Source organism: Bacteroidales bacterium, assembly GCA_013314715.1.
Classification (GTDB): Bacteria; Bacteroidota; Bacteroidia; order Bacteroidales; family GWA2-32-17; genus Ch61.
In genome coordinates, this window is record JABUFC010000011.1 from 1 (window position 1) to 57,671 (window position 57,671).

Here is a 57,671-nt window from a genome sequence, read left to right on the forward strand (position 1 = left end):
TAGAAAATTTTAATCAAAACAACCTTCCAGCCAATTGGCTTGGATTGGATTTTAAAGAATTTTCAAAAGAAAAATCGCTTTTTGACTATCAACAAAAAGCATTAGAAAATGCTTTAAAAGCATTATATCTTTATTATGAACAATACAAAGAAAATAAATCTGAATTTTATAAGCATTATCAAAACAATGGACTAAATCAGGATTTAAACTACAATGTAAAAAAAGAAAGCAAAACTATTAAATATTTATTGGAATACGATAAAGATTATCCTATTGTTGACGATAAAATATCCTTTGAATATTTTATCAACCGAATGAGTTTTTGGATGGCAACAGGTTCTGGCAAAACACTTGTTATAGTAAAACTTTTGGAATTACTTGGCTATTTGATGCAGAACAATAAAATACCAAATAAAGATATTTTGTTTTTGACCTATAGGGACGATTTAATTGATCAATTTCAAAAGCATATTTATGAGTTTAATTCAGCTGGACATAATATTTCAATTAATTTAATTGATTTGAAGCAATATGCAACAAGTAAACAAAATCCTAATTTGAAATATGTTAATACTATAGATGTTTATTTTTATAGAAGCGATTTAATTTCTGATGAACAAAAAGATAAAATTGTAAGTTACAAGAATTATGATAATAACGGGAATTGGTATATTCTTTTGGATGAAGCACACAAAGGAGATCGCGAAGATAGTAAAAGACAAATATTTTATTCCATCTTGAGTAGAAATGGTTTTATTTTTAACTTTTCTGCAACATTTACAGATGATAGAGATTATGCAACCTGTGTTTATAACTTTAACCTTGCAAGGTTTATCGAAGAGGGATATGGCAAACATATTTATATTTCAAAAGAAAATATAAAAGCATTAGAAAATAAACAAACAGTCGTAGAAACAGAAAAGCAAAAAATTCTACTTAAAATATTTATTTTACAAGCTGCTATAAATAAGCAATTTGAAGAAATTAGGAATAATTCCAATAATTTATACCATAAACCACTTTTACTTACACTTGTTAATTCTGTAAATACAGACGATTCTGATTTGGAATTGTTTTTCATAGAAATTGAAAAAATTGCATCAGGCATTGGTAATAAAGATATTTTGGAAAAAGCAAAAGAGGAAATTATTGCAGAACTTTCATCAGAAACAGCAAAATTTGAGTTTGAAGAAAATCAATTAAACCAAAATTTACAGGAAATTATTAAAGGTTTAGGTTATCATGATATTTTAAACTATGTTTTTAATGCTTCTACAAACGGAAAAATCGAAGTTTTAAAGATACCATCAAACAAGCAAGAATTGATATTTAAACTGACTACTTCCGATAGACCATTTGCTTTAATGAAAATTGGAGATATAACAGAATGGATTAAAACTAAGCTTAGCAATTATGAAATTATTGAAAAATTTGATAACGAAAGCATTTTCAGAAATATTAATAATAATGAAGATATTTCAATATTAATGGGTTCTCGTTCTTTTTATGAAGGATGGGACAGCAATAGACCTAATATCATTTTGTTTATCAATATCGGAAAGGGTACAGATGCCAAAAAATTTGTTCTTCAATCTATTGGACGAGGAGTAAGAATAGAACCATTGCCTAATAAACGAAGAAGAGCACTCTATCTTTATAATAATAACGAAATTGATAAGAATATTTTTGAAAAAATAAAAGATAATATTGAACCTCTTGAAAGTTTATATGTATTTGGAACAAAAGCCGATAACTTAAAAGAAGTTGTAGAAACATTAAAACAAGAAAAACCCGAAGTTTTACTTGGCGATTTGTTTGAAATCAATCCTGCTGTTAAAGACAAAGTCCTAATTATTCCTGTTTACCGTGATTCAGACAAAATCATTGTAGAAGAAAAAGATGTTGTGAAATATCCTATTCATCCCGATGATTACCAAATGGTGAACGATTTCTTTAACTGCATTGGAGATAAAATAGCATTATGCAAATTTGACTGCGATGTAAGAGTATTAAATAAACTAAAAGAAGTTTTTAATGGACATAAGAGTGCATATTTTATTGAGACAAAAGACCAAATAAAAATCAATAATCCAGAATTTTTATTACGAAATATATTTAAGCATTTTTCCAATAAAGCTAAAGAGTTTAAAACATTCAAAAAACTTGAAGAAGAAATTATTCATTTCAAGCGGATAAACATTACAGCTGATAAGTTAAATTCTTTACGTGAAAAAATTGAAAAAGTTAAGAAAGCAAAAGATAAAGATCAATTAAAAAAAGAAATAAAAGAAAAATTCGAGAAAAAAGAAATTGATATTGATGAATATACGAGACAAATAGAAAATTTGTCAACAAATATAGTGAAAGAAACAGAAAGCAAATATTCAACAAATGAAAATTTAAAGATAAAATATATTGCTAACCATTACTACTTGCCAGTTGCATTAACAGAATCCGAAAGAGCAGATTTTATACAGCACATTATAAAACATAAGAGCGAAGTAGATTTCATAAATGAATTGGAAAATTATTTACAACAAGAAAATAATTATTTTAGCCAATTCGATTGGTGGTTTTTTTCGAAAATTGACGAAACATTAGATGAAATTTATATTCCTTATTACAATCCTAAGACAAACAGAATCGATAAGTTTAAACCTGACTTTATTTTCTGGCTCAAAAAAGGTGATGAATATACCATTCTCTTTGTTGATCCAAAAGGTACAGAACACTCAGATGCATATAGAAAGATTGATGGATATAAAAGAATGTTTGGAACAAAAGCTGGTAATTATAATAACCTAAAGATTAAGGTGAAATTGTTGCTAAAAACATCTGATTTGGCTAAAGTTGAAGAAGAATATAAAAATTATTGGTTTGATAGTCTAATTAATTTGAAAACAATGTTGCCCTAAATAATTTAAAAATAAAAAATTTATTATAGATAATGGTATATGTTTCATAGATAACACTTTTTTATTTCAATTTATACAGAAAATAATGATAGGTATGGGTTGTAAATTTTTATATTTTTAACAAATGGCGGGCCTAACCATTATCATTAAATCAATTTGTGAATAGCATGTAATAGAAATTCCTTCATACTTGAATTATTAACAACTACTACTTTTTTTATTTTTAAATTTATTTTGATTGGACGTTTCATTAAGATACTGGTTTTAAGTGTAGCAAACTTTTTTTGTTTATTTAAAAAAGTCATATCTTTGTCAAAAACAACCTTAAAATGAAAAACGAATTACCTATTAAAGGCATACAAGAAGCCGATTTAAATGGAAAAATAGTCCTTGTTCGTGTCGATCATAATGTAGTTAAAAAAGGAGTTATTTACGACCCTTACCGAATTGATGCCACCTTAGGAACTTTATATTACATTAATGCAAAAGGTGGTAAAATTATATTAATGACCCATGTTGGACGTCCTAAAAATAAAAAAACAGGCGAAATAGAAATCAACGAAAATACTTCCGTGCAGCCCATAGTTGATTATTTACAAAATAAATTACATATAAACATAGGTGTTCCAGAATTTACCCGAGATGGAAATTATGGCTATTTTGGTATCGAAACTTCTGTCAACCATATGATTCGTGAATTAAAAGAAGGGAAGTTAGATGCCATTTATTTGCCCAACACTCGTTGGTTTAAGGGCGAAGAAGCCAAAGGCGAAGAAAGTAATCGTTTTGCTAATCAATTAGCCGGTTTAGCCGATATATTTGTAAACGATGCTTTTGGTTCATGGCAACCCCATGCTTCTACTGTAAAGGTTAATCAATATTTACCATCGTATGCAGGCTTTTTGATGCAAAAAGAACTCATCAATTTAGAACGTATTTTTAATCCCAATAAACCCTTTTTAGCTGTAGTTGCTGGCTCTAAATTCGATACCAAAATTGATTCACTATATGCTTTACTGCAAAAAGCCGATTATTTAATGCTCGGAGGTGTTATTTATAATGCCTATTTAGCAGCAAAATACAATATTCATATTAAAGGCATTGAAGACGAAGACTTAGCACATGCCAAAAATTTTGTAGAGTTTGCTCAAAAATATCAGGAAAAAATCATAGAATGTCCTTATATTGTAGAGTCCGATACGCTAGAGGGGAAAATTGAAGGTCGTTATCGTGTTCATGATATTCGAAAACTACAGTCTGGAACTGCCTTAAATTATGTACTCGATGTGGCTGCCGATAATTTTAAAGAACCACATATTGTTGACGTTTTTCACAAAGCCAAAACTATTTTTGTAAATGCCGTTATGGGTTTTATGCCATATTTTAACGAAGGCACCATAGCACTCGATCAAATTATCGACGAAAGTCCCGACTCGGTAAAGCTATATGGCGGTGGCGATACCATGCAAGAACTCAAACGCTTATTACCGGGTTTGTATATCGTAGCTCTTGATAGCCCTCGTTATTATATTTTTACAGGTGGCGGAGCGGTGCTTAAAGCTATTCAGGAAGGAACTTATACAGGTATAGAACCTGTAAAAGTGTTAATGAAATAATTTAAAAAATTGTTTTTAGAATTCGTAAAAAATATGTAGGTTTGTAGCTAATTTATTAAATGCAATTTTAGTCATGACTGAAAAAATTGGAGTTATTTCTCAAATTATTGGACCTGTTATCGACGTTTCGTTTGAAATATCGGGTTCAGAGTTGCCGAAAATAAAAGAAGCCTTGGAAATAGAGCGTGAAAATGGCACCAAGCTTATAATTGAATGTCAACAACATATCGGCGAGCACTCCATACGAGCTATAGCAATGGACAGTACCGATGGTTTACGTCGTGGAATGAAAGTTGTAGCCAAAGGTGACAATATAAAAATGCCTATTGGTAATCAAATTAAAGGTCGTTTATTAAATGTAGTAGGAGATAGTATCGATGGCTTAGGAGAAATGAATAAAGAAAAAGGCCGTCCTATTCACTCCAAACCACCCAAGTACGAAGACTTATCAACCGATACCGAAATATTATTTACAGGTATCAAAGTAATTGATTTGCTCGAACCTTATTCTAAAGGAGGAAAAATTGGTTTATTTGGTGGTGCGGGTGTTGGTAAGACAGTTATTATTCAGGAATTGATAAACAATATTGCCAAAGGATACAGTGGTTTATCGGTATTTGCAGGCGTTGGCGAACGCACACGCGAAGGTAACGATTTATTGCGCGAAATGATAGAAGCCAATATTGTAAAATATGGTCCTGAATTTAAAAAGAGTATGGAAGAAGGTGGCTGGGATTTATCGAAAGTAGATAAAAAATTACTCGAAGAGTCGTCGCTTACTATGATTTTTGGTCAAATGAACGAACCTCCCGGTGCACGTGCAACTGTGGCATTAAGTGGTTTAACTGTAGCCGAATATTTTCGCGATGGCGATGTAACCGAAGGCGGCAAGGGACGCGATATTTTATTTTTCATCGACAACATATTCCGTTTTACACAAGCTGGTTCAGAAGTATCGGCTCTATTAGGACGTATGCCAAGTGCCGTAGGCTATCAGCCAACGTTGGCAACCGAAATGGGTTTAATGCAAGAACGTATTACTTCAACTAAAAATGGTTCTATTACATCGGTTCAAGCTGTTTATGTACCTGCCGACGATTTAACCGACCCTGCTCCTGCTACCACCTTCTCGCATTTAGACGCTACCACCGTTTTGAGCCGTAAAATTGCCGAATTAGGTATTTATCCCGCTGTTGACCCTCTCGATTCCACATCGCGAATTTTAACACCCGATATCGTTGGCGAAGCGCATTATAATTGTGCACAACGCGTTAAAGAAATTTTACAGCGATATAAAGAACTACAAGATATTATTGCCATACTAGGTATTGATGAATTATCGGAAGAAGACAAATTGGTTGTACACCGTGCTCGACGTGTTCAACGATTCTTGTCTCAACCTTTCCACGTAGCCGAACAGTTTACAGGATTAAAGGGCGTTATGGTATCGATTGAGGACACCATTCGAGGTTTTAATATGATTATGGATGGCGAAGTAGATTATTTACCCGAAGCGGCATTTAATTTGTGTGGAACTATTGAAGATGCCATTGCCAAAGGTGAACGCATGTTGGCCGAAGCTAAAGCATAGAAAAATGAAAATCGAAATTATAACACCAAAAGATAAACTTTACGAAGGCGAGATTACATTAGTATCATTGCCGGGAACACTAGGCGCATTTGAAATATTAAATAATCATGCTCCTATTATTTCTACCCTTATGGCAGGGGAGGTTAAAATTATAGATAAAGAAAAAAATAATTATATTTTTAAGATAAAAAGTGGTTTGGTAGAGGCATCCAATAATACAATTTGGGTTTTAGCAGAAACTTAAATTATTATTTATGAAATAGCCATGAGCACCAATGTATACCAACCGAATATGAAATTATCACTCACCCATAAGCCTTGCTCTTTATTTGAATGGCGTATTCTATCTCGTCAAACTGACGAGAAAAATTCAGACATCTATTTAAAAAAATAAAAAATAATTACAGATGAAAAAAAATTTACTTTTAGCATGTGCATTTTTTATACCTATGTTTCTTTTTTCGCAAGAAACAATAACTTTTTGGGCTTCTGACAGTTTGCCTGTAACGGCATCGTATTATGAAAATGATGTAAATAAACCCTATATGCTATTGCTGCATCAAGCAGGTTATAGTAAGGGCGAATATAAAGAAACAGCTCCTCGATTGATGAACTTAGGTTACAATTGCTTAGCAGTCGATTTACGTTCAGGCGATCAGGTGAATTTTATTCAAAATGAAACGGCAAAAGAAGCCAAAAAACGTAAGCTTTCAACCGAATATTTAGAGGCTCAAAAAGATATTGAAGCCGCTATAAATTATGCATATAATAAAAGTAAAAAGCCAGTTATTTTAGTAGGAAGTTCTTACTCTGCTTCTTTGGCTTTGTTAATAGCTAAAGGAAACGAAAAGGTAAAAGCAGTGGTAGCATTTTCACCGGGCGAATATTTTGGTTCAAATTTTAAGGTACAATCACAATTAAAAGGATTTGATAAACCTGTTTTTATTGCTTCAACACAACGTGAATACCCTTATATTACCGATTTAGCGAAAAATATTCCTGATAATTTAAAAACAATGTTTAAACCTCAAGAAGGACAGGGTGAACATGGCTCAAAATGCTTATGGACATCATCGGCTAATAATAAAGAATATTGGTTGGCTATTCTTATGTTTTTCAATAAAATTAATGATAAAAAATAAATATTTTTAAAATTTATATTACATTTGTATAAACAAATTCAATATCTATTATGGTAAATAAGGTTATTTTAATTGGTAATGTTGGAAAGGATCCTATTATTCGTAATGTAAACGATAATACTCCTGTAGCAACTTTTACATTAGCCACCAATGAGATTTATAAAGATTCTCAAGGGAATTCGCAAAAGAATACCGAATGGCACAATATTGTAGCATGGCGCAATTTAGCTCAATTAGCCGAAAAATTTATACGTAAAGGGAGTCAGATATATGTAGAAGGTAGATTAAGAACTAGAACCTATACCGATAAAGATAATCAACAGCGTACTATTGTTGAAATTTTAGCTGACAAGATTCAGTTATTAGGCAAAAAAGAAAGCGACGAAAATATTCAATCACAAACCAATGTTGATACTGTTCAGGAAATGAATCCTAATGTTTCTGGAGATAATATAAACGAAACTTTAAGTACCGATGGCGAAACAGGAGATTTACCTTTTTAATATAAAAAATAAAATTACACTTTGTTAGAGTCTGATATGATTGAAATTATTATAGGAGCGATAGCATTGCTATTGCTTCTTTTTTTAAGTGCAATGATGTCGAGTGGAGAGGTAGCTTTTTTTTCGCTAAAAAAAGCTGATTTAGAGTTGTTAAAGAAAAATGATAAAAAATTATATCAAAAAATAATAACATTATTAAATAACCCTGAAAAATTGTTGGCTACTATTTTAACAGGGAATAATTTTATCAATATTGCTTTTGTAATTGTTTCGGTTTGGTTTACAAATCGAATTATAGTTTTTAATGGAAATGTAGTTTTAATCTTTGTTATCCAAACTATATGTGTTACTATTTTTATACTCATATTTGGCGAAATAATGCCCAAAGCCATTGCTACTCATAACCCTTTAAAAATAGCGGCCTTTGTTTATCCTTTTATTATAGTTGTTCAAATAATATTTTCTCCCATTATTAGTCTTTTATCTAAAACTACGTTTATAATTAAGAATAAAATAAAGCATCATCAAAAAATAAATTTCGATGATTTATCGAATGCCATTGATTTAGCAGCTGACGATTTGAAAGACGAAAAAAAAATTTTAAAAGGAATAGTAAACTTTGCCAGCATTCGAGTTAAAGAAATTTTAATTCCACGAATGGATGTTAAAACCGTTGACATTAAACATTCATTTAGCCAGATTATTGAACAAATTCGCGAATCGGGTTTTAGTCGTATTCCTGTTATTAAAAATTCATTTGATAATATTGTTGGGGTGCTATATATTAAAGATCTTTTGCCACACTTGCATAAAAACGATTTTAAATGGCAATCGCTAATTCGTCCTCCATACTTTGTACCGGAGTCAAAGTTTATAAATGATTTACTCGAAGAGTTTCAGCAAAAAAAAATTCACATGGCAATTGTTATTGATGAATATGGAGGAATGTCAGGTATTGTTACGCTCGAAGATATACTTGAAGAAATTGTGGGCAATATTGACGATGAATTTGATACCGATTCGCAACCTTTTATAAAAATAAATGATTATACCTACGAAGTAGATGGGAAAATGCTTATAAACGATTTTTGTCATATTGCTAATATAGACGATACTATTTTCGATGAGGTTAAAGGCGATTCAGAAACCATTGCTGGTTTAATACTTCAACATAGTGAATTGTTACCAAAGGTCAATTATAAAGTACAAATAGCTAATTTTACTTTTGTAGTTAAACAAGCCGATAACCGAAGAATAAAAACAGTTCAAATTATTTTACCTCATTAGTTTATGGGTTATAAGTTTACTTTTTATATTTTATTTTTAATTTTATTAAATGCATGTCAATCGAACTATACGCCTAAACCCATGGAATATTTTCGTATAGATTTTCCTCCCAAAAAATATAAACATTACGATAGTCTTTGTCCTTATCGTTTCGATTTTCCTGATTATGGTCAAATAACCAAAGGTTTGGGCAATCAAGAGCAACATCCATGTTGGATAAATATAGTATTTCCTTCTTTTAAAGCTACATTATATATTAGTTATTTTAAGATAGAACAGAATTTACCAAAATTGTTGGAAGATTGTCGTTCGTTAGCCTATAAACACGATATAAAAGCCGATGCTATACACGAAATATTATATGCCGATTCGTTAAATAAAATATATGGAATGGTGTATGAAATAAAAGGTAATGCTGCCTCTCCACTACAATTTTATCTGACCGATAGCACCCAACACTTTTTACGCGGAAGTTTGTATTTCGATGTTAAACCCAATAAAGATAGCTTAGCACCTGTTATTGATTTTTTACAAAAAGATGTTAAGCACTTAATCGAAACGTTGCGATGGAAATAATTACCAACAATGAACATTATATACTAGTATTAGATAAAATTAATGATATAACTTTTTACCAAAATTATTTACCTGAAAACATTTTATTACAAGCTCAATCGAACTTTAAAAGCCAACAACGTCAATGCGAATGGTTGCATACACATTTTTTAATATACAAAATAACAGGCAAATATCAATCATATAGTTTAAATCAGTGGCATAAACCATATTGTAACGAAACGAAGCACCTTATAAGCATTTCGCATACTGAACATTATATAACGCTTATGTTGATGTATCGAGGCAGGGGAGGGGTAGATATGGAAGAAACCAATCGGTTATTTATTAAAACATCACTCAAATTTGTTCATAGTAACGAAAAAAAATGGGCAAACGAAAATAACGATTTCCGAAAAATTTGGTGTTTTAAAGAAGCTGCTTATAAATTAATAACAAATGCAAGTCCTGATTTTAAAACACACTATATTTGTTCATTAAATAATAATAACGCTAATGTAATATATTTGCCTTCATGCAACCATATAAAAATGGAATATATTGAAAATGAAAATTATTTTCTAACTTGGTGCTTTGAAAAAGAATAACATGGCACTTTTACCATTCCATAAAAAGCAATTGGCGTTACTAATTGACCCCGATAAGGTTAATAACATGCAATTGACATCTATTTGTCGGCAATTAAAAAAAACACCTTTCGATTTGATTTTAGTGGGGGGTAGTTTGGTTATGGGCGATTTAGATTCAGTAATTGCTTATTTAAAGAAACATACATCGTTACCTGTTTATTTATTTCCTGGTAATGCAATGCAACTTTCCGATAAGGCCGATGGTATTTTATTTTTATCGTTGCTTTCGGGACGCAACCCCGAATATTTAATAGGCCAGCAAGTAATTGCTGCGCCTATATTAAAACGTATGCAATTAGATGTAGTATCGGTTGCCTATATGCTTATCGAAAGCGGAAAAACTACCAGTGTAGAATACATGAGTAATACTAAACCCATACCTTCTGATAAAATAGATATTATTGTAGCTACTGCACTTGCAGCTGAGTATTTAGGCTTTAAGATGATTTATTTAGAAGCGGGGAGTGGGGCTTTAAAACCTGTTTCGCAAGAAATAATAAAAAGCATTGCGGAGCAAGTACATATTCCTATAATTGTTGGTGGAGGCATTCACAATGTTCATATCGCACAAAATTGTTACAATGCAGGAGCTTCGATGGTAGTTATTGGTTCTGCTATTGAACAAGATGTGCGTAAAATTAACGAATTCAATTCTTTACAAAAGTAGCAACGTTGGTCTCTTTAGGCGATTGTACGATACATTTATATATACCTGAGTTTAACGATTCGATGTTAACATTAAAATAATTACTGCCAAATTCTTTAGGTATTATGGTTTGAAAGACTAACTGACCTAATTCATTATAAATAGATATTTGATATTCGTTAGTGCGTACGATAGGTATAAATAAATTTTGAGATGTTGGATTTGGGAAAACTTTTAAAGCACTAGAATATCGATTGTTTTCAGAAAAATAATTAATAGGGTTAAAATGATATAAAATTTTAAATTGGTAAATGTATGCCCATTCGGCTTTAATTTTATATTGACTTTCGGTAAATAATACGAGATAATTACCATCAGGCGTTTTAGTTGAAGCCGGGTAACCATAAAACCTATAAAAACTCGGATTGGGACGTTCAAAAACAAGAAAAGGAATATATTCGTGAGGATTACCAACAATTTCATCGGGATACAATTTATAAAGCCATATAGCATCTTGGTTGTGCTCATAATATTGCGAAAAATTTCCTCTACGGTCGGTTGCAATTATCCATACATGATTAAAAATAGGCTCGTAAAAAATCCATGGTGATGGGCAGAAAAAACCATCTGCAATATTTGTTAATGCAGGTTCTGTCCATGAAAGTCCATAGTCGTATGATTCAACCTGAAAATAGTTTTCTCCAAAAAATCCAGAATCGTTTCTAAAAAGACCGATGATAACTCCATTGCCTAAATAAGTAAATGAAGCTTCACTAATTTTGTATTGATTCGATAAACGATAGTCCCAAACATAAACAATACTATCCCAGTTTGAACCATCCCAGCTATGACGCAATTCGCAATATTTAGCAGAATAAATGGTGTTGTAATAACCGATATTATTGTTACCGAAAATTTGATTAGTGCCCGATGACGTACCTTCGCTAGCAATGGTAAATGGACCTTGCCATGTTTGGGCTTTATCATCGCTATACATAAAGCAATAATCAATATGTACCCCAGCGAAGGCATCGAATTTTCTAAATGTTACAATTATTCTTCCATTTTCGGTAACACCACCATGTACATTTCTGTCGTCGTAGGGGCTTTCAAATAATACGATAGGAATAGACCAATTGTCGCCATTATCGAGTGAGGTGCGCATCATAATGCGGCCACCATTGCCAACATGATTGCCATTCTGACCTGGATCTTGGCGAAAAAAATGATATATCGTACTATCTATTGTAATTAAAAAACCTTCGGAATTGTGATCGTTCGTTTTGTAAGATAAGGTTGGTTCTGTTATAAGTGGATAGTCGTTAGGGTTTAAGTATTGTGCCCATGAAAAGCTCGACAATAATATAAATAGTAAAATAATTTGATATTTTATTATAACTCCCATAGAATTGATATTACAAATATATAATAAATAGTATAAAAATCAAATACTTTTAAAGTAATTACATTTTTAAAATAATTTTATTAACGGTTGCAAATGACGAGACAAGGTATTTTTTATGGCTTTGTAAATTTTCACAGATATAGCGAGTTCGGCGTTTTTCTATCATTTTAAACTGAAAGCCATTGCTTAATTGAAAAATGCTACCAGGGTTTAAATCTTTAACATAAATAATAGGCGTTGGATGATCAATTTTATTGATAGCTTCAATTATTAAAGCATCGCGTTTTTTTGAATAAATAAAGGGTTTTAAGAATTGCTTAATTATAGTATCAGTTATTTGAGGATGAAATAATTGGTTTTCGATAGCTTGATTTAAAAGGTTGAAAAATGTTTGTTGCCATTCAATACCATGAGGTTTATTTTTGTGTTTGTATTGTTTAACAACAAGTAGGTGAGCATATTCATGTAAGAAAACATAAAGAAATTTTGAAGGAGAAAGGTTGTTATTCAATGAAATAATATAAATATGTTTAGACTTATCATCTTTCATGTAGCCCAGTTTGGTGTGTCTAGGTGGTTCTATTTTTACCTTTAAATTAGGAATAGCTTTTACTAAGTTATCAATGTATTCTACAACTTTTTCGTTTTTTACAAATGGGAATAAAGGGTGTTTTACGTTCATGATAGAGTATTTAAAAAAAACATGTAAATTTACACAGAATTTTAAATCTATGTTGTTGCTTTTCCATATAGGGCGTTACTTTTTATTGTTAAAAAAGGTGTTTTCAAGACCAGAACGTGGAAGAGTATATATGCAGCAAATTTTGAACGAATTATTAACAGTAGGTTTCAATTCGTTAGGAATTGTAGTTATAATTTCTGTATTTATGGGGGCTGTAATTACGCTACAAACGGCTTATAATCTCGAAAATCCACTAATTCCTCTTTATCTTATAGGCTTAGGTACTCGCGATAGTATGATTTTAGAATTTTCGTCCACGGTGGTGGGGTTAGTGTTAGCTGGTAAGGTTGGTTCAAATATAGCGTCAGAAATAGGTACCATGAGGGTAACGGAACAAATAGATGCACTTGAAATTATGGGCATCAATTCGGCAAGTTATTTGATTTTACCCAAAATTATAGCGGCTGTAATATTTAATCCTTTTTTAACCATTATTAGTATTTTTGTGGGCATTTTTGGAGGATGGGCGGCTGGTGTGCTTTCGGGTGTTGTTAGTTCGGCAGTTTTTATACAAGGTATACAATATGCGTTTGTGCCTTTTTATGTTGTATATGCTTTAATAAAAACGGTTGTATTTGCTTTTATTATAGTATCGGTATCGGCTTATGAGGGTTATTATTGTAGTGGTGGCGCTTTAGAGGTGGGGCGGGCGAGTACTAAGGCTGTTGTATATAGTAGTTTAGTTATTTTGTTGTTTAATGTAATTTTAACCCAATTATTGTTGGCTCACTAATGATAGAAGTGCTTAATATATCGAAGTCGTTTGCCGATAAAAAGGTTTTAAATAATATAAACATAACATTTGAAGCAGGTAAGACCAATTTGATTATAGGTTATAGCGGTTCTGGTAAAACAGTCTTAATGAAATCGTTGGTAGGTTTAATTGAGATAGATGAAGGAAATATTTTATACGATGGTAGAAATTTTACGCAAATGTCGTTTATGGAACGTAAAGAAGTGCGTAAAGAATTTGGTATGGTATTTCAGGGAGGGGCTTTATTTGATTCGCTCTCGATACTCGAAAATGTAATGTTTCCTTTGAATATGTTTTCGACTATGTCGAAAAGCGAAAAACTCGATCGTGCCAATTTTTGTTTAAAACGTGTAAATTTAGAAAATGTTAATCATTTATATCCAGCAGAAATAAGTGGTGGTATGAAAAAACGAGTTGCCATTGCACGTGCTATAGCTTTAAATCCCAAATATCTTTTTTGCGATGAACCTAATTCAGGATTAGACCCTGTAACCTCAATTGTTATAGATAACTTAATAAAAGAAATTACACAAGAGTACCAGATTACAACGATTGTCAATACGCACGATATGAATTCGGTGATGGAAATTGGCGATAAAATTGTTTTTCTCTACAAGGGCGATAAGCTTTGGGAAGGAACCAAACACGAAGTAATGGAGACCGATTGTAAAGAATTAAACGACTTTATTTTTGCATCAGAACTAACACGATTAATAAAGAAAAATAAGGGATAAGTGGCGTTGCTTTATTCGTCAATAGAATCTATTTCAATTAGAACATCGTCTTTCATAACAGATTGTCCACGTTGAACATAAATTTTACGAACAATGCCATTTACGGGTAAGGCATATTCGTTTTGCATTTTCATCGATTCGATGTTAATAACAGGTTCATTCGCATTTATTAAATCGCCTTCAGAAACATAAATATCTATAACTTTACCAGGAATGGGAGCCCTAAGTACATTTTGTATTTTAGCACTTTCTTCTGTTGAAAGCAATTTACGACGTAAATAACTTGAAATAGATTCGATGCTAAATTTATATTCTACTCCGTTTACTAATATAGTATATTTGTTTTGTTCTTTAGATTTTACAATGCAAGTGTATCGTTTATTATTCCATTTAAAACAATAGCTACTGATGCATCCGTTAATTATTGTAATTGGTAATTCGACATTATTAATAATGGGATTAGATTCTACTGGAAGGTAAATATTAAATTTTTTTCCGGTTTCGCTTATTGCTATAAATAAGCGAGTTGCATCGCGTTTATAAATATATTGTGTTGCCATAGTTTATTTATTGATACGTTTATTTAATACCCAAATACTTAAGTCATCGTTGGTATAACTGGGAGTATTGGAAGCTAATTTTAAATAATCGAGTGCATAAACAATAGAAGCTGTAAGGGCGCCAATAATTTCTTCTTCGTCATCATAAAGTATATCGGGTTTATAATTTTCTTCTATCCATTTAGTGGTATAATTTCCTAAAATAAAATCGTTATGTTGAAGCACTTTTTTATAAAATGGGATTGTTGTTTTAATGCCAATAATTTGTGTATAATTTAGTGCTTTTAACATTTTTTCGATAGCTAAAGCTCTATCGGTATCGTGAACAATAATTTTAGCGAGCATAGAGTCAAAATTGGTATTCACTACAGACCCTTGTTCAATTCCTGTTTCGATTCGTATTGTATCGGATGTAGGAAAATAAACCGATTCGATAAAACCGCTTTCGGGAGCGAACCGATTTTGAGCGTCTTCGGCATTTACACGGCATTCTATTGCCCATCCGTTAAGTTTAATATCCTCTTGTTTTATAGTAAGAGGCTCATCCATAGCAATTTTAAGTTGCCATTCAATTAAATCGATACCGGTAATTAGTTCGGTAATGGGATGTTCTACTTGAATACGGGTATTCATTTCCATAAAATAATAATCGCCGTTACCGTCTAAAAGGAACTCAATAGTACCAGCTGAATAATATCCAATGGTTTTTGCGAATTGTACGGCTAATTGACCCATTTTTTCACGTTTTTCGGGTGTTAATGCTGGCGAAGGAGCTTCTTCTATCATTTTTTGATGTTTGCGTTGCAACGAACATTCGCGTTCGCCTAAGTGTATTATATTTCCATACTTATCTCCTAAGATTTGAAATTCGATATGTTTAGGTTGACTAATGTATTTTTCGATAAATAGATCGCCATTTCCAAAAGCTGTTATGGCTTCTTTTTGAGCTGAATTAAAATTTCGTTCGAGTGCTTCGGGCTTTTCTACAATTCGCATACCTCTACCGCCACCGCCAGCCGATGCTTTTAATAATATTGGATATCCAATTTTTTCGGCAATGATTTGAGCTTGTTCAATTGAATTTACTACGCCCTCGCTTCCTTGAATTAGAGGTAATCCGGCTTTTTGTGCAAATTCTTTTGCAATAGTTTTTAATCCCATATTGCGAATAAGTTCGGGCGAGGGTCCAATAAAAACCATCTGATGATCGATACAGGCTTGTGCAAAATCGGGGTTTTCTGACAAAAAGCCATATCCGGGATGAATATAACCAATCTGATGCTCTTGTGCTAGTTCGATTATTTTGGGAATATTAAGAAAGATACTGGTTTCGTTATGGGCATCGTTTGCAGTAATAATTTCATCGGCAAATTTGAGGTAATAGGCATCAGTATCTTTATCACTTTGAAAAACAATACACGTAAAACCTAATTTTTTTGCTGTTCGAATAATTCGAATAGCAATTTCGCCTCTATTGGCTATTAAGAGTCGTTTTTCCATACAAAACAATTTTAAAGTGGGATATTACCGTGTTTTCTAGAAAGTGGAGCATATTGTTTATTGTTTAGAATTTCGAAGGCTGTAATTAAAATACGGCGTGTTTCTGAGGGCATAATCACTTCGTCAATAAGACCCAATTCTTCGGCTTTGAAGGGATTACTGATTTCGTTTTTATATTTTTCGATTAATAATTTTTCGAGCTCTTCTTTATTATCGGCAGCATTTAATTCTTTACGGTTAATGATTTTAATGGCTCCTTTGGCTCCCATAACGGCTATTTCGGCCGATGGCCAAGCGAAATTAAAATCGCCGCCTGTATTTTTGCTACTCATTACTATATAGGCACCACCATACGATTTTCTGAGTATAACTGTAACTTTAGGTACCGTTGCATCGCAAAATGCGTATAATAGTTTAGCTCCATGTTTTATAATACCTTCATATTCTTGATCGATACCGGGCAAAAAACCGGGCACATCTTCTAAAATTAGTAATGGAATGTTGAAAGCGTCGCAAAAACGCACAAAACGCGCCGCTTTAAAGCTTGCTTTGATATCGAGTGTGCCTGCTAGTACTTTAGGCTGATTAGCAATAATGCCAATGGTTTTGCCATTGAGGCGACCGAAGCCCACTACTATATTTTCGGCATATTTTTCGTGTACTTCAAAAAAACTATCGGTATCGAGCAATATTTCAATTATTTCTTTTACATCGTATGGTTTATTAGAGTCGTCTGGGATGATACTATTTAGGTATTCTTGCTTTTTTTCGTTGAAATGAATTTCTTTGCTTATGGGTAGTGGGTCGAAATTGTTAGACGGAAGGTAAGACATAAGTTTACGCACTCCGAGTAAGGCGTGTTCTTCGTCTTCGTAAACAAAATGTGCAACTCCGCTTTTAGTTGAGTGTATATGAGCACCTCCTAAGTTATCCATCGTTACATCTTCGTTGAGTACTTCTTTTATAACATCGGGTCCTGTAAGAAACATGTACGATGTTTTATTGGTCATGAAGATAAAATCGGTGAGGGCGGGTGAATAAACGGCTCCACCGGCAGCGGGTCCCATAATGACACTGATTTGTGGTATAATGCCGGAAGAGCGAACGTTATTTCGAAAAATTTGGGCATAAGCGGAGAGGCTTTTTACTCCTTCTTGAATGCGAGCACCTGCCGAGTCAATAAGTCCTATTATTGGAGATCCTAATTTAAAAGCCATTTCTTGAATACGAGCTATTTTCATTCCATGGGCGTAGCCTAATGAGCCTCCCATGGTAGTAAAATCTTGAGCAAAAGCAAAGACACTTCTGCCCTGTATAAGACCACGTCCAACTACTACACCATCGCCATAAGTTGAAGTATTTTGACTCCCACTTTCGGCAGCTGGTTCGATAAAAGCGCCTATTTCGAAAAATGTTCCTTCGTCGAATAAAATATTTAATCGTTCACGGGCAGTAAGTTTACCTTTAATATGTTGTTTTTGTATAGCATTTTCTTCGTTTTGCTTTAATATTTGCTTGCGTTTAGAAAAAATTTCTTTATGACTCATGTTGGGGGTAATTTTGTCGAAGCCCAAAGATATAAAAATATTTTTTAAAAAAGATATAATATGTCAGGCTTAACCTAATTGTTATGTTTAGAAGGATATTTTTAATTTACAACCATTTTTGTTCTTTGTACCAGTCGATAGATTCTTTTACACCTTTATCTAAATCATATTCTGCTTTAAAATTAAAATCGCGCTGCAACGGTTCTACTTCGCATTTCCAATTAAGACTCGAAAGAATATTATATTTATCTTTGTTTAGTACAGGTGTACGTCCAAATAAACCAAAAATAAATTCTAAAATAATTGAAATGAATTTTACAAGAAATAATGGAACTCTTAATTTAATTGTTTTTTTATGGAGGTGTTTTTTTACAATAGCAGCATATTCTTCTGAAAGGTAAACATTATTGTCGGCAATAAAATAAGCTCGATGTTTAAAGGGTGATTCTAAGGCATCAAAAACTAATCGGGCTAAATCTTTAACATAAATAAATGTGAGGTGTTGTGACTTAAAGCCAATATAAGGTTCGAATCCACGATTAATGGTTTTTAGATAAACAAAATAATCGGTTTCGCGAGGTCCGTAAACACCGGTAGGTCTAAAAACAATCCACGGAAGTTCGTTTTTTGAACGAATAAATTCTTCGGCTTTTAGTTTACTGCGTCCATATTCGGTATTGGGTTGTGGGGTGTCGCTAAGTTTTACAGGTTCAAGGGTTTTATTGTTGCCAGGTCCAAATGCGGCTAAACTGCTTATTTGTATATATTTTTCGGGTATATGCTTACTTTCAAGTAATGCTTCAACAAAATTACGTGTACATTCGTAGTTTACTTTCATGAATTCGTCGAGGCGTTTCACCTTTGTTACACCTGCATTGTGTATAATGTAATCTATTGCACCGTTTTTTTGTATATACTGGTTGAGTTGTTGTTTTATTTGTTCTTTATCAAATAAGTTGAAGTATATAAAATCTATTTCGGGCTGTTGTAAATATTTTTTGCTGCTCGAAGTTCTTATTCCTGCAATAGGTTTATAACCTCTTTTAATAGCTTCTTCGACTAAAAAGCTACCCACAAAGCCACTTGCGCCGGTAATGAGTACTTTTTTCATTTTTATTTAGTAATTTCTTTAATCCAGCAACGGCGTGTCATATGCTGGCGATGCTCAAAATTTTTCCAAATGGTGAGTGCTTTGGTGTTTTCTTCTAATTGAGGTCCGCTTACAGCCAATTTAAAGCCTGCATCGATATAGGCTTGTGTCATATAATAGTAATAAAGAGCAACAACGCCTTTGCCTTGATATTCGGGCAATACACCATTTATGTACATGTCAATAATTTCGTGTTGTTTAAAAGCTTTAATTAAATGCCACCATCCAAATGGGAAGAGACGTCCATTACTTTTTTGTAAGGCTCGTGTTAGCGATGGGGCTGAAACACCAAAACCAATTACATTATCTTTATCGTCAATAACCATTTTTACAAAACGTTTGTCGATAAAATTAAAATATTGATCGACATATGATTTTATTTGTCGGTCGGTGAGTGGAACAAAACCATATAAATTTTTAAAAGCTTCGTTTAAAGTATAAAAAAGTTTATAGGCATATTTGAGTAAATCTTTTTTAGAATGGACTTCGAGTAATTTAAACCCATAACGTTCTTCGACCATTTTAGCCATTTTTTCCATTTTTTCAGGAATTTGTTTTGGGATTGTAAATTCATTTTGAAGCCAATCGACATCTTTGCGAAATCCTAATTTTTCCATGTGAGTAACGTAATAGGGGTAGTTGTAAATAGAAAAAACATTTGAAAGTTCATCAAAACCTTTGATAAGCATGCCTTCGTTGTCCATATCGGTAAACCCTAGTGGACCGTGAATTTCGTGTAATCCAAGTTCTTTACCCCAATTTTCGACTGCTTGTATGAGTGCCGATGAGACTTCAATATCGTCAATAAAATCAATCCATCCAAAACGAATTCTTTTTTCATTCCAGATTTCGTTCGATTTTTTATGAACGATGGCTGCAATACGTCCAACAATTTTTTTATCTTTGTATGCTAGAAAGTATCTTGCGTCGCAATAGTCGAACGAAGGACTTCCCCATTTAAGTGTTTCCATTTCGCCCATTCTAAGGGGTGGGCACCAATATGGATTGCCTTTATAAAGATTGTATTGAAAGTTTATAAATTTTTTAAGTTCGCGTTTTGTTTTTACTTCGTGAATTGTAACTGCCATAATTAAATTTTATAATATTGCTTATACCATTGAATAAAAGCTCGAATACCGTGTATAATATCAGTTTGCGGTTTAAATTTAATTAAATCCCATAAATGACTTGTATCGGCGTGTGTACTAATTACGTCGCCTGGTTGAAGTGGAAGAAAATGCATGGTAGCTTTTTTACCAAGTTCTTGTTCTATTGCTTCTACAAAATCCATAAGTTTTACTGGGCTACCATTTCCAATATTTAATAAACGATAGGGTGCTGGAGTTGCCATGTGTCTATTGGTTAAAGGTGGAATTTTTATTAACTGTATTATTGCAAATACAATATCATCGATAAAAGTAAAATCGCGATACATTTCTCCATGGTTGTAAACATCAATAGGTTTATTGGCTAAAATATTTTGGGTAAATTTAAAAAGTGCCATATCGGGACGTCCCCAAGGACCATATACGGTAAAAAAACGTAATCCGGTTGTGGGAATTTGAAATAAATAAGAATAAGTATGTGCCATTAATTCATTACTCTTTTTAGTAGCAGCATAAAGACTAATAGGATAATCGACATGATCTTCGATGGTAAAAGGTGTTTTTTTATTAAGTCCATAAACACTGCTACTACTGGCATATAAAAGATGTTGAACCGGATAATTTCTACAAGCTTCGAGTATATTTAAAAAACCAACAATATTGGAATCGATATATGCATAAGGCTGTTCAAAACTATATCTTACTCCTGCTTGTGCTGCAAGATTAATAACAATATCGGGTTTAAATTGATGAAAACAATGAAATATTTGGTCTTTATCGTGCAAATTGGTTTTTACAAATTGCAATTGTTGCCATTTTTGACTATTACACCATTTATTGGGTTGAATAATTTGGGTGGGTATTCCTAAAGTTTGAAGTCGAGCATATTTTAGATTTACATCGTAATAATCGTTAATGTTGTCGATACCCAGTACTTCAAATCCATTATTTAAAATGGCTTGAGTCAAATGAAAACCGATGAAACCGGCTGTTCCGGTTATAAGGACTCTCATTTGTGGGGTGCGTTAGAGTTTTTTCTTAACTTCAACTTCGTTGAAACATTCAATAATATCACCAACTTTTATGTCGTTGAATTTGTCGATACTTAAACCGCATTCTAAACCGGCTGTAACTTCGCGTGCGTCGTCTTTAAAGCGTTTAAGTGAGCTTAATTCGCCGGTATATGCAACAATACCATCGCGTATTACTCTAACCTTAGAAGATCGAACTATTTTTCCTTCGTGTACAAGACATCCGGCTACAGTACCAACTTTACCAATTTTGAAAGTTTCTTTTACTTCGGCTGAGCCAAGAATTTCTTCTTTTATAACAGGTGAAAGCATACCTTCGATAGCCAATTTTATTTCTTCGATGGCATCATAAATAATGGAGTATAAGCGGATTTCGATTTGTTCTTGTTCGGCAAGCTTTCGAGCATTGGCAGAAGGTCGAACTTGGAAGCCTATAATAATTGCTTCAGAAGCGGTAGCGAGCATAACATCGGATTCAGAAATTTGTCCTACTCCTTTATGTATAACATTTACTTGTATTTCGTCGTTGCTTAGTTTAATTAACGAATCGCTTAATGCTTCGATAGAGCCATCAACGTCGCCTTTAATAATAATATTGAGTTCTTTGAAATTGCCCACTTGTAAACGACGTCCAATTTCTTCGAGTGTAATATGTTTTTGTGTGCGTAATCCTTGTTCACGAATAATTTGGGCTCGTTTATTAGCAATGTCGCGTGCTTCTTGTTCGGAGGTTAATACATTGAATTTATCGCCAGCTTGAGGGGCACCATTTAATCCGAGTATTTGAACTGGCATAGAGGGACCTGCTTCGTTTAATTTTTGATTACGTTCGTTAAACATGGCTTTAACACGGCCGTAGTATGTTCCCGCAAGTACAATATCGCCAATGTGCAATGTTCCAGTTTTTACTAACATATTGGCTACATAACCTTTTCCTTTATCGAGCGATGATTCGATAATAACGCCCGATGCGCGGCGTTTGGGGTTGGCTTTTAAGTCGAGTAAATCGGCTTCGAGTAAAACTTTTTCGAGTAATAGGTTTACATTTAGTCCTTGTTTTGCAGAAATTTCTTGCGATTGGTATTTGCCGCCCCATTCTTCAACTAATAGGTTCATATTAGCTAATTGTTCGCGAATGCGGTCGGGGTTTGCTTCGGGTTTATCAATTTTATTGATAGCAAAAATCATGGGTACGCCAGCGGCTTGGGCATGGTTTATAGCTTCTTTTGTTTGAGGTTTAATACCGTCGTCGGCAGCAATAACGATGATAGCAATATCGGTAACTTGAGCACCACGTGCACGCATAGCTGTAAATGCTTCGTGACCGGGAGTATCGAGGAATGTAATTTGGCGACCATTTTCGAGGGTAACGCTATAAGCACCAATATGTTGTGTTATACCACCCGCCTCGCCCGCTACTACATTGGTATTTCGAATATAGTCGAGTAACTTAGTTTTACCGTGGTCAACATGTCCCATAACCGTAACAATGGGTGGACGTGTTACTAAATCTTCTTCTTTGTCTTCTTGGTCGTCTTGATAATCGGTTTGAACATCGACCGTAATAAATTCTGTTTTAAATCCAAATTCGTCGGCAATTATTGTAATAGTATCGGCATCGAGACGTTGATTGATGGATACAAATAATCCAAGACTCATACAGGTTGAAATTACTTCGTTTACAGGAACGTCCATGAGCGAAGCTAATTCGTTAACCGATACAAATTCTGTAATTTTTAAGATGTTTTTTTCTTTTTCTTGTTGTTCGAGTTCTTCTTGTAAGCGTTGGTTAATGGCATCGCGTTTTTCGCGACGGTATTTAGAGGATTGTGATTTACTTTTATTTTGCATAGACGAGATAGTGAACTTTACGGAGCGTTCTACTTCTTCTTCGTCTATTTCATAACGATGTTTTTTCTTTTTGTCTTTTTTGAATTCTTTTTTAGGATTTCGTTCGTTTTCTTTTTTGGATGGAATAGCGGTTAATGGTTCATTGGGGGCTATTTTAGAAATGTTGATGCGTTTACGCTTACGTTTTTTATCTTCTTTTTCTTTCTCTTTTTCGTTTGCAGTTGAAAAAACGGGTTTAGCAGTTTTGTTATCTTTTGTTTTATCAGTAGGTTTTGTTGTTGGTTTACGGTCGAATTGTGATAAGTCTATGGTGCCTTGAATTTTGGGACCATCTAATTTTTTAACCTCGGTACGGTATATTTCTTCGTTTTCTTCAATTTTAGGTTCTTCTGTTATTTCAGTATTTTGGTTGATAGGAGTTTGTTCTAATATTTCTTCAGGTTTCTTTTCTTCTTCTTCTTGAGAAGTATTAGAGGTTGGTTCAACGGTATTTAATTCTTTATTAGTTTTTTTAGATTTCTTTTTGCTTTTATCTTCGAGTTCTATTTTTGTTAAAACTTTGGGTCCTTCTATTTTAGGAATTTCAGTAGAAATAAGTTCGGGTTCATTTTTGGGGGTAATGGTTGTATTTTCTTGTGTTTGAGGTTCATCTTTAGGTTCTATTTTAACCTCTTTTTTTTCTTCTTTTTTGAGTTCTGGTTGGGGTTCGGGTGTAGGTTCTTCTTTTTTCTTAGGTTTTAGATTTTCAAGTTCAATTTTGCCTGTGATTTTAGGACCTTGAATAATGGGTTTTATGTCAAAAATTTCTTCTTCCTCTTCTTTGGTTTGTTCTTTATTTTTTGATGCATTCACATCATCAAGGGTTACAACTCGTTTATCGGCATTATTGATATTAATAGATTCAGATTTCTTTTTAAGGTTGCTATCAGAGCTAAATTCTTTTAGCAACTCTTGATACATTTCGCTTGTTATTTTAGCGTTAGGATCTTTTTCGATATCAAATTTTTTCTTTTTTAGGAATTCGACAATGGTTTCTATCCCAACGTTTAATTCTTTTGCTACTTTGTTTAGTCGTAATAATTTAGCTTCTGTCATAGCGATGTTTTGTTTATATGATAATTTTGTAAAAGTATTAAATATTAAGATTCGAATTCTTCTTTTATAACACTGATTACATGTTTAATTGTTTCTTCTTCGAGATCGGTTAGTCGTACAAGTTCTTCAGGAGTGTATTTGAGTACACTTTTAGCGGTATCGCAACCAATTTTGTTGAGTTCTTCGATTACCCATTCGTCGATTTCATCGGTAAATTCAGAAAGATCAATATCTTCTTCTTCTCCTTCAACAAGGTTACGGAATACATCTATTTCATATCCCGTTAGTTGGCTTGCTAGTTTAATATTGAAGCCACCTTTACCAATAGCTAAAGATACTTGATCGGGATCGAGATATACTTCGGCTCTTTTTTTGCCATCTTTTTCGATGAGTTTTATTTCAGAAACTTTAGCCGGGCTTAATGCTCGTTGAATATACAATGCTGTGTTGTTGGTGTAGTTTATAACATCGATGTTTTCATTTCGAAGTTCTCTAACAATGCCATGAATTCTTGATCCTTTAACACCTACACAAGCTCCCACGGGGTCAATGCGTTCGTCGTACGATTCTACAGCAACCTTGGCACGTTCGCCAGGGATACGAACAATTTTTTTTATGGTAATAAGTCCATCGTATATTTCGGGAACTTCTTGTTCAAATAATCGTTCAAGAAATACTGGCGAAGTACGAGAAACGATAATAAATGGAGTATTGTTTTTCATTTCAACTTTAATTAGTACAGCTCGAACAACGTCGCCTTTGCGATAAAAATCGGTTGGTATTTGTTCGCTACGTGGGAGAATAAGTTCATTGCCTTCGTCGTCAATAAGTAAAATTTCTTTTTTCCATACCTGATAAACTTCGCCGGTAACGATTTCGCCAATTTTTTCTTTGTATTTATTAAAAACATTACTTTTTTCGTATTCGAGAACTTTCGATTGTAAGTTCTGGCGCATAGCCAGTATAGTTCTGCGATTAAGTTTGTTAATATCCACTGCTTCCGTCACTTCTTCGCCAATTTCGTAATCTTCGTCAATTTTACGAGCTTCTGATAAAGGGATTTGAGTAACTGGATCGGTATATTCATCGTCAGCAACAACTAATCGATTATGCCAAATTTCGAAGTCATTTTTATCTGGATTTATGATAATATCAAAATTTTCGAATGTTCCGTATTCGCGTTTAAGAGCATTTTGAAGTACCTCTTCTAAAATTTTCATTAGGGTAGGACGGTCAATGTTTTTTTGTTCTTTGAATTCTGCAAAAAACTCCATTAAATTCAAATTCTTCATAGCTTTATAGCATTAAAAAAGTTTAACTTTTACTTGTTTTATTAAATTATTTTCGAGGATAAGTTCTTTTGTTGTGTTTTTTTTCCCTTCTAATTCTATAACGGTTTGTTCGGGGGTGTAACTTTTAAGAGTTCCTATTATTTTTTTTCCATCGGTTGTTTTAATTTCAACTTTATGACCTATATTTTTAATAAATTGTATAGGTGCTCGTAGGGGTTTGTCGATACCAGCAGATGATACGGTTAGTTCAATGTTAATTTCTTCAGAAAGTTGTTCAAAAACAAAGCGTGACATTAAGGCACAATCGTCTATTGTAATACCCTCAAGGCTTTCGATATAAATACAATAGCTATTGCCACGAGATTCTGTTATCTCAATTATTTCGAAGTTTTTATTTAATGGTGTTTTTGATGCTATGTCGAACAGTTTTTCTTTCATTTGATATGATTTAAAAAAATAGGGGACTTTTTGTCCCCTGAATATAATATCCCCTAAATTTGTTGCAAAGATAATATGTTTTTATTAAAAATCCTAATATGAATGTATAAAAATTAAAAAGGTTGCCCTTTTAAGACAGCCTCTTTTTGTAAATTAGATAAAGTCTAATATTTGATAGTTATTGTTCCCGTTATAGGATCTTTATCTTTACTTATTTTTATTATATATAAATAAGGTCCCATTGGTAGTTCTTTACCATTGTATTTGCCATCCCATTGTTTTGAGCGGTCGGTATAATTAAATCCGCTACCGGTATAAATAAATAATAAATCGCCCCAACGATTATATATTTCGATGCTGATATCTTCATATCCTCCGATACCAAGAATTTCGAAGGTTTCATTTTTGCCATCGCCATTGGGTGTAATAACCGAAGGTATTACAAGTTGAATATCGATGGTAAAGGTATCGACAGATATACAATTATTAGCATCAGTAACGGTAATAATATAATTGTCGGCTGTAAGATTATTGATATTTGCTGTTGTTGCACCATTACTCCATAAGTATGTATAAGGTAACGTTCCTCCGGTTGTTGTAGTTTGAATATAGCCTAAATTATTTGAAGGATCTTGGCCTATAATACCCGTTGTAACCATGGGTAGTGGGTTCGCAATAACGGCAATGCCTGTAGTTACACATAAATTAGCATCGGTAACAGTAACCAAGTAGGTACCTGCGGTAAGATTGGTTATTTGTTGACTTGAAGAACCAGTTGACCAAGCAAAAGTATAAGGTTCAGTGCCACCTGTTGGATTGATGGTTATACTTCCATTGTTTCCGTTGTAACATAATGGATTGGTTGCTGTAGTTATAGCTTGTAATGGTAAAGGTTCTAAAATAGTTTGTTGATAAATAACGGTACAATTGTTAGCGTCGGTTACTGTTACAGTATAGGTTCCCCCTGCTAGGTTTGTTATGGTAGCAGTTTGTAATCCAGTATTCCATAAATAGGAGTAAGGAGCAAGTCCGCCATTTACATTTATACTTATGCTACCATTTTGTAAACCATTACAAGTTACATTCTGAACGGTTGAAGTTGCAAGTAAAATGGGAGGTTGTGTAATTAGAATGATAGTATCAGCAGTACATCCATTAGCATCGGTAACAGTTACTGAATATTGGCCAGCATTTAAGTTGGTTACAGTAGAAGTAGTTGCTCCATTGCTCCAGTTATATTGATAAGGTGGAGTGCCACCAATTAAATCAATAGAGATGCTTCCGCTATTTTCACCATAGCAATGAGCATGAGTTAAAGAAGTAACGGTAATGTTTCCAGCAGGTAGATTGGTTATTTGAATTGTTTGTACATCTGTACAAGCATTACTATCGTATATGGTTACTGAATAACTACCACTCGATAATCCTTGAATAGTGTCGTTTGTCTGACCATTTGACCATAAGAAATTATACGAAGGTGTACCTCCAACAGCTTCAACATAAGCCCAACCATTTTGAGCATTACAGTTGGCAGAGAATGCGTAAGCAGTTGCGGTTACAGGAGTAGGAGCAGAAATGTAAACAGAATCTATGCTTGAGCATCCATGAGCATCATGAACTGTAACGTAGTAAGTTTGATTACCTGCAACATTGCTCAAGGTATCATTGGTAGTCGATAAGGCGTCGCTCCATATAAAGGAATATGGGCTTGTTCCACCCGAAACAACAACATAAGCCATACCATCTTGGCTATTACTGCATTTAGGCGATAAAGGTTCACCTATATTTAGATCCAAAGCTGTGGGTTCTGATAAGGTAAGATTCAAAGATGCCGAACAATTATGGGCATCCAAAACAGTTACAAAGTAACTTCCGGCACCAATATTATTTAAATTTGCAGTGGTAGCTAGTGTGTTTCCAAGTACATCTTGCCATATGTAATTATAAGCAGCGGTTCCACCTTCAGCATGAAGTTGAATACTTCCATTTGTTAATCCAAAACAACTAGGCTGAATAATAGAATCAACATTAAATACTAAGATATTAGGCTGAGATACTACTACAGAATCGATGCTTACGCAACCGGCACCATCGGTAACACTTAAATAGTAAGTTCCAGCTGGAACATTATAAATAGAATCAGTTATAGAACCTGTTGACCATAATAATGTAATAGGTGAAGTGCCTCCTTGAATGGTTGCTAAAACTTTGCCCGATGAATCTCCGTAACATGAAGGTAATTGCGTTATATTAAATGTCATTGTAGGAGCATTTATGTCTGATACACTACCAGTAAAAATTGCTGTACAACCATGCAGGTCTGTAATGGTTACTGAATATGAACCAGCGCTTAGATTATTGGCGAGTGCAGTTGTTTGATTTCCAGCTCCAGCATCCCACTGATAACTATAAGGAGGAATACCTCCACTGGCCATTGCTTCTAAACTACCATCAGACTGGTTACAATGTGATTGAGTAGAGGTAAAAGTATTTTGAATAGCTGTAGGTTCATCAATGTTAATACTAGCAGTCATAGTACAATTATTAGCATCGGTTACAGTTACAGTGTAAGTACCAGCTTGTAAATTGCTGATATCTTCGCTCGATTGACTATTATTCCAATTGTAAACATAAGCTGGTGTGCCACCACTAACAGTTATGTCTATACTACCATCGCTTGAACCATAGCATAATGTGGAGTCTGCTGACATGGTAATTTGAATTTGAGTTGGCTGACTGATAAATATACTATCTTTTTTAGTACATCCATTTAAGTCGGTTACAGTAACATAATACATACCACTTGTTAAATTAGAAATACTGATAGTATTTTGATTGGTTGACCAGTGATAGCCATATGGACTAGTACCTCCAGATGCGGTAACAAATGCAGAACCATTATTACCGCCATAGCAACTAATAGCATTTGATTGTGTAATTACGGTAGAAATAGCAGTTGGTTCTGTAATGGTAACATTTGAAGTTGCCGTACAAGAATGCCCATCAGTAACTGTTAATGTATAAACTCCAGCTGTTACGTTAGAAATACTGTTTGATGTTGAACCATTAGACCAGTTATAGTTATATGGCATAGTTCCACCAAGAACATTTACAGCTGCAGATCCATCATTTCCACCATTACATAAAACGTTATTTAAAATAGGAACATTAATGGTGATAGCATTGGGTTGAATAATGTTTGCTCCAGAGGTTATGGTACAATTATTAGCATCGGTTATGGTTACGGTATAGTTACCCGCTTGAACATTACTAATATTCGCTGATGTAGCTCCATTGTTCCAAGAATATGTATAAGGAGTAGTACCTCCACTTACCGAGATTGTTGCAGAACCATCACTTCCACCATTACACGATACATTATTTAGAGCTGTAACCATAACAGACATTCCGGCAGGTTGAGAAACAGTTGTATTGGCCATGGTAGTACAACCTCTAGAGTCTGTTATAGTAACAGTATAATTGCCAGCAGATAAGTTATTAACATTTTGTGTATTGGCACCATGGGACCAGTTATAGAAATAACCCGGTGTTCCGCCCGAAGCAGCTACTGAAGCAGAACCATTATTATATCCATAACATGAAGGGGGAATAACCGAAATGATTGAAGCAGTTAAAGCCGATGGTTGCGTAATTACTATACTTTGAACAGCTTGACAGCCAATTTGATCGGTTACAGTCACAGAATAAGTATTAGCAGCTAAATTAGTAAGCGAAGTGCCATTGGCACCATTCGACCAACTATATGAGTAAGATGGAGTACCACCTGTTACTGAAATATCAATAGCACCATTATTACCACCATAACAATTTACGTTAGTAACATTATCAACCGATATGATAGGAGCACCAGTATTGTTTACTGAAACGGTTTCAACTTGTGAGCAATTATTGGCATCGGTTATCGTTACTGAATAATTACCTGCTGGAATTGCATTAATACTTGGAGTTGAAGCTCCTGTATTCCATTGATAAGTATATGGGCTAGTACCTCCAGATACACTTACATTAGCCGAACCATTAGAATTTCCACAAGTAGCATCAGTTACATTTGGTGTTACATTCATTAATGAAGGTTCTGTTATAGTAATAACAGATGTTTTGGTACAACCATTATTATCGGTAACGGTAACTGTATATGAACCTGCGGTTAATCCCGATATAGAATTAGTAGTAGCACCACCCGGTAGCCATAAATAACTGTAACTTGGTGTGCCTCCCGATACATTTACACTTGCCATACCATTAGAACCTCCATTACACGAAACGTTTGTTGATGAAGGAGTTATAGTAATGATTGTTGGTTGAGTTATAGTAACACTAGCTGTTGAGGTACAAGAATTATTATCACTAACGGTTACCGTATAGGTCCCTGCCGAGAGGCCAGATATATTTGAGGTTGTTTGACCATTATTCCATAAATATACGTATGAAGGTGTGCCGCCCGAAACGCTTACCGATGCACTACCGTTATTGCCACCATAGCATAATACATTTGAAGAAGAACTTATATTAGTTGTTAGAGCTGTTGGTTGTGTAATAGTTACACTGCTTGTTGAAGTACAACCTTTATTATCAGTTACAGTTACAGTGTATGTGCCTGCAGATAAGTTTGTGATTGAAGCCGTTGTTTGGCTGTTAGACCACAAATAGGTATAAGGACTTGTTCCTCCAAATGCAGAAACCGTTGCAGCACCTGTAGAAGCACCAAAACAATTAACTGGAGTAGAAGACGATATAGCAGAGGTTAAAACGGTAGGTTGTGTAATGTTTACATTGCTAGTAGTAGTACAACCATTATTATCGGTTATTGTTACTGTGTAATTACCAGCTGTCAGATTTGATGCAGTAGCTGTGGTTTGACTTGGGTTTGTATTCCATAAGTAAGTATAACTTGGTGTTCCACCACTTGCAGTAACTGTTGCTGAACCATTGTTTCCACCATTACATGAAACATTTGTTGAAGATGATATAGAAGATGTGAGTTGCGAGGGTTGGGTAATAGTAACAGAAGTTGTAGCAGAGCAATTATTTGCATCGCGAACAGTAACGGTATATGTACCAGCGGTTAATCCAGAAGCATTGGCAGTTGTTGAACCAGATGACCAATTATAACTATAACCAGGGGTACCGCCCGAAGAACTTACAGTTGCACTTCCATTATTTCCACCAAAACACGAAACATTACTTGAAGATGAAATGTTTACACTAATAGCTGTGGGTTGACTAACGGTGTAACTAGCTACAAACGAACAATTATTGGCATCTTTTACAGTAACACTATAATTTCCAGCCGTTAGTCCAGTTATAGATGAGGTAGTAGCAGAGTTTGACCACAAATATGTATATCCTGGTGTTCCACCGGTAGGATTTACAGAAGCAGTACCATTATTCCCGCCAAAACACGAAACTGAAGTTCCACTTGTTGTTGCATTTACTGCAGTAGGTTGGCTTATAGTAACGGTACTTACCGAAGTACAACTATGGGAGTCGGTTACTGTAACATTATAGGTTGCAGCTGATAAATTGGTAGCTGTTGCGGTTGTTTGACCATTTGACCATGCATACGAATAAGCAGGCGATCCACCTGATGCTGTTACAGTAGCAGAACCATTGTTACCTCCATTGCAACTAACATTCGTAGTTGAACTTATGGCTGAAGTTAAATTTGAGGGTTGACTTACGCTAGCGCTGCTTATTAGAGTACAACTATGACTATCAGTTATGGTTACAGAATAGGTTCCAGCAGTTAAACCTGAAATAGTTTGCGTTGTTTGTGAATTTGACCATAAATAAGTATATGGTGCAGTGCCACCACTTGGATTAACGGTTAAACTACCATTACTTTGACCATTACATGAAACGTCGGTTGTATTAAAAGTTGAAGATAGCGCAGAAGGTTGAGTAATAGTTACAGAAGAGGTGCTCGAACAGTTATTTTGATCTTTAACTGTTACAATATAAGTTCCTGCCGATAAACCAGAAGCAGTAGCAGAGGTAGCACCACTAGACCATGTATAGGTATATCCAGGTGTTCCACCCGAAGCACTTGCAGTAGCACTTCCATTAGAGCCTCCATTGCAGCTAACATTGCTAACTGAACCAATGGATGAAGTTACTTGAGTTGGCTGGGTTACAGTTACAGAGGCAGTTGTCGAACAATTGTTAACATCTTTTACCGTTACTGAATAAACACCAGCACTTAAATTAGAAGCAGTTACCGTAGTTTGTCCGTTCGACCATATATAGGTGTATCCAGGTGTTCCACCCGATGCACTAACCGTTGCGCTTCCGTTAGATGCACCATAGCATAATGGACTAACATTTGAAGAAATGGAAGCAACAACAGCAGTAGGTTGAGTAATAGTAACTGATGCTGTCCCTTTACATGTTAATTGGTCGGTAACGGTAATCGTATAAACACCAGCAGGAACGTTGGTAATAGAAGAGGTCGTTGCTCCATTTGACCATAAATATGAGTAACTTGGTGTACCACCACTGGCTGAGATACTTGCAGCACCGTTAGTTCCACCATAACAAGTTACGTTTGTTACTGAATTTACTGTAACACTTGGAGCACCAGTATTATTAACCGCTACATTATTTACATTCGTACATCCATTATGATCGGTAACAGTTACCGAATAAGTTCCAGCAGCTACATTTGTTATAGAACTTGTTGTAGCAGAATTTGACCATAAATAAGTATAAGGCGATGTGCCACCACTAACTGAAACTGAGGCAGAACCATTACTATTACCACATGTGGCATCGGTTTTACTCATAGTTAAATTGAGTGCTGCAGGTTGAGATACGGTTGCAGTACCTGTTTTTGTACAACCTTTATTATCGGTTATAGTTACATTATAGGTACCAGCAGCCAGATTTGTAGCTGTTTGAGTTGTTTGGGCACTTGGGAACCAATAATAGCTATAAGGTGCAGTTCCGCCCGAAGGAGTTGCTGTTGCTGTTCCATTGGTGCCCCCATTACAACTAGTATTAGTAGCCGTTATGGTAGCATTCAAAACACTCGGTTGTGTAATGGTTACTGAACTAGTAGAACTGCAGTTATTAGCATCACGAACGGTAACGGTATAAGTGCCTGCTGCTAAATTGGTTGCAGTAGCACTCGTTTGACTATTAGACCATGTATAGGTATATCCAGGTGTGCCACCACTAGCAGAAACAGTAGCACTACCATTATTGCCTCCATTACAACTTACATTTGTTTGTGATGTTATAGACGAACTAATGGCTGTGGGCTGAGTTATCGTTACGGTTGATGTAATTGAACAATTATTGGCATCACGAACGGTAACGGTATAAGTGCCTGCTGTTAATCCTGTTGCAGTTTGTGTAGTTTGACTGGGACTGGTGTTCCATGTAATAGGTATAACTTGGCGTTCCTCCCGATGGGGTGGCTGTTGCTGATCCTGAATTGCCACCATTGCAGGCAACATTATTTTGACTTAAACTAACCGTTAATTGAGTAGGTTGATTTATGGTCACAGTTGTTGTTGCAGAACAGTTATTTGCATCGCGAACGGTAACAGTATAAGTTCCGGCGATAAGACCTGTTGCCGTTTGAGTAGTTTGACTTGGACTTGTGTTCCAAGTATATGAATAACCAGGAGTTCCTCCACCAGCCGAAACGGTTGCGGTACCATTATTGCCACCATAACACGAAACGTTGGTAGAAGAGCTAATGGAAGCTGTTACAGCAGAAGGTTGGGTAATAGTTACCGAAGATGTAGTAGAGCAGTTGTTGGCATCACGAACGGTAACATAATATGTTCCAGCAGATAAGCCAGATATAGTTTGTGTTGTTTGGCTATTACTCCAAAGATAGGTATAGCCAGCAGTTCCTCCAGATGGATTGGCGGTTGCTGAACCAGTATTCCCTCCATTACATGCAACATTTGTTTTTGATATCGTTACCGTTAAAGCTGAAGGTTGGCTTATTGTAACGCTGGTAGTTGCTGAACAATTGTTTGCGTCGCGAACGGTAACGGTGTATGTTCCAGCTGCTAATCCGGTTGCAGTTTGGGTAGTTTGAGAATTTGACCATGCGTAGGTATAAGGTGCTGAACCACCACCAGGCAGTACAGTCGCACTTCCGTTAGTGCCACCTGAACAAGAAACATTGGTTTGTGACGATATAGAAGCGGTTACAGCTGTTGGCTGACTAATGGTAAAAGTACGTGTTGTTGAACAATTGTTAGCATCTTTAATGGTTACCGTATAGGTACCTGCAGATAAACCCGAAGCAGTTGATGTTGTTTGACCATTAGTCCATGTATAATTATACCCAGGTGTACCACCACTAACTGAAACAGTAGCTGAACCATTATTACCACCAAAGCAAGAAACATTTGTTTGCGAAGTAGTAACAGATAAGGCTGTAGGTTGCGAAACAGTAGTTGATTTTACAATCGTGCAACCATGCGCATCGGTTACGGTAACCGAATAAGTACCAGCTGTTAATCCCGAAATGGACGACGAAGTTGAGCTATTGCTCCATAAGTAGGTATAGCCTGCAGTGCCACCTGATGGGCTTACGGTAGCAGTACCATTACTGCCTCCATTGCACGAAACAGCAGTAGAAGAAATGGTGGCATTTAACTGTGTAGGTTGTGATATAGTTATCTGAGCGGTTGCATTACAAACGTTATTAGCATCGCGTACTGTTACCGTATAGGTACCTGCTGTTAAACCTGTTGGGTTTGCCGAAGTAGAACCATTGCTCCATGAGTAGGTATAAGGAGGAGTACCACCTGTACCGCTTGCTGTTGCAGAACCATTATTGCCTCCATAGCAAGAAACATTACTTACCACCGAAGCAGAAGCAGATACACCGGTAACACTAAAACTTAATGTTTGTCCACCGGTAGGGTGACTACAAATATCAGAAACAGAGTTATTGACTAAGCCTATTGTATAAGTACCTCCTTGAACAAAGGCAGGGCTTACTGTTAGTACAAAATCGCGTTCGTAACTACCACCTGCCGAACAGATAGCTCCATTGACGGCAGTTACGGTATATGGTCCACCCGGACCACTAATGGTAAAGTCAGACGCTTGCACAGAGCTACATAGTACATTTTCGCTAAATCTAATGACGACTTGATTTTGACCACAAGCAGGAGATTGTACTATGTTGTATAGATAAGGTCCTGTATTATCTACAACTTGAGCAGTACCACCAAATGTTATGGAGTAACCACTTTGTGTAGAACTAAAATTACTAACATTTACAACATAGGTTTGCCCCGCTGTAACATTTATGGCTGCATTGTAAGTTGTACAATAAGCAGGGTCACCATACATACAACTATTAGAAGAACCTCCTGTGGGTCCAGTTGATCCGGATATGCCACAAAAATTACAACTTACTTGTAGGCTTGGATTAGTATAAATATCAGCACATTCAGCATTGGTTAAATTATATACAGCCCAGTCGTAATCATCGCCACTCGAATTTGGAGTTATAGTAAAAGTTACAGTTCCAGAATTTTGCACAGTAAAAGTGTACCAAACATCATTTAATTCTCCTGCTAATAAGCAATTGCCTGGACACATATTGTCAGAATAAGGCGTGTGTGTTGGTATTTCGGTGGGATAATTCCCTTGTCCTGAATATGATACGCTTGTACTATATGTACTAAAGCACAATGGTATTGCACCAGCACAATCTTGAACCGTTGGAGTGGCTACACTCGAACAAGAAATAGAAGCAGCCCAACCATCATAAGTAATACTAGCATCAGAAGTAAAACGAAATGTTAAACAAGTCCCCGACGATGTTATAGTTCCAGGCGAAGTTGTACTTGTATAGGTGCCAATCAGTGTACTCGAAGTATTGGGTCCATCGTATATATACAAAAAATCATAATTGTTTTCGATATTAAACGACGAAAAAGCAACAGTTATATGACCACCATTACTTGAACATAAAGTCATGGTGTAATCTTCACTATTTTGATAAGTACCACTACTTCCTCCACTATCATAGAAATAACCGGAGCAAGTAGAAACTGTACCACCCGAATTGATGGTATAAGTTTGCCCTAAAGCAAAAAATGAAGAAAAAATAAAGAACGAAAAGATTAAAGTAAACATTCTCATAGCTATAAGTTTATATTCTGCAAATATATACTTTTTTTTTAATTTCAAAAAAAATATTTATTTAAAGTAAGTAATTAAAAAAGCAATAAGTTTTAAAAAGATGAATAATAATCAATATTTTTCAAATTGAAAAGAAAATATGTACTTTTGCATGTATGGATAAGAAGAAAAAAAGCTTTTTAACTAAATGGCGACATAAGTATCGCTTAATTCTTTATAACGATAATACATTCGAAGAAGTATTGCATTTTAGACTTTCGAGATGGAATGTTGCATTATTATTAGTTTTAGGCTCATTTTTTATAGTTATTCTTACCACATTTGTAATTGCTTATACACCGTTAAGAGAGTATATTCCAGGTTATCCTGATGCCGATGCTATTCAAAGAGCAAGGTACAATAAAGCTTTTATTGATTCTATTGAGGAGAAATTGCAATATCAAGAAAAATACTTAAATAACTTAAAATACTTAATTTTATACGGTGAGCCTATTAATAAGCAAACCGTTATGCATGTTGATACTACAGAAAATTATAAAAATCTTGTACTTGATGCATCGCCTGAAGATTCTTCATTTCGTAAGATGGTCGAACAAGAGGAAAAATATAGTCTTTCACAGGAAAAATCGCTTCAATCGCTTTTTGTTCAGAATCATTATTTTATACCAGTTAAAGGGATTATTGTCAATAAATTTAATAAAAGTCAAAAACATTATGGGATCGATATTGTTACAAAATCAAAAGATATGGTATTTTCAATACTCGATGGTCAAATTGTTTATGCTGGTTATACTTCTCAAACTGGTTATATGGTGATAATTCAACATCGCGAAAATCTTTTATCTATATATAAACACATGGATCAAATTTTTACAACTATTGGTCAAAAGGTTAATGCCGGCGAGGTACTTGGCATAGTTGGTAATACAGGTGAACTTACAACAGGACCTCATCTTCATTTTGAGCTTTGGTATAAAGGACAACCTCTTAATCCTGAAAACATCATGACATTTTAACAATGAAAAAACAATCGATAGCTATTTTAGGGTCAACTGGCTCTATCGGACGACAGGCCATAGAAGTTATATTAGCACATAAAGACCTATATGAAATAGAGTTATTAACAGCCCATAAAAATGCTAATTTACTCATCGAGCAAGCAATTGAAACATTGCCCAATACAGTAATTATTTATGACGAATCACAATACTCATATGTTAGTCACCAATTAAGCCATTTACCCATAAAAGTATTTGCTGGAGAGCAGTCAACAATTGATTATTTAGAAGTGAGTCAGTGCAATACTGTTATTGCTTCTATTATGGGTTTTGCTGGTTTATTGCCTGTAATAAAGGCAATTGAAAAAAAGAAAAAAATTGCACTTGCTAATAAAGAAACCTTGGTTGTAGCTGGCGAAATTATTAAAAATTTGGTCGATAAATATCAAACTCCTTTTCTTCCTATCGACTCTGAGCACTCCGCCCTTTTTCAGTGTATGGTAGGAGAACCACTTAATAGTGTCGAACAGCTTATTCTTACTGCTTCAGGCGGACCATTTAGAGAAATGACGTACGAACAACTGTTAAAAGTAAATGCTCAACAGGCGCTTTGTCATCCTACATGGAACATGGGCAAAAAAATTACCATCGACTCAGCAACACTTATGAATAAAGGATTAGAAGTAATTGAGGCCTATTGGTTATTTGGCATTCCACCAGAAAATATCAAAGTTCTTATTCACCCACAATCTATTGTTCATAGCATGGTGCAGTTTAACGATGGAAGCATAAAAGCCCAACTTAGTTTGCCCGATATGCGTTTTCCTATTCAATATGCACTTTCATTCCCTCAACGACACCTAAATTCGTTTCCAAAATTAGATTTTTCAATATTGGCAAACTTAAATTTTTATGAACCCAACAGACAACTCTTTCCTTGTTTAGATTTAGCATACGATGCTTTAAAACGTGGAGGCAATATTCCTTGCATACTTAATGCCGCTAACGAAGTCGCTGTTGAAGCATTTCTTAATCAACAAATTGGCTTTTATGATATTCCAAGAATTATAGAACAATCTATTTCTAAAATATCGTTAATTCTGAAACCAACTTTACAACAACTTATCGAAACTGATAAAGAAACTCGTATCTTTGCAACTTCATTAATTTAATTTTTATTATGAACGAAATAATAATCAAGGCTTTACAACTAATACTAAGCTTATCTATTTTAGTTATTATTCATGAGTTTGGACATTTCTTTTTTGCACGACTATTTAAAACCAGAGTCGAAAAATTTTATCTCTTTTTTAACCCTTGGTTTTCAATTGCAAAGAAAAAAATTGGCGAAACCGAATATGGTATTGGTTGGCTTCCACTCGGCGGTTACGTTAAAATCTCAGGTATGATAGATGAATCGATGGATAAAGAGCAAATGAAAATGCCCCCACAACCTTACGAATTTCGTTCTAAAAAAGCATGGCAACGATTATTAATAATGTTAGGTGGAATATTATTTAATATAATTTTGGCGTTCTTCATATATAGTATGGTATTATTTACCTGGGGCGAAAAATATCTTCCCGCTTCAGAAGTTACTTATGGAATTATGACCGACTCTATTGGTTACAAGGTGGGGTTAAGAAATGGAGATAAAATTATATCGTTAGATAATAAACCGGTCGATAACTTTAGAAAAATTGTTCACGATATTTTGCTCGAAGATATTAAAACTATACAAGTTAAACGCAACGATTCTATTATAAACATTCTGCTCCCTTCTGATATTAAAGCCGATTTAGTTAAAAATCCAACATTTTTAGAAGTTCGTATTCCTTTTATTGTTGATGCATTTATAAGTAATTCAGCGGGCGAAAAAGCAGGTATAAAAAAGGGCGATAAATTTATTGCTATCAACGATTCTGCTGTTACATATTTTGATGAAGTAAGAGCAATGTTGTCGCGTCATAAAAACGAGAAGGTTACCCTAAAGCTTTTAAGAAATAACGATACGGTATCGTTAACGCTTACTATACCTCCCGATGGAAAATTAGGCATTTTTCCATTATCCGATTTAGAAAAATTTTTCAAGCTTAAAGAGATTCATTATGGTTTCTTTGAGTCGATTCCTGCAGGTTTTGTAAAAACATTTAGCATGCTCGATAGTTATATTAAGCAATTTAAGCTTATTTTTTCACCCGAAACAAAAGCTTACGAATCGGTAGGCGGCTTTATTTCGATTGGAAAAATATTCCCAGCTGAATGGGATTGGCTTTCGTTTTGGAGCATGACGGCTTTTCTTTCTATTATACTTGCATTTATGAATTTACTTCCTATCCCTGCTTTAGATGGCGGACATGTATTGTTTTTGATATTCGAAATTATTACTCGCCGCAAACCCTCCGATAAATTCTTAGAATATGCTCAAATAGTGGGTATGGCTATTTTATTTGCTTTGTTAATATTTGCTAATGGTAACGATATAATTAAACTGTTTAAATAATTTACTGCTTTTTGAGTGAAGGATTAAGTTCGTAAGATTTATTTAGATAATAATCTGCATTGGTTTTATCACCTAAATTTTGATACGTTATTCCTATAAAATAATGAGCCATTGCGTTTTGTGGATTGTATTCAATACATTTTTTAAATGCAGCAATCGCTTCATTAAAACGCCCTAAAGTACCGTAAGTGCTACCTAAATTCATCCAAGCATCCGAAAATTTTGGGTCGTAACGTACAGCATTTTCATACGCTTCGAGTGCTTTGTCGTATTGTTGGCGATTAAAGTAAATAACTCCCATGTTGCTGTATGTAATCGATTTTCCTGGTGCAAGCTTCAGACAAGTATCGTAATAAGCCAAAGCTTTGTCCAGTTCGTTTTTACGAAAATATGCTAATCCAAGTTGATCGTAGGCATCTGCAAAAGTAGGAACGATTTTTCTTGCCTTTTTGAAATAATAAATAGCAGTATCTAAGTATTCGGGTTTAACTACTATGCCATTTTCCATAGCTTTGCCTTTCATTATTTCTAAACCATAATAATAATTCATGTGAGCCGATTGAGGTGATTTAAGAATATCAGCTTCGTAAAGCGATAAGCTACTTTTCCAATCTTTGTTTCGGCTCCAGGTTAAACCTAAATAAATAATTAAAATAGGCAATATAATAAAGAAAACTTTATCCGAAAATACTTTACTAAATTCAACTTGTTTTTCTAAAGAATTAAATATTTTGAGTACAAAATAAGAAATGCTAATTGTAAATGCTAGCGAAGGAACAAATAAAAGACGTTCACCAAACGATGTCCCAATTAAAATTATTAAATTTGAATACACCGACATGGTTATAAAGAAAAATAAAATAGCAAATGATAAAATATGTTTTTGTTTAAATTTCCAAATAGCAAATACCGCTATTATTAAATAAAATAATAACGAAATAAGTACATATATATCATCAAAACCAACAATGGCGATTTGATTATATGAGTAATCGCAAGCTAATGGATAAGGTATAAGTAATTTCCATATATAAAGTCCTAATAATTTTATTGCGGTTGCTGTTCGTGTTATAAAATCTGGAGCTGCTACTAATAAGTTGTCTACCATACTAGTTTGGTCTAAATGAGCTTGATTGCCAATAGCTCTGTAACGCATAGCAAAAAAGATTAAAACCGGAATAAAATAAAGTAAACTTAAAGTAAAATAGGTCGATTTTTTTTCTTTTGTAAAAAAATAAAAAATTAGCGGGATAATAGCTAAAAAAGTGATAGCACTCTCTTTGCTTAATAAAGCTAATAAAAATGTAAATAAGGCACTTATAAAAGCCCCCCTTTTTTTAGTACTTAAATATTTGAACAATAGCAATATAGACGCGATACTAAACAAAAAGGCTAAAATTTCGTCCCGACTTTTGATATTGGCTACCACTTCAGTATGAATAGGGTGCAATACAAAAAATAGTGTTGTTATAAAAGCTAAAAGTATAGAATAATTAGCAAAAATTTTTTGAAGCAATTTAAATAACAGTACACAAAGTAAGCCGTATAAAAGCAAATTTATAACATGTCCTGCTTTAGGGTTGTCAGGCCAAATTTCCCATTCAATGGCATACATGATTAAGGGTAATGGGCGATAAAGATTATCGGGTGAATTCCAATAACCATATCGATATCCTGTTTTTAAAATGGTAGCTATTCCTGCAGTACCCTGTTTTACTACAAAATTTTCTTTAATAACCGAAAAATCGTCTAATACATAGCCATGATTAATTGTATTAGCATATGCAATAAAAGCAACTAAAAAAATAAAAACATAATAAGGATACCATTTTTTTTTACTAGCGCTAGTATTGGTTGAGATATGCTTATTTTTAGTGTTTAATCGCTTATTATTAGCCATATTTTAATAATTATTTGATGAAAGCATTACTAAAACACACCATTCTATTACTTCAATGCCTTTGCTTTGGGCTAATTCTTTTAACTCTTTGTTTTCGGTTCCAGGATTGAAAATAATTCGCTTAGGCTGTAAAGAAAAAATATAATTGTAATATTCTTTCTGATTTTCGGGCGAAAGATACAAGGCTATGGTATGAACGTCTTTAATGGGTATTGTTTCTTGAATAATGTTAATGCCATTAATTTCCCCTTTTCTTTTGCCTATTGCGATGACCTCATGGCCATGTTTCGTTAAACTTTCAATGGCTTTGTATGCGTAACGGTTGGGATTGGGGCTTGCCCCTAAAACTAATGTTTTTATCATTTGTAACTATTTTTTTAGATAAATGTCAGAACTTGTCTTGTCATACTGACGAAATGGGATATGCCATTCGAATAAAGAGCAAGGCTTATTAGTGAGTGATAATTTCATTTTCGGTTGGTGTATATTCGTCCTCATGGCTATTTCATAAATCTAAATTAAAGATATTAAAAAAAGAGGCCTTGCCTCTTGCAAAAATATTTTAATTTTATGACTTAAAAAATGTTTTAATGAATTTTTTTGTATATCTTTACGAAGTTAAAAAATAAGCATAATAAGTAGTTAAATGCTTAAATTTCAATTAATATGAAAAGTAAGTCATGTTCTAATTCACCTTCATGTGAAGATTGTGTAATAAACAATATTTCGGTTTTTAATAAACTGACAGTCGATGAGTTAAACTTACTGAATTTCGAAAAAGTTTGCCATGTATATAAAAAGGGTACCATAATTTATAATGAAGGAAGCCGTATTAGTGGTTGTTATTGTATTCATAAAGGAATAATTAAGCTTTATAAAACCGGATTTGAAGGCAGGGAACACATTATTCGTTTTGCCAAAAAAGGCGAAATTATTGGTTACCGCTCATTATTGAGCAACGATTTTGCTTGTCATACAGCAAAAGTCTTAGAAGATGCACAGGTATGTTTTGTCCCAGGCGAAACGCTCTTCAAATTATTAGAAAATAATTCAAAATTTTCGATGGAAATGCTAAAATTAGCTTGTGTGGAGTTGGGTGAGGCAAATGCATTTATAACCGATATTGCTCAAAAAACAGTTCGCGAACGATTAGCAGAAGTTTTATTAATTCTTAAAGATTCTTTTGGCTTAGACGAAGAAAAAAATCTTCAAATAGTTCTTACACGCGAAGAAATTGGTAATATTATTGGTACTGCAACCGAATCAGTTATTCGTCTTTTAAGTGAGTTCAAAGAAAATAATTGGATCGAAATTAATGGACGGAAAATTAAGATCCTCGACGTTAAAGCGATTCAAAAGGTTGCTGCTAAAAAATAAACCATGTGTTTTAATTGTTTTTTTAATCGATAAAAATATATAAATTTACCACAAAAAAAATTATGGCAGATTTATCAACAAACTATTTAGGTCTTAAACTTAAAAATCCCATTATAGCAGGCAGTTGTGGTTTAACTAATTCAGTAGATTCTATAAAAAAACTCGCCGATAATGGCATCGCGGCAATAGTGCTTAAATCATTATTTGAAGAACAAATTTTATTCAATGCAAATGAAAAAACGCACGAAAATCAATACGACTATCCCGAAGCTTATGATTATATAAAAAATTATTCAAAATTAAATGATATAGCGACTTACCTTAATTTGATAAGTCAAACTAAATACGAAACCCAAATACCGATTATTGCAAGCATCAATTGTGTTTCACCCAACGAATGGGTTACGTTTGCTAAAGACATTGAAAATGCCGGTGCCGATGCACTTGAATTAAACATTATGATTTTGTCGAGCAATGCAAAATATTCTAGCCAAGACAACGAACAAATGATGCTCGATATTATTCAAAAAGTACGACAAAATACTAAACTCCCAATAGCGGTTAAATTAAGCAGCCATTCTTCAGGCTTAGCTCATTTTATTCAAAAACTCGATTGGTCAAAACTAATTCAGGCAATTGTACTTTTTAATCGTCAGTATTCACCCGATATTGACATTGAAACTTTAAAAATTACTTCGGCAAATGTTTTAAGTAACCCTACCGATTATGTTGAAAGCTTACGTTGGGTTGCAATTATGAGTGATAAAATAAAGATGGATATTGCTGCAACTACGGGCATTTGGGAATCGAAAACCATTATTAAACAACTATTAGCGGGTGCCGATGCAGTTCAAATAGCAAGTGTTTTGTATAAAAACGGTCCGGTATATATTCAAACGCTTATAAATGAATTAGATTCATGGATGAAACAAAAAGGTTTTAATTCCATTAACGATTTTAAAGGCAAAATGAGCATGCAAAATACACAAAGCCCTGTTGCTTTTGAACGTATTCAATTTATGCGTTATTTTTCTAACATAGAATAAATGATGAATTATCTTAAAAGAGTAATATTGTTCTATGTGGATGGATTTCGGCATTTAAGTACCTTAGGAAAAACTTTATGGATTATTATTTTTATTAAGCTATTTATCATGTTCTTTATACTCAAACTATTTTTCTTCCCCAATGAGTTGAAAAATAATTTTAAAAATGATCAACAACGTAGCGATTATATTTTGGAACAACTAACTAAAACAAAGTAATATGACCTTATTAGATGCATCATTAATCGATTGGTCGCGAGGGCAATTTGCCTTGACCGCTATTTATCATTGGTTCTTTGTGCCATTAACACTAGGATTGTCTTTTATTATGGCAATAACCGAGTCTATTTATGTAAAAACCGGCAACGAAGAATGGAAAAAAATTACAAAATTTTGGATGACCTTGTTTGGTATTAACTTCGCCATTGGAGTGGCTACCGGAATTATTTTAGAATTTGAATTTGGTACCAACTGGTCGAAGTATTCGTGGATTGTAGGCGATATTTTTGGTGCTCCCCTTGCAGTAGAAGGAATTTTTGCCTTTTTCCTCGAATCTACATTTATTGCAGTAATGTTTTTTGGATGGGAAAAATTGAGCAAAAAGTTTCATTTATTCTCAACATGGATGGTAGCATTTGGATCTAATTTATCGGCCTTGTGGATTTTGGTCGCTAATGCATGGATGAACTATCCTGCTGGTATGACTTTTAATCCTGATTCGGCTCGCAACGAAATGCAAAGCTTTGGCGAAGTTGCACTATCGCCTTTTGCAGTCAATAAATTTTTACATACCATCACTTCAAGCTATGTGGTTGCAGCTATTTTTGTAATTGGAGTAAGTTCTTGGTACTTACTTAAAAACAGACATGTACTAATGGCTAAAAAAAGCATTTTAGTCGCTTCTGTTTTTGGGTTGCTTTCTTCGTTGGCTATTATTATTACAGGTGATGGTTCGGCTTATCAGGTTGCACAAAAACAACCGATGAAGTTAGCCGCTATGGAAGGCTTATACGATGGGCAGAAAGGAGCCGGCTTAATTGTTTTGGGTATGCTAAACCCTGCTAAAGAAGTTTCTAATAGCGAAGATCCATATTATTTTAAAATTCAAATTCCAAAAATGCTTTCGTTTTTAGGTTACCGCAATGGCGACGCTTTCGTACCGGGTATTAAAGATTTGATTTATGGTAATGAACAATATGGCATCGAACCTGCTCAAAAAAGAATTGAACGTGGAAAAATAAGTGTTAATGCTCTTAAAGAATACAAAGAAGCCAAAGTTGCCGGCGATACTGCCAAAATGAACACCGCCTTGGCTACTTTTAAAGAGACATTTCCAGATTTTGGATATGCTTATTTCGAAAACATTGAGCGTTTAGTTCCTAATGTAGCGTTGGTATTTTATTCTTTCCATATCATGGTAGGCTTGGGATTTTATTTTGTACTCCTGTTTTTAATTGTTTTATGGTTTTCATTTAAGGAAAAACTACAACAGAAAAAATGGTTATTGCGTTTGGCATTATTTACCATTCCTTTAGGTTATTTGGCTTCACAATTAGGATGGGTGGTTGCCGAAGTAGGTCGTCAACCATGGGCAATACAAGATATTTTGCCGGTATTTAAAGCCACATCGCATTTGTCGGTGGGAGCAGTACAAACCACTTTCTTTTTATTTTTAGCCTTATTTACCGTTCTGCTTATTGCAGAAATAAGAATATTAGTTAAACAAATTAAAAACGGACCAAAAGAATAATGCATATGTTTGAATCAATGGAATTATCGAGTTTGCAGCAATATTGGTGGATTATAATATCCATACTGGGAGCTGCTTTAGTCTTTCTACTTTTTGTTCAAGGTGGTCAGACGTTATTGTTTCAGGTGGCTAAAAACGACACCGAACGTTCACTTTTAGTAAATGCCTTGGGACGCAAGTGGGAATTAACTTTTACAACGTTGGTAACCTTTGGCGGTGCTTTCTTTGCTTCGTTCCCATTATTTTATTCTACCAGTTTTGGGGGAGCTTATTGGGTGTGGATGTTGATTCTTTTTGGGTTTATTGTTCAGGCTGTATCGTATGAATTTCGTTCTAAAATGGGCAATTTTTTAGGAAAACGCACATACGAAATCTTTTTGTTTGCCAATGGGCTATTAGCCACTGTTTTATTGGGAGCTGCAGTTAGCACATTCTTTACCGGAAGTGCTTTTACGGTAGATGAATATAACTTATCAAAATGGGATTTGCCTACCCACGGCTTAGAAGCTGCTTTCAATATTCAAAATTTATGTTTAGGCTTAGCAGTTTTCTTTTTATCGAGAATGTTGGGGGCCATGTATTTCATTAATACTATTCAACACGAACAAATAATAGAGCGGTCAAAAAAGCAAGTTCTTTGGAATGGGCTAATTTTCGTAGTTTTTTTTCTCAGTTTTTTAGGAATGCTTTTAACTCAGGAAGGATATGCAGTAAACAATGGCATTGTTTCGCTTGAACCGTATAAGTATTTGCATAATCTATTAGCGATGCCCATTGTATTGGTAATGTTTTTAATAGGTGTAGTTTTGGTTTTATTAGCATGGTTCAGAGGTTTTACAAAAGCCATTAACAGAGCTTTTTGGTGTGCTTCGGTTGGAGTCGTTTTAGTAGTTTTAGCATTATTCTTTATTGCAGGATTTAACAATACCTCGTTCTATCCGTCGTACACCAATTTACAATCGTCGTTAACTATTTATAATGCTTCATCGAGCCATTATACTTTAACGGTGATGAGTTATGTGTCGCTTTTTGTGCCAGTAGTTATTTTATACATTGCATTGGCATGGAAATCACTAGCCAAAAAGAAAATAGACACAACCGAACTCGATGAAAATTCACATGTTTATTAATTTTTAAAAACAATAGAATATGTTAAGCTCAATTTTATGGTTGTTAATGTGGCCTATATTAATTGCTACATCGTATTATATTACTGTAATGATTTTAAAGAGGAAAAATTGGTTGTAATTATTTGAAAATTTTGGGTCAAAGCTAAATCATGTTTATAATTGAGGCTGGTTTGTTTATTACAAGCCAGTTTCATTTTTATTATTAGCGAAGGTTTTCTGTTCGCTGAAATTTTTTGCCGTTGCTAGAATAAATAAATATCTGATATTTACCTTTTTTTAATGAGCTAATATCGAGAGTATAAAATCCAAATTCATTGATGGTTGGATTATGAATTACTTTTTTAACGGTTTGAGTACTATCTAAAAATTCAACTTTTTCAATAATAGCGTAAACTGAAGCTTCGAGATGTAAAACAGAATTTTCTACATTTACAGGTGTTTGTTTTTGGGTTGACTTTAATTTTATATAATTTGTTTGAGGCTTTGTATTATTTTGAATGTTTGTTGGATATGTAATTGCTCTTTCGGGAACTGAAATATGGTTTACAGCTATGCTCTTTGCAATAGTTGATGTTTGGTGTGGACGTGTAGAAAAATAAAACGTTAGCGTAAGTCCAACTATCAGTAAAATAGAGCTATACCATATCCAATGCCCTATGCCTTTAATAGGATAATTAGGGATTTGGCTTTGAACCTTGTCCCACACATGGGCAGGGGGTTCAATTTGTTGATTTTCTAATTGTTGGTTTAAAAAATCAGCTATGTCAATAATATTATTTGTGTTCATATATCACATTATTTAAATTCATTATTTTTTCTTGTAATATTTTTTTAGCTTTTGAATATTGTCCTTTTGAAGTCATGATCGATATGCCTAGCAGTTGTGCAATTTCTTTATGGCTATAGCCCTCAAAAGCATAAAGGTTAAATATTAAACGTTTTCCTTCGGGCAACGATTGTATTAATCGAAACAAATCTTGAGCTCCTAATTGTGCAATAGCATCGTTTACAGAAATAAGGGTTTCGTCTGTATTTGATTCATTCATTTCTTCAAAAGGTTCGGCATATTTTTTTATATGATCGAGGGCCGTGTTAACCACAATACGACGTACCCAACCCTCAAAAGAACCGCTAAAATTGAAAGTTGGTAAATATTTAAACACTTTTATAAAGGCTTCTTGTAAAATATCTTCGGCGGCAACACGTTTACTTGCATAACGCAAACAAACAGCATACATTTTAGGTGCTAAGCTGTCGTAAAGCTTTTTTTGCGAAGCTTTATCGTTTTTTAAACATTGTTCTATGGTTGTTTTATCAATCATGAACGATGGGTATTTTTGCTAGTTTTTTGACGATTTTGATACCACAATATAGCAATTTTTTCGATAGTTTTCAAAAAGACAATTATACCTAGAACAATAAAGAAAATACCAAAAGCGGTACCAGCACTAAAAATGGTATCTATTATCGACTTTATCATATCGCTTTAGATTTTAAATTGGTAAATTCAAAACCTTTTTGGGTGGGAATTGTAAAATGTCTCCACTGAAGGGCTTTTTGCTTGATTTCCTTAAACCATTTGTTTTTTATATTTTGCAACAAATTACCATTTGTATCGAAAACCTGACATAGGTAAATGTTGTTTTCAAAAGGTTGATTGTTTGCTGGTTTTAAAATAAAATCGTCATCGCAAACAAACATAAGACCTAAAATATCTGAAGCATCAATTTTAATCCCTTTTGAAAATAATTCATCTTTTAAAGAAAATGGCACTTTTAAAATGTGCTTTTGATTATAGATATCGAAAAAAACTAATTCAATGGTTTTCATAACTTACATTTTTAAAAGTAAAACACTTACAATTACTGATATAGGCTTATTGAGATATATAATTAATCCCGAAAGCACAAAAAGAACATTTATGGCATAAAGAATTACAACTACTTGTTTTTGGTTGAGTCCGGTTTTTAGTAATAAATGATGAATATGGTCTTTTCCTGGCAAATAAGGGGCTTTTTTCTGCATTAAACGTACAACAAAGACTCTAACTGCATCTAAGAACGGCAATAATAATATTCCACTAATAACCCATATAAACATTTTCTTTTCGTAAATACCTAATTCATTGATATGATAATGAAACTGAAACGTGTTAAATGCTGCTACTATCAGAAGAAAGCCAATAATCATAGAGCCCGTATCGCCCATAAAAATTTTGGCAGGATGGGTATTAAAAACTAAGAAACCTATTAATGCTCCTGATAGTGTAATGCACATCCATGCGAGTGGAAAGTTTCCAAAATGAAAATTGAGTATGCCAAAAACTGAAAAATTAATTAAAGCTAAGCCACCTGCCAATCCATCCATTCCGTCAATTAAATTAAAGGCGTTGATATATAAAATAATAAAAATGACTAAACTAATAGGTTGTAGAAACAAAGGAATAAAATCAAGTCCGGTTTGTTCAAACAACACCGAATAGTTAAATCCCATTACAATGAAAATAAACGAAGCGGTAACTTGAAAAAACAATTTTATAAACCAACGTAATCCGTATATATCATCTAAAATTCCTGCTATTAAAAGTATAGAAAGCGAAAACCAAAAATATTGTGGTAAGTTAAATTTACTTAAAGTGAGGTAAGTTATGAATAGTGAAACAAAAATGCCAATTCCGCCCATGGTTGCGGTTTTATTTTGATGAATTTTTCGTTGATCGGGAGTGTCGAAGCAGTTTAACCACTTGTTAATTTGAATAATGACTGGCATCATGGTAATACTAATAAAAAAAGCGAATATTAAGCTAATTAACCAGAACGAATCGGCGGGTATAATATTTAGTTCGTTGGTTATCATGGCTTTTTTATTACAAGACTTTAGATATTAAAAAAAGGTTTCCATGGTATAATTTTTTTTAAGAAAGTTGTTTTAAAAAATTTCGCTACGAATGAAGACCTTTTTTATTGTTTATTGAATAATTGTTAGTGATAAATCATTTTTTTATCTTTGTGGACTTTATGCGAAGTACGAAATTGAGATATTATTTTTTACGCTTTTTATTTTTGTGCTTTTTATTTTACCACTTGTCGCTTTATGCACAATTTTACAATGGTATGCAAACCGATTTTGGAAAAAATCGGGTTCAATATCGTTCTTTTTTATGGCAATATTATCGTCTTCCGGCTTTTGATGTTTATTTTTACGAAAATGGTAGCAATTTGGCTGCTTATACAGCCGAGAGAGCGAGTAAAATTATTCCCGAAGTAGAAGCCATAGTAGGTACTTCACTTCAGAATAGAATTATTTTTTTGGTATATAACAATCTTAGCGATTTTAGACAAAGTAACATTGGACTTATTACCGGTAACGATCAATACAATATTGGTGGCACTACACAACTTATCGACAATAAAGTTTTTCTTTATTACGAAGGCGATCATCACTCGCTCGATAAACAAATAAAAGCGGCTATTGCAGAAATTTTACTCAATCAAACGCTTTTTGGTAGCGATTTAAAAGCGAAATTAACCAACTCTACTTTATTGTCACTACCCGATTGGTATTTTAAAGGTTTAGTGTCGTATATTTCTGAAGAATGGAATTCAACAATCGAAAATATTGTTCGCGATGGTATTTTAACTCATCGATACGATAAATTTAATCGTTTATCGGGGCAAGATGCAATTTATGCTGGTCATGCTATTTGGTTTTTTATTGCTAAAAAATTCGGAAAACAAACCATTCCCAATATTTTATATCTGACTCGTATTTCTAAAAATGTTGAAACAGGTTTTTTATATACTATTGGTTTACCAGTTAAGTATTTAACACACGAGTGGCTCGATTATTATCAGCAAATTTACGAAAAAGATGAGGCTAAAAGAATTTTACCAAGCGAAACACAAGTTACACATAAAATTAAAAAAGATAGACATATACGTGAATTAAGCATTTCGCCTAACGAACAATGGCTTGCTTACTCAACGAATTATATGGGACGCATAAAACTCTATCTTAAAGATATTCAAAACAATAAAACTATTTGTATATATAAACAAGGTGTTCGGCTTGATCAAATTACCGATTATACTTATCCGATTATCAGTTGGCATCCTACGGGCAAACTAGTAGCTTTTATCGTTGAAAAACAAGGGACAAAATTTCTTTATACCTATGAGTTAGAAACTAAGGAACTTAATGGTAAAGAACTTTTTAATGTAGATAAAATTTTAGATTTCGCATTCTCGCACAACGGCTTTAACTTGGTAATGTCGGCTGTTAAAAATGGGAAAACCGATATATTTATTTTTAACAATGCTGCCAATTCTTACGAACAAATTACGAACGATCTAGCAGACGACCGATATCCACAATATTTTGAACAATCACAAAAAATTGTATTTTCATCTAATCGTTTGAGTAATGCTTTACAATCTGATAGCATTCAATATAATTACGATGTCTTTGTATATGACTTAAAAAATAAAGATACTAGTTTAATTCGTATTACCGAAACTCCATACATCGATGATATTAAACCGATCTATTTTTCCAAAAATGAATTTTTAATTTTAAGTAATAACGGAGGGATATACAATAAATTTCATGCTCAATACGACAGTACTATTAGCTTTATAGATACAACCACACATTACCGCTATTTTACTATTTCTAAGCCTTTAACCAACTATGCTCGAAATATTATGGATCATGATTATTCGAAGGCCAACAAAATCAGCGATCTATTTTATTTTAAAGGTAAATATTTTTCGCAAATAAAAGATATTGAAACCAACGAAGTCAGTGTGCCCGAAGGTACTCCTTTTTTTAAAGAAATGAAGCGTTTTAAGGTGGATACTTTTAGTACCAAAGTAACGAAAAAAAATACAGATACACTTATTCAGTTATTAAGCATCGATACCAATAATATCGACATAAACAATTATGTATTCAATTTTCAACTCAACCAGATTAAAGGAAATTTAAACAAAAATAACGAAGAAAAAAACAACACCACTTCAAAGTCAATTCTAAAACCCATGATTTATCAAACATCTTTTTATACAAACACATTAACAACACAAGTCGATTTTGGTTTTTTAAATAATTCTTATCAACCGTTTACCGGAGGTCCGTTTTATTTTAATCCAGGCTTTAATGTTTTTTTTAAACTTGGCACCAACGATTTGTTTGAGGATTATAAAATTACAGGTGGTGTTCGGTTTGCTGGAAATTTCAATAGTAATGAATATTTATTAAGTTTCGAAAACTTAAAAAAGCGATTAGACAAACAAATGGTATTTCATCGTTTAGCCCTTAATAAACTTAGTAATTTGTCTTTATTAAAAACACATACACACGAATTGTTTTATATTTTGCGATACCCATTTAATCAAGTTACAGCCGTTCGTTTTACGACTCAGTTTAGGTACGATCGTTCGGCTTATCTTTCTACCGACATACAAAGTTTATCGCACAAGGACGACATTAGTACGTGGGTGGGGTTTAAAGGAGAATTTATTTATGATAATACCATAAACAAAGGAATCAATATTTTGTTTGGAACACGTGGTAAGTTATTTTTTGAAACCTATCATCAAACCAATGCTAAATTAAAATCGCTTTATGTCTCGGGTATCGATATTCGTCATTATCAGCCCATTCATCGTACTTTAATATGGGCAAGCCGATTGGCGGCTAGCAATTCTTTTGGTAAGTCGAAAATTATATATTATTTGGGTAGCGTAGATAATTGGATAAATTTGAGTACAAAAATTCCCGTTTTCGATCCTTCGGTTCGTATCGATCCATCTCAAAATTATGTTTATCAGGCAGTAGCAACCAACATGCGAGGTTTTCCACAAAATATCCGCAATGGCAACAATTTTGTCGTTTTAAATAACGAATTGCGATTACCTCTTATTAAGTATTTAACCAACAGACCCATACATAGCGATTTTATCGAGAATTTTCAGATTATTGGCTTTTTTGATATAGGAACTGCCTGGAGCGGCGATTCACCTTATAGCAAACAAAATGCTTACAATACCGAAATCGTATCGTCTGGTCCTATAACCATTATTATCGACAAAAAACGCGATCCTGTGGTTTGGGGCTATGGATTTGGATTAAGAAGCCGTCTCTTAGGTTATTTTGTTCGTGCCGATTGGGCGTGGGGCATCGAAAACAACATGGTGATGCCTAAAATATTTTATTTGTCGTTAAATCTTGATTTTTAAAAACAATATAATATGTACGAATGGATGATTCTTTTAACAATTGGTTTAGTTGCAGGCATTATGGGAGGCATGCTGGGGGTTGGCGGGGGCATTATTGTTATTCCTGCCTTAATGTTTTTTATGGGACTGAATCAAAAAGAGGCCAATGCTACAAGTTTGGCTTTTATGTTAGCTCCTACGGGCTTACTGGCTGTAATGAATTATTATAAAGCTGGTTTTGTAAATATTAAATATGCAGCTATTTTAGCAGTGGCTTTTTTTGTCGGAGCTTATTTTGGTTCGGCATGGGCTATCAAAATGCCCGTTGATACCCTTAAAAAAGTATTTGGTATTTTACTACTTGCTACTGGAATAAAATTAATATTAGGCAAATGATATCTGTCGATAAAATAAAACAATTGGCTTTTGAAACAGCTTTTCTTTTAAAAGAAATTCGAGAGCATCTTCATCAACATCCTGAGTTATCTTTTAACGAAGTAGAAACAGCTAAATATATTAGCCAATGGTTAGAAAAATGGGGCATAGAGCATAAAAATAATATTGGAGGGAATGGTATTGTTGCTTGGATAAAGGGTAGAGAAAAAGGTAAAAACATAGCTTTTCGTGCCGATATTGATGCTTTGCCAATAGACGAAAAAAATGAGGTTCCATATGGTTCGGTCAACAAGGGAATTATGCATGCATGTGGACACGATTTGCATACTGCATCGTTGTTAGGGGCATTATATTTGCTCCAGTCGCTAAGAAACGAATTTAATGGTACCATTTGGGGAATATTTCAACCGGCAGAAGAAAAATTGCCAGGTGGAGCAAAAGCAATGTTAAGCGATGCCTTTTTTAATGAATTATATTTTGATGCTGTAATAGCGCAACATGTATTTCCCGATTTGCCAGCTGGAGAGGTTGGAATTAGGGCAGGGCAGTATATGGCTTCGACGGACGAACTATATATTACCATAAAGGGTAGAGGAGGGCATGCGGCTACGCCTCATCAAATAACCGATACGGTACTTATTGCTTCACATATTATAGTATCGCTACAACAAATTGTTAGTAGAAAAGCTTTGCCTACTATACCCACCGTATTGTCGTTCGGAAAATTGATTGCTAATGGAGCAACCAATATTATTCCTAATGAGGTTTATATGGAAGGCACTTTTAGAACTTTCGACGAAAACTGGCGAAAACAAGCATTGCAACTTATCGAAAAAATTACCAAAGAAACTGCTCAAACCTTTGGTGCCGAAGCCATTGTTCATATTAAAAACGGCTATCCTGCACTTATTAACAACGATGTATTGGCAAATAAAATATTATTGTTGGCTAAAACGTATTTGGGCGACGAGAATGTTAAATGGCTGGATATGCGTATGACTGCCGAAGATTTTGCCTATTTCGCTCAACAATATCCAGCTGCAATGTTTCGTTTAGGAACAGGGGGAACAAATACAACTTCGTTCCCACTGCACTCACCGCAATTTAATATAAACGAAGATGTATATAAGTTTTCGCACGGATTGCTTGTTTGGATGGCTATACAATTATTAAACGATTAAACTATGATAGAAAAAATTAAAAAACTTATTTTTACACGCACCTTTCTGGGAGTAATTATAGGAATGGTAGGAGGTTTTGCATATTACTACTTTATAGGATGTAATTCTGGCTCTTGCCCCATAACTTCGAATCCATATATTTCTATTTTATATGGAGCTCTATTAGGTGGGGTTTTATTTTTTAAACCCAAAAAGAAAAAAGAAGAACAACAACCATAACGATATAAACAAACACAATTTGATAAAAAAACATCGAAAGCAAAGAATATAATGAAAATATTTGTACATTGGAGCAAAAAATCTGATCTTTAAATATATGATGTGTCAAATGATGGTTAAAAAATATAATTTGTTGGTATTCTTAATGCTAATGTTGGGATACACAACATTTGCTCAAAGTTTTATCGATTTATCGAAACCTGAAATTAAAAAAATATATGAAAGGCCAATAGATCCTGAAGACTTTAGACCCGAACTATTGAATAAGCTGGTATTGCTCTATATTAATACCTATCGCGAAAAAGAAAAGCTCGATACTTTTAGCCTTGAGACAATATTAATGAATGCTGCTGACGAACAGTCAAAATATATGGCAGAAATACAAAATGCTACATTAGATGGTGAAGGAAAGAAAAAAACAACATCACAAAGAATTAAATATTTTGGAGGTAGTGGATTAGGGTCTGAACTTGTTGTTAAAATGCCCATTAGCAAAGGGAATGAATTATTTACTTACGGAAAAGTAGCTGATGATATTGGCTTTAAGTGGGTTAACGATAAAAAATCGCTTGAAATATTGCAAAGTACCCGATATGTTTTAGCAGGAATAGGCTCGCATCTCGATGCCGACAAAAAAAAGGTTTATGTATCGATGACTTTTGGAAATTATACTTTGTTTAATCAAGGAGCCTCGTTACGAAATCAGCTTCAAGTACCTTACACCACCAAAAAATATGGTTTAAAACCCTACGACACAAAAATATGCCGACGTTGTGAAAAGTTTCGCAATATCGAAAATTTACAGCGAGGCTTATATGTAAAAGAAGGATTTGTTTATTTTAAATACGATCAATATAAGCAACTTAAAAAGCTCTTAAAAGAACCCACAGATGGAATCGCTGTTGATTTTGTACAACGCGAACAATATGCTTGTGGACACGATAACATTGTCGATTTTCGTTTGGTTAATAAAGGCATTCTTTACAAACGCCTTAAACCATCTAAAATGGAAAAGAAAAATTTAATTCAAGACGAAAAAGAGCGTAAAAGAAAATTAGATGTACTTATCGGTCCAATACCTCAGGGAATTAGCGATAATTTTGAAATGAATTTACTTGTCATTATTGATAAACATGTTTGTAAAGTTATTACACCATCGTTTGAAGACGAGGCTGCTGTTGAGTTTACTAAAGAAATTGAATTGTTAGCCGATACATTCACTTTTGGAGCTCCCGAATACACACCTATTGTAGAAAAAGCACATTTAGAATTTATTGTACCTTTTGAACGGAACAAATATGATTACAAACCCGAAGATATAGAGCCATTGATTAACAAGCTCAATGAGCCCGATTTTATTATTAATAAACTTTCTATCGAAGCTTTTTCGTCGGTTGAAGGAACCGACGAATCGAACAAAATGCTTCAAAAGAAAAGAGCTGAAAGCATTGTTGAGGCACTTCGTCAACGCCAAAAAGCCAAGTTTATTACTAATATTGTTACTGCCGATAATTTAGAAGATTTTAAACGCGATGTTCAAGGAACTGAATGGGCCAATTTGGCTACACTCGATGTTAAAGCAATACAAGAATATATTAACAAAAATAACTTGCAAAAACGAATGGAGCCCATATTGCAAAAACATCGTTATGCACGTATCAAAATGGATATTACTTACAGACTTGACCCCGACAACGAAGAAAAATATGTAGTCAATCGTTTTAATAAATGTATTAAAGAAAATAATTTAACGCAAGCTTTAGCTATCCAGAAGTATATATTCAAAAAAGTAGTAGCTAAAAAATATACTAAAGAAGCTGTATTTGGTCAGCAAATACCCGAAAAACCCGAATTTGCAGGTCTCTTAATGAATAAGTTATGGTTATCAGGATTGCTTATGAATAAGTTGTGGCTCGAAAAATATGTCAATAAAGATGAACTAGGCGAAGATTATTGCAACCGAATTGCTAAGCTACACGAGTTAGCACCCGAAAACTTTTATATTCACTATAATAGAGCTTATTGTCGTATTTTGTTCGACGAATTTACTAACGATAAGCAAATGATCGATTTTCAGAGAGAAATTAGTGGATTATATGCCACCGGTTTAAAACGTCGAACAGTTGATTTACTCAATTTAGAATTTCAATTTAAGAAAATTCAGATTCTCGATACGCTCGATGAACCATCGCCCATATTGTTGGCAAGTTTAGATACCATTAAAGCAATATCAAAATTAACGGAAACGAACTGGCAAAACTCATTAAAGTTGGCTTATATTTTTATGGGTCAGAAAGATTATGAATTTGCAGCCAAATTAGTTGAACCCTATATCAATCAAAACAACATATTCGATGAACTTATTTTTAGCTATTTGGGCATATGTAGTCATTTACCTCATAAATATTCGTCGCCTAAATTTACGATGGCCATTAAAAAAGCTGCCGAATTAGACCCCAATCGATTATGTGCACTTTATAAGAAAAAACGTCTTTCTATACAATCGCTCGAAAATCCTGCTGTAAAAGAAATATTTTGCAAAACATGCAAATAGTAAAAAACGTTATTTTATTTTTGTTTTTTAACTTAATTATTGTTTGTAGTCAAGCACAACAACGTTTGGCGGTCGATTCTTTTTTTAATCGTAACTTAACTTCGCACCAACGCGATTCCATTCAACGGCTTATAGCGTATTATACG

46 protein-coding genes and 15 pseudogenes (1 of these 61 running past the window's edge) are annotated in these 57,671 nt (G+C 33.9%); 26 read left to right on the forward strand and 35 right to left on the reverse strand.

Annotation, left to right across the window (positions count from 1 at the left end; translation table 11 throughout):
- From HPY79_03835 to HPY79_03880, 10 genes are all read left to right on the forward strand, one after another.
- On the forward strand, positions 1-2,915 hold a 2,915-nt coding region (locus HPY79_03835), incomplete at its 5' end, for a DEAD/DEAH box helicase family protein (protein ID NSW44939.1).
- A 329-nt stretch (positions 2,916-3,244) separates the two neighbouring features.
- A complete protein-coding gene (locus tag HPY79_03840; GenBank protein NSW44940.1) occupies positions 3,245-4,531 on the forward strand; it encodes a phosphoglycerate kinase in 1,287 nt (428 codons plus the stop codon).
- A gap of 73 nt (positions 4,532-4,604) precedes the next feature.
- Positions 4,605-6,122 carry a F0F1 ATP synthase subunit beta gene (locus HPY79_03845; GenBank protein NSW44941.1) on the forward strand — a complete coding sequence of 506 codons (1,518 nt, stop codon included), beginning with the start codon at positions 4,605-4,607 and terminating at the stop codon, positions 6,120-6,122.
- Between the two features lie 4 nt (positions 6,123-6,126).
- Positions 6,127-6,366: an ATP synthase F1 subunit epsilon gene (atpC, locus tag HPY79_03850; GenBank protein NSW44942.1), complete on the forward strand. Its 240-nt coding sequence runs from the start codon at positions 6,127-6,129 to the stop codon at positions 6,364-6,366.
- Positions 6,367-6,529: 163 nt separating this feature from the next.
- Positions 6,530-7,264 carry a dienelactone hydrolase family protein gene (locus tag HPY79_03855; protein ID NSW44943.1) on the forward strand — a complete coding sequence of 245 codons (735 nt, stop codon included), beginning with the start codon at positions 6,530-6,532 and terminating at the stop codon, positions 7,262-7,264.
- A gap of 50 nt (positions 7,265-7,314) precedes the next feature.
- The gene (locus tag HPY79_03860; GenBank protein ID NSW44944.1) at positions 7,315-7,767 is read left to right on the forward strand and encodes a single-stranded DNA-binding protein; all 453 of its coding nucleotides are present in this window, start codon (positions 7,315-7,317) and stop codon (positions 7,765-7,767) included.
- A gap of 36 nt (positions 7,768-7,803) precedes the next feature.
- Positions 7,804-9,054 (forward strand): gliding motility-associated protein GldE, encoded by a 1,251-nt coding sequence (gene gldE / locus HPY79_03865; GenBank protein NSW44945.1) that lies wholly within the window; start codon positions 7,804-7,806, stop codon positions 9,052-9,054.
- 3 nt (positions 9,055-9,057) lie between these two features.
- Positions 9,058-9,630 carry a gliding motility lipoprotein GldD gene (gene gldD / locus HPY79_03870; GenBank protein NSW44946.1) on the forward strand — a complete coding sequence of 191 codons (573 nt, stop codon included), beginning with the start codon at positions 9,058-9,060 and terminating at the stop codon, positions 9,628-9,630.
- Positions 9,621-10,217: a 4'-phosphopantetheinyl transferase superfamily protein gene (locus tag HPY79_03875; GenBank protein ID NSW44947.1), complete on the forward strand. Its 597-nt coding sequence runs from the start codon at positions 9,621-9,623 to the stop codon at positions 10,215-10,217. Before gldD ends, HPY79_03875 begins: the two co-directional genes overlap by 10 nt.
- 1 nt (position 10,218) lies before the next feature.
- Positions 10,219-10,926, forward strand: coding sequence for a geranylgeranylglyceryl/heptaprenylglyceryl phosphate synthase (locus HPY79_03880; protein ID NSW44948.1), 708 nt, complete (start codon positions 10,219-10,221; stop codon positions 10,924-10,926).
- On the opposite strand, the gene HPY79_03885 is transcribed toward HPY79_03880, so the two are convergent.
- Both HPY79_03885 and HPY79_03890 read right to left on the reverse strand, forming a co-directional pair.
- Positions 10,907-12,310, reverse strand: a complete 1,404-nt coding sequence (locus tag HPY79_03885; protein NSW44949.1) for an exo-alpha-sialidase — start codon at positions 12,308-12,310, stop codon at positions 10,907-10,909. The genes HPY79_03880 and HPY79_03885 overlap by 20 nt on opposite strands.
- A 58-nt stretch (positions 12,311-12,368) precedes the next feature.
- Positions 12,369-12,992 (reverse strand): SprT-like domain-containing protein, encoded by a 624-nt coding sequence (locus tag HPY79_03890; GenBank protein ID NSW44950.1) that lies wholly within the window; start codon positions 12,990-12,992, stop codon positions 12,369-12,371.
- Positions 12,993-13,041: 49 nt separating this feature from the next.
- Here HPY79_03890 and HPY79_03895 point away from each other — a divergent pair, with 49 nt between their 5' ends.
- Positions 13,042-13,785, forward strand: coding sequence for an ABC transporter permease (locus HPY79_03895; GenBank protein ID NSW44951.1), 744 nt, complete (start codon positions 13,042-13,044; stop codon positions 13,783-13,785).
- Entirely contained in the window at positions 13,785-14,540 is a 756-nt protein-coding gene (locus HPY79_03900; GenBank protein ID NSW44952.1) for an ATP-binding cassette domain-containing protein, read from the forward strand. Before HPY79_03895 ends, HPY79_03900 begins: the two co-directional genes overlap by 1 nt.
- 11 nt (positions 14,541-14,551) lie before the next feature.
- Here the strand turns inward: HPY79_03900 and HPY79_03905 are convergent, their stop codons facing one another.
- The 26 genes and pseudogenes from HPY79_03905 to HPY79_04030 form a co-directional block, all read right to left on the reverse strand.
- Positions 14,552-15,100 carry an acetyl-CoA carboxylase biotin carboxyl carrier protein subunit gene (locus HPY79_03905; protein NSW44953.1) on the reverse strand — a complete coding sequence of 183 codons (549 nt, stop codon included), beginning with the start codon at positions 15,098-15,100 and terminating at the stop codon, positions 14,552-14,554.
- A 3-nt stretch (positions 15,101-15,103) separates the two neighbouring features.
- Positions 15,104-16,600 (reverse strand): acetyl-CoA carboxylase biotin carboxylase subunit, encoded by a 1,497-nt coding sequence (locus HPY79_03910; protein NSW44954.1) that lies wholly within the window; start codon positions 16,598-16,600, stop codon positions 15,104-15,106.
- Between the two features lie 11 nt (positions 16,601-16,611).
- The gene (locus tag HPY79_03915) at positions 16,612-18,147 is read right to left on the reverse strand and encodes an acyl-CoA carboxylase subunit beta (GenBank protein NSW44955.1); all 1,536 of its coding nucleotides are present in this window, start codon (positions 18,145-18,147) and stop codon (positions 16,612-16,614) included.
- Between the two features lie 106 nt (positions 18,148-18,253).
- Positions 18,254-19,258, reverse strand: a complete 1,005-nt coding sequence (locus HPY79_03920; protein NSW44956.1) for an NAD(P)-dependent oxidoreductase — start codon at positions 19,256-19,258, stop codon at positions 18,254-18,256.
- A gap of 2 nt (positions 19,259-19,260) precedes the next feature.
- The gene (locus tag HPY79_03925; GenBank protein ID NSW44957.1) at positions 19,261-20,385 is read right to left on the reverse strand and encodes a hypothetical protein; all 1,125 of its coding nucleotides are present in this window, start codon (positions 20,383-20,385) and stop codon (positions 19,261-19,263) included.
- A 2-nt stretch (positions 20,386-20,387) separates the two neighbouring features.
- A complete protein-coding gene (locus HPY79_03930) occupies positions 20,388-21,416 on the reverse strand; it encodes an NAD-dependent epimerase/dehydratase family protein (GenBank protein NSW44958.1) in 1,029 nt (342 codons plus the stop codon).
- A 12-nt stretch (positions 21,417-21,428) separates the two neighbouring features.
- Complete coding sequence (gene infB, locus HPY79_03935; protein ID NSW44959.1) at positions 21,429-24,380, reverse strand: translation initiation factor IF-2; 2,952 nt, start codon at positions 24,378-24,380, stop codon at positions 21,429-21,431.
- A 44-nt stretch (positions 24,381-24,424) separates the two neighbouring features.
- Positions 24,425-25,672: a transcription termination/antitermination protein NusA gene (gene nusA, locus HPY79_03940; protein ID NSW44960.1), complete on the reverse strand. Its 1,248-nt coding sequence runs from the start codon at positions 25,670-25,672 to the stop codon at positions 24,425-24,427.
- A 12-nt stretch (positions 25,673-25,684) separates the two neighbouring features.
- Positions 25,685-26,110 carry a hypothetical protein gene (locus tag HPY79_03945; GenBank protein ID NSW44961.1) on the reverse strand — a complete coding sequence of 142 codons (426 nt, stop codon included), beginning with the start codon at positions 26,108-26,110 and terminating at the stop codon, positions 25,685-25,687.
- A gap of 164 nt (positions 26,111-26,274) precedes the next feature.
- Positions 26,275-26,769 carry a gliding motility-associated C-terminal domain-containing protein gene (locus tag HPY79_03950; protein ID NSW44962.1) on the reverse strand — a complete coding sequence of 165 codons (495 nt, stop codon included), beginning with the start codon at positions 26,767-26,769 and terminating at the stop codon, positions 26,275-26,277.
- Between the two features lie 108 nt (positions 26,770-26,877).
- Positions 26,878-27,222: pseudogene (locus HPY79_03955) on the reverse strand (SprB repeat-containing protein).
- Positions 27,223-27,324: 102 nt separating this feature from the next.
- Positions 27,325-27,849, reverse strand: a pseudogene (locus tag HPY79_03960) (SprB repeat-containing protein).
- A 186-nt stretch (positions 27,850-28,035) separates the two neighbouring features.
- Positions 28,036-28,371: pseudogene (locus HPY79_03965) on the reverse strand (pectate lyase).
- A 123-nt stretch (positions 28,372-28,494) separates the two neighbouring features.
- Positions 28,495-28,821 (reverse strand): annotated as a pseudogene (locus HPY79_03970) (adhesin).
- Positions 28,822-28,941: 120 nt separating this feature from the next.
- Positions 28,942-29,202, reverse strand: a pseudogene (locus tag HPY79_03975) (SprB repeat-containing protein).
- Between the two features lie 192 nt (positions 29,203-29,394).
- Positions 29,395-29,550 (reverse strand): annotated as a pseudogene (locus HPY79_03980) (SprB repeat-containing protein).
- A 72-nt stretch (positions 29,551-29,622) separates the two neighbouring features.
- Positions 29,623-29,970: pseudogene (locus HPY79_03985) on the reverse strand (SprB repeat-containing protein).
- Positions 29,971-30,081: 111 nt separating this feature from the next.
- Positions 30,082-30,369: pseudogene (locus tag HPY79_03990) on the reverse strand (SprB repeat-containing protein).
- A gap of 159 nt (positions 30,370-30,528) precedes the next feature.
- Positions 30,529-30,867, reverse strand: a pseudogene (locus HPY79_03995) (SprB repeat-containing protein).
- A gap of 126 nt (positions 30,868-30,993) precedes the next feature.
- Positions 30,994-31,329 (reverse strand): annotated as a pseudogene (locus HPY79_04000) (SprB repeat-containing protein).
- A gap of 117 nt (positions 31,330-31,446) precedes the next feature.
- Positions 31,447-31,782, reverse strand: a pseudogene (locus HPY79_04005) (SprB repeat-containing protein).
- Positions 31,783-31,902: 120 nt separating this feature from the next.
- Positions 31,903-32,235: pseudogene (locus tag HPY79_04010) on the reverse strand (SprB repeat-containing protein).
- 117 nt (positions 32,236-32,352) lie between these two features.
- A pseudogene (locus HPY79_04015) lies at positions 32,353-32,637 on the reverse strand (SprB repeat-containing protein).
- 171 nt (positions 32,638-32,808) lie between these two features.
- Positions 32,809-32,913: pseudogene (locus HPY79_04020) on the reverse strand (SprB repeat-containing protein).
- A gap of 126 nt (positions 32,914-33,039) precedes the next feature.
- Positions 33,040-33,381: pseudogene (locus HPY79_04025) on the reverse strand (SprB repeat-containing protein).
- Between the two features lie 52 nt (positions 33,382-33,433).
- The gene (locus tag HPY79_04030) at positions 33,434-36,253 is read right to left on the reverse strand and encodes a hypothetical protein (protein NSW44963.1); all 2,820 of its coding nucleotides are present in this window, start codon (positions 36,251-36,253) and stop codon (positions 33,434-33,436) included.
- Between the two features lie 155 nt (positions 36,254-36,408).
- Between HPY79_04030 and HPY79_04035 the strand changes: the two genes are divergently transcribed.
- The 3 genes from HPY79_04035 to rseP are packed head-to-tail and all read left to right on the forward strand — an operon-like array spanning position 36,409 to position 39,754.
- The gene (locus HPY79_04035) at positions 36,409-37,269 is read left to right on the forward strand and encodes a M23 family metallopeptidase (protein NSW44964.1); all 861 of its coding nucleotides are present in this window, start codon (positions 36,409-36,411) and stop codon (positions 37,267-37,269) included.
- 2 nt (positions 37,270-37,271) lie between these two features.
- Positions 37,272-38,423 carry a 1-deoxy-D-xylulose-5-phosphate reductoisomerase gene (locus tag HPY79_04040; GenBank protein ID NSW44965.1) on the forward strand — a complete coding sequence of 384 codons (1,152 nt, stop codon included), beginning with the start codon at positions 37,272-37,274 and terminating at the stop codon, positions 38,421-38,423.
- Positions 38,424-38,431: 8 nt separating this feature from the next.
- Positions 38,432-39,754, forward strand: coding sequence for an RIP metalloprotease RseP (rseP, locus tag HPY79_04045; protein ID NSW44966.1), 1,323 nt, complete (start codon positions 38,432-38,434; stop codon positions 39,752-39,754).
- Position 39,755: 1 nt separating this feature from the next.
- On the opposite strand, the gene HPY79_04050 is transcribed toward rseP, so the two are convergent.
- Together HPY79_04050 and HPY79_04055 are read right to left on the reverse strand one after the other, a co-directional pair.
- Positions 39,756-41,654 (reverse strand): tetratricopeptide repeat protein, encoded by a 1,899-nt coding sequence (locus tag HPY79_04050; protein ID NSW44967.1) that lies wholly within the window; start codon positions 41,652-41,654, stop codon positions 39,756-39,758.
- A 3-nt stretch (positions 41,655-41,657) separates the two neighbouring features.
- Entirely contained in the window at positions 41,658-42,017 is a 360-nt protein-coding gene (locus HPY79_04055; GenBank protein NSW44968.1) for a CoA-binding protein, read from the reverse strand.
- A 303-nt stretch (positions 42,018-42,320) separates the two neighbouring features.
- On the opposite strand from HPY79_04055, the gene HPY79_04060 reads away from it, so the two are divergent.
- From HPY79_04060 to cydB, 5 genes are all read left to right on the forward strand, one after another.
- Positions 42,321-43,031, forward strand: a complete 711-nt coding sequence (locus tag HPY79_04060; GenBank protein NSW44969.1) for a Crp/Fnr family transcriptional regulator — start codon at positions 42,321-42,323, stop codon at positions 43,029-43,031.
- Positions 43,032-43,093: 62 nt separating this feature from the next.
- Positions 43,094-44,077 (forward strand): dihydroorotate dehydrogenase-like protein, encoded by a 984-nt coding sequence (locus tag HPY79_04065; GenBank protein NSW44970.1) that lies wholly within the window; start codon positions 43,094-43,096, stop codon positions 44,075-44,077.
- 3 nt (positions 44,078-44,080) lie between these two features.
- Entirely contained in the window at positions 44,081-44,296 is a 216-nt protein-coding gene (locus HPY79_04070) for a DUF4492 domain-containing protein (protein NSW44971.1), read from the forward strand.
- 1 nt (position 44,297) lies between these two features.
- Positions 44,298-45,827 (forward strand): cytochrome ubiquinol oxidase subunit I, encoded by a 1,530-nt coding sequence (locus HPY79_04075; GenBank protein ID NSW44972.1) that lies wholly within the window; start codon positions 44,298-44,300, stop codon positions 45,825-45,827.
- A 5-nt stretch (positions 45,828-45,832) separates the two neighbouring features.
- The gene (gene cydB / locus HPY79_04080) at positions 45,833-46,957 is read left to right on the forward strand and encodes a cytochrome d ubiquinol oxidase subunit II (GenBank protein NSW44973.1); all 1,125 of its coding nucleotides are present in this window, start codon (positions 45,833-45,835) and stop codon (positions 46,955-46,957) included.
- 202 nt (positions 46,958-47,159) lie between these two features.
- Here cydB and HPY79_04085 read toward each other — a convergent pair whose 3' ends face one another.
- From HPY79_04085 to HPY79_04105, 5 genes are read right to left on the reverse strand one after another with little or no spacing between them, the layout of a single operon-like run.
- Positions 47,160-47,744 (reverse strand): hypothetical protein, encoded by a 585-nt coding sequence (locus tag HPY79_04085; GenBank protein ID NSW44974.1) that lies wholly within the window; start codon positions 47,742-47,744, stop codon positions 47,160-47,162.
- On the reverse strand, positions 47,731-48,279 hold the full coding sequence (locus tag HPY79_04090; protein NSW44975.1) for a sigma-70 family RNA polymerase sigma factor: 549 nt from the start codon (positions 48,277-48,279) through the stop codon (positions 47,731-47,733). Before HPY79_04090 ends, HPY79_04085 begins: the two co-directional genes overlap by 14 nt.
- A complete protein-coding gene (locus HPY79_04095) occupies positions 48,276-48,437 on the reverse strand; it encodes a hypothetical protein (GenBank protein NSW44976.1) in 162 nt (53 codons plus the stop codon). Before HPY79_04095 ends, HPY79_04090 begins: the two co-directional genes overlap by 4 nt.
- On the reverse strand, positions 48,434-48,787 hold the full coding sequence (locus tag HPY79_04100; protein NSW44977.1) for a hypothetical protein: 354 nt from the start codon (positions 48,785-48,787) through the stop codon (positions 48,434-48,436). Before HPY79_04100 ends, HPY79_04095 begins: the two co-directional genes overlap by 4 nt.
- A gap of 3 nt (positions 48,788-48,790) precedes the next feature.
- A complete protein-coding gene (locus HPY79_04105) occupies positions 48,791-49,813 on the reverse strand; it encodes an undecaprenyl/decaprenyl-phosphate alpha-N-acetylglucosaminyl 1-phosphate transferase (GenBank protein ID NSW44978.1) in 1,023 nt (340 codons plus the stop codon).
- A 257-nt stretch (positions 49,814-50,070) separates the two neighbouring features.
- Here HPY79_04105 and HPY79_04110 point away from each other — a divergent pair, with 257 nt between their 5' ends.
- The 6 genes from HPY79_04110 to HPY79_04135 all read left to right on the forward strand — a co-directional run.
- Positions 50,071-53,196, forward strand: a complete 3,126-nt coding sequence (locus HPY79_04110) for a hypothetical protein (GenBank protein ID NSW44979.1) — start codon at positions 50,071-50,073, stop codon at positions 53,194-53,196.
- Positions 53,197-53,208: 12 nt separating this feature from the next.
- On the forward strand, positions 53,209-53,571 hold the full coding sequence (locus tag HPY79_04115) for a sulfite exporter TauE/SafE family protein (protein NSW44980.1): 363 nt from the start codon (positions 53,209-53,211) through the stop codon (positions 53,569-53,571).
- Positions 53,568-54,752 (forward strand): amidohydrolase, encoded by a 1,185-nt coding sequence (locus tag HPY79_04120; protein NSW44981.1) that lies wholly within the window; start codon positions 53,568-53,570, stop codon positions 54,750-54,752. The genes HPY79_04115 and HPY79_04120 overlap by 4 nt, the downstream gene beginning before the upstream one ends.
- Positions 54,753-54,755: 3 nt before the next feature.
- Positions 54,756-54,971: a hypothetical protein gene (locus HPY79_04125; protein ID NSW44982.1), complete on the forward strand. Its 216-nt coding sequence runs from the start codon at positions 54,756-54,758 to the stop codon at positions 54,969-54,971.
- 109 nt (positions 54,972-55,080) lie between these two features.
- Complete coding sequence (locus tag HPY79_04130; protein ID NSW44983.1) at positions 55,081-57,525, forward strand: hypothetical protein; 2,445 nt, start codon at positions 55,081-55,083, stop codon at positions 57,523-57,525.
- Positions 57,516-57,671, forward strand: the 5' end (the start) of a protein-coding gene (locus HPY79_04135; GenBank protein NSW44984.1) for a hypothetical protein. Its footprint extends 288 nt past the window's final position; 156 of the gene's 444 nt are visible here — the first part of the coding sequence; it begins with the start codon at positions 57,516-57,518; its stop codon lies beyond the right edge, outside the window. The genes HPY79_04130 and HPY79_04135 overlap by 10 nt, the downstream gene beginning before the upstream one ends.

Excerpts from the sequence above, each read along its gene's own strand:
- HPY79_03895 (NSW44951.1), top strand. The coding sequence starts at position 13,042 with ATGTTGTTGCTTTTCCATATAGGGCGTTACTTTTTATTGTTAAAAAAG.
- HPY79_04130 (NSW44983.1), top strand. The coding sequence starts at position 55,081 with ATGATGGTTAAAAAATATAATTTGTTGGTATTCTTAATGCTAATGTTG.
- HPY79_04125 (NSW44982.1), top strand. The coding sequence starts at position 54,756 with ATGATAGAAAAAATTAAAAAACTTATTTTTACACGCACCTTTCTGGGA.
- HPY79_03925 (NSW44957.1), bottom strand. The coding sequence starts at position 20,385 with ATGGCAGTTACAATTCACGAAGTAAAAACAAAACGCGAACTTAAAAAA.
- HPY79_04040 (NSW44965.1), top strand. The coding sequence starts at position 37,272 with ATGAAAAAACAATCGATAGCTATTTTAGGGTCAACTGGCTCTATCGGA.
- HPY79_04100 (NSW44977.1), bottom strand. The coding sequence starts at position 48,787 with ATGAAAACCATTGAATTAGTTTTTTTCGATATCTATAATCAAAAGCAC.
- HPY79_04065 (NSW44970.1), top strand. The coding sequence starts at position 43,094 with ATGGCAGATTTATCAACAAACTATTTAGGTCTTAAACTTAAAAATCCC.
- gldE (NSW44945.1), top strand. The coding sequence starts at position 7,804 with ATGATTGAAATTATTATAGGAGCGATAGCATTGCTATTGCTTCTTTTT.
- rseP (NSW44966.1), top strand. The coding sequence starts at position 38,432 with ATGAACGAAATAATAATCAAGGCTTTACAACTAATACTAAGCTTATCT.
- HPY79_03915 (NSW44955.1), bottom strand. The coding sequence starts at position 18,147 with ATGAGTCATAAAGAAATTTTTTCTAAACGCAAGCAAATATTAAAGCAA.
- HPY79_04085 (NSW44974.1), bottom strand. The coding sequence starts at position 47,744 with ATGAACACAAATAATATTATTGACATAGCTGATTTTTTAAACCAACAA.
- gldD (NSW44946.1), top strand. The coding sequence starts at position 9,058 with ATGGGTTATAAGTTTACTTTTTATATTTTATTTTTAATTTTATTAAAT.
- HPY79_04090 (NSW44975.1), bottom strand. The coding sequence starts at position 48,279 with ATGATTGATAAAACAACCATAGAACAATGTTTAAAAAACGATAAAGCT.
- HPY79_03885 (NSW44949.1), bottom strand. The coding sequence starts at position 12,310 with ATGGGAGTTATAATAAAATATCAAATTATTTTACTATTTATATTATTG.
- cydB (NSW44973.1), top strand. The coding sequence starts at position 45,833 with ATGTTTGAATCAATGGAATTATCGAGTTTGCAGCAATATTGGTGGATT.
- HPY79_03945 (NSW44961.1), bottom strand. The coding sequence starts at position 26,110 with ATGAAAGAAAAACTGTTCGACATAGCATCAAAAACACCATTAAATAAA.
- HPY79_04070 (NSW44971.1), top strand. The coding sequence starts at position 44,081 with ATGAATTATCTTAAAAGAGTAATATTGTTCTATGTGGATGGATTTCGG.
- HPY79_04060 (NSW44969.1), top strand. The coding sequence starts at position 42,321 with ATGAAAAGTAAGTCATGTTCTAATTCACCTTCATGTGAAGATTGTGTA.
- HPY79_03860 (NSW44944.1), top strand. The coding sequence starts at position 7,315 with ATGGTAAATAAGGTTATTTTAATTGGTAATGTTGGAAAGGATCCTATT.
- HPY79_04050 (NSW44967.1), bottom strand. The coding sequence starts at position 41,654 with ATGGCTAATAATAAGCGATTAAACACTAAAAATAAGCATATCTCAACC.
- HPY79_04105 (NSW44978.1), bottom strand. The coding sequence starts at position 49,813 with ATGATAACCAACGAACTAAATATTATACCCGCCGATTCGTTCTGGTTA.
- infB (NSW44959.1), bottom strand. The coding sequence starts at position 24,380 with ATGACAGAAGCTAAATTATTACGACTAAACAAAGTAGCAAAAGAATTA.
- HPY79_03845 (NSW44941.1), top strand. The coding sequence starts at position 4,605 with ATGACTGAAAAAATTGGAGTTATTTCTCAAATTATTGGACCTGTTATC.
- HPY79_04120 (NSW44981.1), top strand. The coding sequence starts at position 53,568 with ATGATATCTGTCGATAAAATAAAACAATTGGCTTTTGAAACAGCTTTT.
- HPY79_04110 (NSW44979.1), top strand. The coding sequence starts at position 50,071 with ATGCAAACCGATTTTGGAAAAAATCGGGTTCAATATCGTTCTTTTTTA.
- HPY79_03855 (NSW44943.1), top strand. The coding sequence starts at position 6,530 with ATGAAAAAAAATTTACTTTTAGCATGTGCATTTTTTATACCTATGTTT.
- HPY79_03905 (NSW44953.1), bottom strand. The coding sequence starts at position 15,100 with ATGGCAACACAATATATTTATAAACGCGATGCAACTCGCTTATTTATA.
- HPY79_03875 (NSW44947.1), top strand. The coding sequence starts at position 9,621 with ATGGAAATAATTACCAACAATGAACATTATATACTAGTATTAGATAAA.
- HPY79_04095 (NSW44976.1), bottom strand. The coding sequence starts at position 48,437 with ATGATAAAGTCGATAATAGATACCATTTTTAGTGCTGGTACCGCTTTT.
- atpC (NSW44942.1), top strand. The coding sequence starts at position 6,127 with ATGAAAATCGAAATTATAACACCAAAAGATAAACTTTACGAAGGCGAG.
- HPY79_03880 (NSW44948.1), top strand. The coding sequence starts at position 10,219 with ATGGCACTTTTACCATTCCATAAAAAGCAATTGGCGTTACTAATTGAC.
- HPY79_03890 (NSW44950.1), bottom strand. The coding sequence starts at position 12,992 with ATGAACGTAAAACACCCTTTATTCCCATTTGTAAAAAACGAAAAAGTT.
- HPY79_03910 (NSW44954.1), bottom strand. The coding sequence starts at position 16,600 with ATGGAAAAACGACTCTTAATAGCCAATAGAGGCGAAATTGCTATTCGA.
- HPY79_03920 (NSW44956.1), bottom strand. The coding sequence starts at position 19,258 with ATGAAAAAAGTACTCATTACCGGCGCAAGTGGCTTTGTGGGTAGCTTT.
- HPY79_03930 (NSW44958.1), bottom strand. The coding sequence starts at position 21,416 with ATGAGAGTCCTTATAACCGGAACAGCCGGTTTCATCGGTTTTCATTTG.
- HPY79_03840 (NSW44940.1), top strand. The coding sequence starts at position 3,245 with ATGAAAAACGAATTACCTATTAAAGGCATACAAGAAGCCGATTTAAAT.
- HPY79_04035 (NSW44964.1), top strand. The coding sequence starts at position 36,409 with ATGGATAAGAAGAAAAAAAGCTTTTTAACTAAATGGCGACATAAGTAT.
- HPY79_04055 (NSW44968.1), bottom strand. The coding sequence starts at position 42,017 with ATGATAAAAACATTAGTTTTAGGGGCAAGCCCCAATCCCAACCGTTAC.
- nusA (NSW44960.1), bottom strand. The coding sequence starts at position 25,672 with ATGAAGAATTTGAATTTAATGGAGTTTTTTGCAGAATTCAAAGAACAA.
- HPY79_04115 (NSW44980.1), top strand. The coding sequence starts at position 53,209 with ATGTACGAATGGATGATTCTTTTAACAATTGGTTTAGTTGCAGGCATT.
- HPY79_04075 (NSW44972.1), top strand. The coding sequence starts at position 44,298 with ATGACCTTATTAGATGCATCATTAATCGATTGGTCGCGAGGGCAATTT.
- HPY79_03900 (NSW44952.1), top strand. The coding sequence starts at position 13,785 with ATGATAGAAGTGCTTAATATATCGAAGTCGTTTGCCGATAAAAAGGTT.
- HPY79_04030 (NSW44963.1), bottom strand. The coding sequence starts at position 36,253 with ATGAGAATGTTTACTTTAATCTTTTCGTTCTTTATTTTTTCTTCATTT.
- HPY79_03950 (NSW44962.1), bottom strand. The coding sequence starts at position 26,769 with ATGGTTACAACGGGTATTATAGGCCAAGATCCTTCAAATAATTTAGGC.